The 57,671-nt window shown below is 44.1% G+C and carries 47 protein-coding genes, 4 tRNA genes, 1 other RNA gene and 1 pseudogene (1 of these 53 running past the window's edge); 9 read left to right on the top strand and 44 right to left on the bottom strand.

All coding sequences use genetic code 11. The features are described from left to right. The 8 genes in view from era to G5B11_RS04690 are tightly spaced (at most 26 nt apart) and all read right to left on the bottom strand, a layout consistent with a single transcriptional unit that may run on beyond the window. Nucleotides 1-4: the beginning of a GTPase Era gene (gene era, locus G5B11_RS04725; RefSeq protein ID WP_158422031.1), read on the bottom strand. It extends 905 nt beyond the left edge of the window; only the first 4 of its 909 coding nucleotides appear in the window; it begins with the start codon at nt 2-4; its stop codon lies beyond the left edge, outside the window. A 17-nt stretch (nt 5-21) separates the two neighbouring features. Continuing rightward, nucleotides 22-2,946: an insulinase family protein gene (locus G5B11_RS04720; protein ID WP_158422032.1), complete on the bottom strand. Its 2,925-nt coding sequence runs from the start codon at nt 2,944-2,946 to the stop codon at nt 22-24. Nucleotides 2,947-2,958: 12 nt separating this feature from the next. Further along, on the bottom strand, nt 2,959-3,984 hold the full coding sequence (locus tag G5B11_RS04715) for an SGNH/GDSL hydrolase family protein (protein WP_173727055.1): 1,026 nt from the start codon (nt 3,982-3,984) through the stop codon (nt 2,959-2,961). Between the two features lie 8 nt (nt 3,985-3,992). Beyond that, nucleotides 3,993-4,640 carry a DUF6553 family protein gene (locus G5B11_RS04710; RefSeq protein WP_244092914.1) on the bottom strand — a complete coding sequence of 216 codons (648 nt, stop codon included), beginning with the start codon at nt 4,638-4,640 and terminating at the stop codon, nt 3,993-3,995. Continuing rightward, nucleotides 4,627-5,742, bottom strand: coding sequence for a UDP-galactopyranose mutase (gene glf / locus G5B11_RS04705; RefSeq protein ID WP_158422034.1), 1,116 nt, complete (start codon nt 5,740-5,742; stop codon nt 4,627-4,629). Before glf ends, G5B11_RS04710 begins: the two co-directional genes overlap by 14 nt. Nucleotides 5,743-5,768: 26 nt before the next feature. Further along, a complete protein-coding gene (locus tag G5B11_RS04700) occupies nt 5,769-6,302 on the bottom strand; it encodes a DUF5662 family protein (RefSeq protein WP_158422035.1) in 534 nt (177 codons plus the stop codon). Beyond that, nucleotides 6,262-8,220 carry a Type II secretory pathway, pullulanase PulA and related glycosidase gene (locus tag G5B11_RS04695; RefSeq protein ID WP_173727054.1) on the bottom strand — a complete coding sequence of 653 codons (1,959 nt, stop codon included), beginning with the start codon at nt 8,218-8,220 and terminating at the stop codon, nt 6,262-6,264. Before G5B11_RS04695 ends, G5B11_RS04700 begins: the two co-directional genes overlap by 41 nt. A gap of 17 nt (nt 8,221-8,237) precedes the next feature. Further along, nucleotides 8,238-8,993, bottom strand: coding sequence for an exodeoxyribonuclease III (locus G5B11_RS04690; RefSeq protein ID WP_173727053.1), 756 nt, complete (start codon nt 8,991-8,993; stop codon nt 8,238-8,240). A gap of 213 nt (nt 8,994-9,206) precedes the next feature. Between G5B11_RS04690 and G5B11_RS04685 the strand changes: the two genes are divergently transcribed. Both G5B11_RS04685 and G5B11_RS04680 read left to right on the top strand, forming a co-directional pair. Continuing rightward, nucleotides 9,207-10,394, top strand: a complete 1,188-nt coding sequence (locus G5B11_RS04685) for a cation:proton antiporter (protein ID WP_173727052.1) — start codon at nt 9,207-9,209, stop codon at nt 10,392-10,394. A 174-nt stretch (nt 10,395-10,568) separates the two neighbouring features. After that, the gene (locus G5B11_RS04680; protein WP_158422039.1) at nt 10,569-10,955 is read left to right on the top strand and encodes a DUF1292 domain-containing protein; all 387 of its coding nucleotides are present in this window, start codon (nt 10,569-10,571) and stop codon (nt 10,953-10,955) included. A gap of 43 nt (nt 10,956-10,998) precedes the next feature. On the opposite strand, the gene G5B11_RS04675 is transcribed toward G5B11_RS04680, so the two are convergent. The 15 genes from G5B11_RS04675 to G5B11_RS04605 all read right to left on the bottom strand — a co-directional run bounded on the left by G5B11_RS04675 (nt 10,999) and on the right by G5B11_RS04605 (nt 29,333). Next, entirely contained in the window at nt 10,999-11,514 is a 516-nt protein-coding gene (locus tag G5B11_RS04675) for a deoxyuridine 5'-triphosphate nucleotidohydrolase (protein ID WP_158422040.1), read from the bottom strand. Between the two features lie 74 nt (nt 11,515-11,588). Continuing rightward, entirely contained in the window at nt 11,589-13,688 is a 2,100-nt protein-coding gene (locus G5B11_RS04670; RefSeq protein WP_158422041.1) for a polyribonucleotide nucleotidyltransferase, read from the bottom strand. Nucleotides 13,689-13,997: 309 nt separating this feature from the next. Further along, nucleotides 13,998-14,264 (bottom strand): 30S ribosomal protein S15, encoded by a 267-nt coding sequence (gene rpsO / locus G5B11_RS04665; protein ID WP_158422042.1) that lies wholly within the window; start codon nt 14,262-14,264, stop codon nt 13,998-14,000. A gap of 312 nt (nt 14,265-14,576) precedes the next feature. Next, nucleotides 14,577-16,241 (bottom strand): Na/Pi cotransporter family protein, encoded by a 1,665-nt coding sequence (locus tag G5B11_RS04660; RefSeq protein ID WP_173727051.1) that lies wholly within the window; start codon nt 16,239-16,241, stop codon nt 14,577-14,579. A gap of 62 nt (nt 16,242-16,303) precedes the next feature. Further along, a complete protein-coding gene (locus tag G5B11_RS04655) occupies nt 16,304-17,224 on the bottom strand; it encodes a bifunctional riboflavin kinase/FAD synthetase (protein WP_330603071.1) in 921 nt (306 codons plus the stop codon). A 49-nt stretch (nt 17,225-17,273) separates the two neighbouring features. After that, the gene (gene truB, locus G5B11_RS04650; protein WP_334297998.1) at nt 17,274-18,161 is read right to left on the bottom strand and encodes a tRNA pseudouridine(55) synthase TruB; all 888 of its coding nucleotides are present in this window, start codon (nt 18,159-18,161) and stop codon (nt 17,274-17,276) included. Further along, nucleotides 18,158-19,120 (bottom strand): DHH family phosphoesterase, encoded by a 963-nt coding sequence (locus G5B11_RS04645; protein ID WP_158422045.1) that lies wholly within the window; start codon nt 19,118-19,120, stop codon nt 18,158-18,160. Before G5B11_RS04645 ends, truB begins: the two co-directional genes overlap by 4 nt. A gap of 11 nt (nt 19,121-19,131) precedes the next feature. Further along, nucleotides 19,132-19,542, bottom strand: coding sequence for a 30S ribosome-binding factor RbfA (rbfA, locus tag G5B11_RS04640; RefSeq protein ID WP_173727049.1), 411 nt, complete (start codon nt 19,540-19,542; stop codon nt 19,132-19,134). A 34-nt stretch (nt 19,543-19,576) separates the two neighbouring features. After that, nucleotides 19,577-22,627, bottom strand: coding sequence for a translation initiation factor IF-2 (gene infB / locus G5B11_RS04635; protein WP_173727048.1), 3,051 nt, complete (start codon nt 22,625-22,627; stop codon nt 19,577-19,579). Nucleotides 22,628-22,715: 88 nt separating this feature from the next. Beyond that, nucleotides 22,716-23,048: a L7Ae/L30e/S12e/Gadd45 family ribosomal protein gene (locus tag G5B11_RS04630; RefSeq protein WP_158422048.1), complete on the bottom strand. Its 333-nt coding sequence runs from the start codon at nt 23,046-23,048 to the stop codon at nt 22,716-22,718. Further along, nucleotides 23,035-23,313 (bottom strand): RNase P modulator RnpM, encoded by a 279-nt coding sequence (gene rnpM / locus G5B11_RS04625; RefSeq protein ID WP_158422049.1) that lies wholly within the window; start codon nt 23,311-23,313, stop codon nt 23,035-23,037. Before rnpM ends, G5B11_RS04630 begins: the two co-directional genes overlap by 14 nt. Further along, nucleotides 23,310-24,500: a transcription termination factor NusA gene (nusA, locus tag G5B11_RS04620; RefSeq protein ID WP_173727047.1), complete on the bottom strand. Its 1,191-nt coding sequence runs from the start codon at nt 24,498-24,500 to the stop codon at nt 23,310-23,312. The genes rnpM and nusA overlap by 4 nt, the downstream gene beginning before the upstream one ends. A gap of 26 nt (nt 24,501-24,526) precedes the next feature. Further along, a complete protein-coding gene (gene rimP, locus G5B11_RS04615; protein ID WP_173727046.1) occupies nt 24,527-24,991 on the bottom strand; it encodes a ribosome maturation factor RimP in 465 nt (154 codons plus the stop codon). A 146-nt stretch (nt 24,992-25,137) separates the two neighbouring features. Then, complete coding sequence (locus G5B11_RS04610; RefSeq protein WP_173727045.1) at nt 25,138-27,384, bottom strand: DNA gyrase/topoisomerase IV subunit A; 2,247 nt, start codon at nt 27,382-27,384, stop codon at nt 25,138-25,140. Between the two features lie 23 nt (nt 27,385-27,407). Continuing rightward, entirely contained in the window at nt 27,408-29,333 is a 1,926-nt protein-coding gene (locus tag G5B11_RS04605) for a DNA gyrase/topoisomerase IV subunit B (RefSeq protein WP_158422053.1), read from the bottom strand. Nucleotides 29,334-29,537: 204 nt separating this feature from the next. On the opposite strand from G5B11_RS04605, the gene G5B11_RS04600 reads away from it, so the two are divergent. Next, a tRNA-Glu gene (locus tag G5B11_RS04600) sits at nt 29,538-29,609 on the top strand. Between the two features lie 40 nt (nt 29,610-29,649). Beyond that, nucleotides 29,650-29,721: transfer RNA gene (locus G5B11_RS04595), tRNA-Glu, on the top strand. Nucleotides 29,722-29,801: 80 nt separating this feature from the next. On the opposite strand, the gene G5B11_RS04590 is transcribed toward G5B11_RS04595, so the two are convergent. The 5 genes from G5B11_RS04590 to G5B11_RS04570 all read right to left on the bottom strand — a co-directional run bounded on the left by G5B11_RS04590 (nt 29,802) and on the right by G5B11_RS04570 (nt 37,365). Beyond that, entirely contained in the window at nt 29,802-31,952 is a 2,151-nt protein-coding gene (locus tag G5B11_RS04590; protein ID WP_173727044.1) for an RNA degradosome polyphosphate kinase, read from the bottom strand. A gap of 11 nt (nt 31,953-31,963) precedes the next feature. After that, nucleotides 31,964-33,502, bottom strand: a complete 1,539-nt coding sequence (locus tag G5B11_RS04585) for a Ppx/GppA phosphatase family protein (protein ID WP_158420205.1) — start codon at nt 33,500-33,502, stop codon at nt 31,964-31,966. 81 nt (nt 33,503-33,583) lie between these two features. Next, nucleotides 33,584-34,897 carry an ATP-binding protein gene (locus tag G5B11_RS04580; RefSeq protein ID WP_173727043.1) on the bottom strand — a complete coding sequence of 438 codons (1,314 nt, stop codon included), beginning with the start codon at nt 34,895-34,897 and terminating at the stop codon, nt 33,584-33,586. Nucleotides 34,898-34,912: 15 nt separating this feature from the next. Further along, nucleotides 34,913-36,043, bottom strand: a complete 1,131-nt coding sequence (gene pheA / locus G5B11_RS04575) for a prephenate dehydratase (protein ID WP_173727042.1) — start codon at nt 36,041-36,043, stop codon at nt 34,913-34,915. An 8-nt stretch (nt 36,044-36,051) separates the two neighbouring features. Continuing rightward, the gene (locus tag G5B11_RS04570) at nt 36,052-37,365 is read right to left on the bottom strand and encodes a bifunctional folylpolyglutamate synthase/dihydrofolate synthase (RefSeq protein WP_173727041.1); all 1,314 of its coding nucleotides are present in this window, start codon (nt 37,363-37,365) and stop codon (nt 36,052-36,054) included. A gap of 178 nt (nt 37,366-37,543) precedes the next feature. Between G5B11_RS04570 and G5B11_RS04565 the strand changes: the two genes are divergently transcribed. The 3 genes from G5B11_RS04565 (at nt 37,544) to G5B11_RS04555 (ending at nt 39,371) form a co-directional block, all read left to right on the top strand. After that, the gene (locus G5B11_RS04565) at nt 37,544-37,930 is read left to right on the top strand and encodes a putative ABC transporter permease (RefSeq protein ID WP_158420201.1); all 387 of its coding nucleotides are present in this window, start codon (nt 37,544-37,546) and stop codon (nt 37,928-37,930) included. Nucleotides 37,931-38,016: 86 nt separating this feature from the next. Next, a complete protein-coding gene (gene pyrB / locus G5B11_RS04560; RefSeq protein ID WP_158420200.1) occupies nt 38,017-38,940 on the top strand; it encodes an aspartate carbamoyltransferase in 924 nt (307 codons plus the stop codon). Further along, nucleotides 38,934-39,371, top strand: coding sequence for an aspartate carbamoyltransferase regulatory subunit (locus G5B11_RS04555; RefSeq protein WP_173727040.1), 438 nt, complete (start codon nt 38,934-38,936; stop codon nt 39,369-39,371). Before pyrB ends, G5B11_RS04555 begins: the two co-directional genes overlap by 7 nt. Nucleotides 39,372-39,456: 85 nt before the next feature. On the opposite strand, the gene rnpB is transcribed toward G5B11_RS04555, so the two are convergent. The 7 genes from rnpB to G5B11_RS04520 form a co-directional block, all read right to left on the bottom strand. After that, nucleotides 39,457-39,803, bottom strand: an RNA gene (rnpB, locus tag G5B11_RS04550) — RNase P RNA component class A. Between the two features lie 51 nt (nt 39,804-39,854). Beyond that, a complete protein-coding gene (locus tag G5B11_RS04545) occupies nt 39,855-41,516 on the bottom strand; it encodes a nucleoside kinase (RefSeq protein WP_173727039.1) in 1,662 nt (553 codons plus the stop codon). Between the two features lie 36 nt (nt 41,517-41,552). After that, complete coding sequence (locus G5B11_RS04540; protein ID WP_173727038.1) at nt 41,553-42,344, bottom strand: Nif3-like dinuclear metal center hexameric protein; 792 nt, start codon at nt 42,342-42,344, stop codon at nt 41,553-41,555. Further along, nucleotides 42,331-43,032, bottom strand: a complete 702-nt coding sequence (locus G5B11_RS04535) for a tRNA (adenine(22)-N(1))-methyltransferase (protein ID WP_173727037.1) — start codon at nt 43,030-43,032, stop codon at nt 42,331-42,333. The genes G5B11_RS04540 and G5B11_RS04535 overlap by 14 nt, the downstream gene beginning before the upstream one ends. A 13-nt stretch (nt 43,033-43,045) precedes the next feature. Beyond that, the gene (gene rpoD, locus G5B11_RS04530) at nt 43,046-44,173 is read right to left on the bottom strand and encodes an RNA polymerase sigma factor RpoD (protein WP_158420195.1); all 1,128 of its coding nucleotides are present in this window, start codon (nt 44,171-44,173) and stop codon (nt 43,046-43,048) included. Nucleotides 44,174-44,211: 38 nt separating this feature from the next. Then, nucleotides 44,212-46,008 carry a DNA primase gene (dnaG, locus tag G5B11_RS04525; protein ID WP_173727036.1) on the bottom strand — a complete coding sequence of 599 codons (1,797 nt, stop codon included), beginning with the start codon at nt 46,006-46,008 and terminating at the stop codon, nt 44,212-44,214. A gap of 79 nt (nt 46,009-46,087) precedes the next feature. Beyond that, complete coding sequence (locus tag G5B11_RS04520) at nt 46,088-47,098, bottom strand: deoxyguanosinetriphosphate triphosphohydrolase (protein WP_173727035.1); 1,011 nt, start codon at nt 47,096-47,098, stop codon at nt 46,088-46,090. A 235-nt stretch (nt 47,099-47,333) separates the two neighbouring features. Here G5B11_RS04520 and G5B11_RS04515 point away from each other — a divergent pair. Then, nucleotides 47,334-47,418, top strand: a tRNA-Leu gene (locus tag G5B11_RS04515). 136 nt (nt 47,419-47,554) lie between these two features. Here the strand turns inward: G5B11_RS04515 and G5B11_RS04510 are convergent. The 4 genes and pseudogenes from G5B11_RS04510 to G5B11_RS04495 form a co-directional block, all read right to left on the bottom strand. Next, entirely contained in the window at nt 47,555-49,483 is a 1,929-nt protein-coding gene (locus G5B11_RS04510; protein WP_173727034.1) for a hypothetical protein, read from the bottom strand. Between the two features lie 162 nt (nt 49,484-49,645). After that, nucleotides 49,646-49,730, bottom strand: a tRNA-Leu gene (locus tag G5B11_RS04505). Between the two features lie 199 nt (nt 49,731-49,929). After that, nucleotides 49,930-51,063 (bottom strand): ComEC/Rec2 family competence protein, encoded by a 1,134-nt coding sequence (locus G5B11_RS04500; protein WP_173727033.1) that lies wholly within the window; start codon nt 51,061-51,063, stop codon nt 49,930-49,932. A gap of 121 nt (nt 51,064-51,184) precedes the next feature. After that, nucleotides 51,185-51,790: pseudogene (locus tag G5B11_RS04495) on the bottom strand (peptidoglycan-binding protein); the annotation flags it as partial. A gap of 168 nt (nt 51,791-51,958) precedes the next feature. Here G5B11_RS04495 and G5B11_RS04490 point away from each other — a divergent pair. Continuing rightward, nucleotides 51,959-52,165, top strand: a complete 207-nt coding sequence (locus tag G5B11_RS04490) for a nucleotidyltransferase family protein (RefSeq protein ID WP_330603070.1) — start codon at nt 51,959-51,961, stop codon at nt 52,163-52,165. Nucleotides 52,166-52,317: 152 nt separating this feature from the next. Here G5B11_RS04490 and G5B11_RS04485 read toward each other — a convergent pair whose 3' ends face one another. From G5B11_RS04485 to G5B11_RS04465, 5 genes are all read right to left on the bottom strand, one after another. Further along, nucleotides 52,318-54,021 carry an AAA family ATPase gene (locus tag G5B11_RS04485; RefSeq protein ID WP_158420188.1) on the bottom strand — a complete coding sequence of 568 codons (1,704 nt, stop codon included), beginning with the start codon at nt 54,019-54,021 and terminating at the stop codon, nt 52,318-52,320. A 117-nt stretch (nt 54,022-54,138) separates the two neighbouring features. Then, nucleotides 54,139-55,806, bottom strand: a complete 1,668-nt coding sequence (locus G5B11_RS04480; protein WP_173727032.1) for a recombinase family protein — start codon at nt 55,804-55,806, stop codon at nt 54,139-54,141. Then, complete coding sequence (locus tag G5B11_RS04475; RefSeq protein WP_173727031.1) at nt 55,769-55,993, bottom strand: hypothetical protein; 225 nt, start codon at nt 55,991-55,993, stop codon at nt 55,769-55,771. Before G5B11_RS04475 ends, G5B11_RS04480 begins: the two co-directional genes overlap by 38 nt. A gap of 74 nt (nt 55,994-56,067) precedes the next feature. Continuing rightward, on the bottom strand, nt 56,068-56,883 hold the full coding sequence (locus G5B11_RS04470; protein ID WP_173727030.1) for a Yip1 family protein: 816 nt from the start codon (nt 56,881-56,883) through the stop codon (nt 56,068-56,070). Between the two features lie 34 nt (nt 56,884-56,917). Continuing rightward, on the bottom strand, nt 56,918-57,349 hold the full coding sequence (locus G5B11_RS04465) for an AAA family ATPase (protein WP_173727029.1): 432 nt from the start codon (nt 57,347-57,349) through the stop codon (nt 56,918-56,920). Nucleotides 57,350-57,671 lie beyond the last annotated feature (322 nt).

Genomic DNA, 57,671 nt, shown 5'->3' with positions numbered 1-57,671 from the left:
TCATAAAATACGTATTCCTCTCTAACAGGTGATCAGTGACTTTGTTTCCATGAAAAGATCTCTGTTCTTTTCTACTTCGCTTTCGCTTCCTACCACGCAGATCTGGCCGTCAGACAGCACAGCCTCCACAACAGGTGCCAGATTGTGGATGTCTTCTACGGTTGCATCCAGGATCTGATCACGCTCCCTCTGAAGCATTTCCTCTGTAACATGAGAAAAATAGGCTGTTTTGGAAATCGCCCCCTGCATCATTGGAGTCCTTGGCACATCCTTGCCACTGATGGTACCGATAATATATTTGGTCATTTCTCTTTCATCTGAGTTGAAATGACGGATGTATTCCGGAACCCCTTTATATACATCCAGAGTACGTGCCAGATGAGGATCCCTGTAAGAAACAAAAAAGCTTTCTCCATTTCTCTTAAATCCGCTCATACAACCGTATGCGCCGCCTTTTACACGAAGATTGATCCAGAGATAGTCATAGCTTAATGCCACTTTCAGAATATCCAGAGCACCTGTATAAGCAAAGCCCTTTTCCACAAAATTACCTGTCTGGGCTACATACTGTACCTGCCCGGCTGTTTTGAAGCCTTCGTTTTTCTTTGTACAACTGATCTGCTGTTTTCCGTCTGTTTCAGTCATATGTGCCATAAGCTTTTTCAGGGAAACAAACTGTGTCTTTACCATCTCCACAGATTCTTTTTCACCGGTATAGCTAATGCTCATATTTTCCTGGCAAAGGATCTGTCCCATCACCAGCTGCAGGTTCTGCACGATCTCATCTTTCTTTGCTTCAAAATCCTTTTCCAGATTTTCGATAAAGTGATAATAACCGATTCCTGCCATTTCATCCTGAAATGCAGCCATCCGGGATCCATAGGATGAGCCTCTAAGCACAGCTGTCTGATGTCCTGCTGATACAAGAGATGCCTGTGCTCTGGATTTGATCTGGGCAATGATCTCATAGAGCCGCTTTGTATCTGTAAGCTTTGAAGTACACAAAATCTCACGGATCATAGAAAACAGAAATTCATACTTAGGATAAAGAGCTTTACCTCTTACTGAAAACATCGCTGTGAATTTCTGAGGATCCTTTGCATCGTCAAAAACTTCCACACCGCACATAATCCCGCCTGTGTTTTCATTGATCTCATTAAACAATGCACCGTAGGTATAATTCTCTGTATCTACCAATCCAAGCACAGACTTTAACAATCCAAGATAATGGATCTTTTCTATTTCCATATCCTGTACCTGGAACATCAGATCTGTATATCCGATGCCATTAGTACACACATCATGGTAAAGGAACAGACTTCCATCCACCTGCTGGGGATCGTTGGTCAGCTTTGCAGCTTCCCTTTTAATGTCTGTCCGTTTTAACATAGGGATGCACTCCAGAAAAGCCGGATCCTCCTCAGCTTCCTGATAGGCTTCCAGTTCCTGTGTCCTTTTAACCATTTCAGCCAGTTCTTTTTCTGACAGACTCTTGCGGTAGTTCTCCAGTTTATCTGCCAGTTCTTTTTCACGCTTTGCTGCCAGCCCTTTTTTGGGAACAAGACAAAGCACAGCCCCATGAGGATTCTCAAGCAGGCAGTCGCGGATCAGCTGTTCAAAATATCCCTCATCTACAGATTTTTTCAACTGCTCAAAAACAGCCAGCTGCTGAACCTGTGCAAAGGGCTTTTCATCACCATACAGCCAGTCACCCATAATGTCCAGTCCGTACATCAGCCCCTTGGGATAAGAACCAAAGTCTGCTTCTCTGTATCGGAACTCCATATAATTGATCCCTGCCAGGATTGCTTTTTTATCTACACCATTGTGGACGATCTCACCTAAAACCTGACGGATCAGACTTACAAATTCCTCTTTTTTATCAAGATTGGATCCTTTTGCCACAATTGTAAAATATGGCTGTAAAATCCCATCCTCAAAGGAACCGTAAATGTCTTTACCGATCCCTGCATCCAGAAGGGCTTTTTTCAAAGGTGCCCCCGGTGCACTTAAAAGGGCATAATCCAGCACCTCAAATGCCAGGCATTTCACATTATCAGTAGTATCTCCCACAACCATATTGTAAGAAAGATAAGAGTTGTCCTCTTCTCCTTCATTCTCTGCCACAGGATATTCCTTCACAGTATCCCTGCAGGCTTTAAATGCAGGTTGGGGAGCAATGTGGGAATCCACATCCAGTGCTTCAAACCCTGACAGATAATGTTTGTCAATAAATTCCAGCTTTTCTGCCATATCCATATTGCCATACAAGTAAATATAGCTGTTGGAAGGGTGGTAATAGGTTCGGTGAAACTGAAGGAACTGTTCATAAGTCAGATCCGGGATATACTCCGGGTCACCGCCTGATTCTACCCCATAGGTAGTATCCGGGAAAAGAGTATTCATGATCTCCCTTTCCAGTACATCATCCGGTGAAGAGAAAGCTCCTTTCATCTCATTATAAACAACTCCATTATAGGTCAGCGGTCCTTCCGGCTTTTCCAAATGGTAGTTCCAGCCTTCCTGGCGGAAAATCTCTTCTTTTTGATATATATTTGGAAAAAATACAGCATCCAGATATACATGCATCAGATTCTGGAAATCCTGATCATTACAGCTGGCTACCGGATAACAAGTTTTGTCCGGATATGTCATTGCATTTAAAAATGTATTCAGGGAACCTTTTACAAGTTCCACAAATGGATCCTTTAACGGAAACTCCTTAGACCCGCACAGCACGCTGTGCTCCAGAATGTGAGGAACTCCAGTGCTGTCTTTGGGTGTAGTGCGGAATGCAATGGAGAAAACCTTGTTCTCATCATCATTTTCAATCAGCATTACCCTTGCCCCTGTTTTCCTGTGGGAAAGAATATATCCCTTAGAATGAATATCTGTCAGATCCTCTTCCCTGATCAGTTTGTAGGCTGTTAATTTTTCTTTATCCATAAATGCCTCCAGTTATTTACCGTTGATCTTTTTTATGCACTGATTATAAATACGCTTATAGGTAGTACTATCATAGTGAAGACCGTCATCATACCGTACAGTCTTTCCCACACCGCCTAAAGTACTGTAACCTGTACGCATCAGAAAGCGGTATGTATCAATATAAGTAAAGCTGTCACTAAGTCCGGCTTTCAGTTTGTTATTAAAGTCCCGGATCTTGGTCTCGTTTTTATATACAGACCTTCGCATAGCATTATTCATTGGATTCACAGACATGTAAAAAAGCTTACATCCTCTTGCTTTCAGCTTTTCTGCCAGTTGATTCATATAGGTAATGTATGCGTTACCGTAGGACGGATCATTTGCACCAAGGTTAAATATTACAGCTGCAGGCCGTTTCTCTGAAGCAGGGCAGCGAACCTCCGCAAACAATCTTTGCACTGCAGTCTGCTTCAGCCAGTATAACCCCTGTCCTCCTCTTGCGATCATGGATACGCCCTTAGGTACCTTTCCAAAATCAACCAGAAAGGTTTTCTCCATGCCCCGTGTTCTGGAATCCCCTACAAAAATCACCTTACGGTATTTGGACAGGTTTACTTTCTCCAGCTGATTTTCTTTCAGATCCGGCTCCCTGTTCCTTCTGAACATCACTGCATAAAGCTTATGATTTCCATTGATCCGTATCCTCTGACCAGTTTCATATTTTGGTGCTTTCGTCTGCCCCGGTTTGTCCGACCAGCCCATAAATGTGCAGGCAGATGTATTCTTTATCCCAGGCAGGGTAATATAACCTTCCTTATCTACGGATACTGTTTTATATAGTGTGCCGTTTTTTCTGTAAAAAGATACTTTATTTGTATTTTTGCTGTCTGAAACTGCAGGCGGAATATCCTTGATCTGTATGCTGTTCCCTGAGGAAACTGCAGGTCTGCCGTATACAGTCTGGGGCATGCAAAGACAAAGCGCACAAACTGCTGCTGCCGTTTTTTTAACAGCCTTGCCCCATCTTCCCTTTATCCAATCTGTAAACTCCCTCATGTTAATAATCAGATGCCTCCCTCTCCGGGAAAGTAGAGTTCATACACCTCACGGGCGGCTCTGGTGATAAGACTAAGTTCTTCTTCCATTTTGATGGACATTGGGAGATGAATGGCTGTTTCATAAATATCCTTCTGGATCTTCTGCTTTGCTTTGTCCTTGCTAATGCTTACGATCCCGCAAAGAGTGGTATTGTAGGATCTGTCTGTCTGGCAAAGATCCACATACATCTGTACAAGATGACAGCATTCTCTGTACAGAATCTCCTCATACAGTTCTCCTTTATTTCTCAGCTGATCAAACTGAAGGCGGCGTAAATGCTTATTGATCTCTTTCTGTGCACCTTTAAATCCAAACAACTTCTTACCTGCTTCTTTATTGAATTCCATGACCATCCACAGTGAAAGGAAACCGTCTGCGCGATTCTCCTTGTCTACTTTGGATGGCTCTGCATAACGGATCTCCCACAGTTCCTTACGGATCTGATTCTCCTCGGGACACTCTCCTGCTGCAATGGACTGCTCCAGCAGCTCTTTTCTTTTCATTGGGTCATGTTCCTTATAATACTGTGTAATAATAGGTGTATCCATAAATTCAATATCCTCCTGGTTTTCTCTTTCTGTTGTTACGATTGGCGGCAGGTCACTGTTCCTCATAGGTCAGTTCTGTCTCTGCCATATTCAGGGCTTCTTCGATTACTTTATCCATATCCATATAACGATACATACCCAGACGTCCGCCGAACAGTACATTTTTCTCTTCTAAGGCTCTACGCTCATATTTGTCAAACAGTTCACTGTTCTTCATGTCGTTGATAGGATAATAGGGCTCTTTGCCCTTTTCCCATGCTGCCGGATATTCTCTGGTGATCACAGTCTTAGGCTGTGTGCCAAACTCAAAATGCTTATGTTCAATGATCCTGGTATAAGGCACCTGATAATCTGTGTAATTCACAACTGCATTGCCCTGGTAATTGCCCATATCCAGAACCTCAGTTTCAAAGCGAAGTGAACGGTACTCCAGTTCCCCATAGCAGTAATCATAAAATTCATCGATCATTCCTGTAAACAGGATCTTGTCAGCCTGTGCAGACAGCTCCTGACGATTGGCAAAAAAGTCCGTTTTCAGGCACACTTGCACTCCTTCCAGAAGTTTCTTAATGATCTTGGTATATCCACCCACTGGAATTCCCTGATAAGGATCTTTAAAGTAATTGTTATCATAAATGTAGCGGAGCGGCAAACGTTTGATAATAAATGCAGGAAGATCCTTACACTCTCTGCCCCACTGCTTTCTGGTATAGCCCTCTACCAATTTTTCGTATACATCCTGTCCAACCAAAGCAAGAGCCTGCTCTTCAAGGTTCTTTGGATGGGTGATATGCATACGGCTGATCTGCTCCTGGATCTTTGCCTTTGCCTCTGCCGGAGTCTTTACTCCCCACAGCTGATGGAAGGTGTTCATGTTAAAGGGCAGGTTGTAAAGCTCATCCTTGTAGATAGCTACCGGAGAATTTACAAAATGATTAAAGTCTGCAAACTGGTTCACGTATTCCCACACATTCTTCTTTGATGTATGGAAAATATGGGCTCCGTATCTGTGTACCTGGATCCCTTCTACTTCTTCTGTATAAATATTTCCGCCAATATGATCTCTTTTGTCAATCACAAGACAAGTTTTCCCTTTTTGGGCCGCTTCATGTGCAAACACAGCCCCAAACAAACCTGCTCCAACGATCAGATAATCATATTTCTTCATTTAAAAAGCCCCCTTTTGTAAGTTTGTTATTTACGAAGATATACATTTTTAATATAATGAAGCGCTTTTTCTTCCCCATGGTCACTAAGGATCCGAAGAAGCGCTTCCAGATCTCTTTTGGTCTTTGGATGTACAAACCATAATTTATTTTTGCTTTTCAGATAATACTGTAATGGAGCCTGACAGGTATAAGCATCTCCCATATAGGTTCTGGATGCACTGATCCTGTCCATCACCATCTCCGCAATATATTTTCTGGGCATAGGCGCACCCATGATCACATGTGAATCATCAAGGGAATAATCTACCCAATGCTCATAATGATGTTTATTCCTTCCCTTATGGTGAAGCCATGCTGTGGAAACTCCGGTGGCCTCCCTTTCTGCATTGTTTGGGCTACGGTCTCCCTGATAATACCTGCATCCTACAAGAAATTCCGCAGGCGAATACTTGGAAAGATCATGAAGAAGGCCCTGCTTATATAGTCCGATACGAAAGCAATAACCCATTACCATCAGTTTATGCTTTGTGATTGTTTTGAAGTGAAGCCACGGATGCATGTTTTACCTCCTGCCCTGCATTTTTTGTATCACGTATTTTCTTTTTTCTTTTGCTGGGAACAGGAAGCCGTTCTCCAAGAAGCACTACAATGCTCCTTGGCTGGATCTCCACAGACTTGGTATACTCCCTGGCATTCTCTTTCTCATAGAAGCCATCTCCGGTCAGATCCCAGGTATCAAGCACCTTTTTCCATTGCATGGTATCCGGCAGATCCGGTAATGCCAAAGAACGCTTTTCCCAGTAGAAATTATATCCAATGTAAATATTCTCATCGGCTGTTTGATCTCCTGCATATGCACCGCAGTACAGAATGCCCAGCATGCGGCTGGTATTCTCTGAGCTGCAAAACCAGGCACGTTCGCCGTGGAAGGACATATCTGGAAGCCCCATTGCCAGATAATCTGACTCTCTTAGCTGCGTTGCCCCGTGAAGGATGGGATGCTCCATTCGAAAACGGATCAGCTTCTTTACAAACGTATGGATCCCCTGATTTTTCTTTTGGCCTTTCCAGTCTACCCAGCCAATGCTGTTATCCTGACAATAGGCATTGTTATTTCCTTCCTGGGAATTACAGATCTCATCTCCACCGTAGATCATAGGCGTCCCCTGTGCAAGAAGTACCATGGCAAATGCATTACGGATCTGCCGTTCCCGAAGCTGCCGGATGGCTGTCTTCCTGCTTGGACCTTCCATACCACAATTCCAGGAATAATTATAAGCGCAACCGTCCGAATTATCCTCTGCATTGGCTTCATTGTGTCTGTAATTATAAGATACCATATCATTCATGGTAAATCCATCCTGGCTGGCCATATAATTGATCACACCGTAAGTGTCCGGATTTCTGGAGAGGCGGTATCTGGCTGCTGAAACCATATCCTCGTCACTTTTCAGAAAGCGCCGCATATCCTGAAGAAATCCCGGATTGTATTCAGCAAAGCTACGGTGTACAAATTTCCGTCCTCTGTAAAATTCATTCATATCGTATCCCTGGGTCATGATCATTGTGCCGGCAAGAAGGCCATCCCGAAGAAGCAGTTCCAGCGGAACTCCGTCTCCCAGAAGATGAAAACCGTCTACATGGTAATATTCTTTCCAGAACTGAAGGGCATGTAAAGGAATCAGTGGACTGATATCCCTAGGGAAGAACATTTCCATAATGCAGCCAATTCCAGCCTTATGAAGTGCTTTGACCATATCCTTAAACTCCTGTACCGGATCTCTGCCGGCGCAGTAGGCTTCCTTTGGGGCAAAGTAACTTCCAGGAATATACCCCCAGAAATTCACTTCGTCCTTTTTCCTTCGGCTGGTGATCATCCCTTCCTGTTCCTTTTTATCGGCCACTTCCTGAAATTCATAGGCAGGCATCAATTCAATGGTATTTATCCCTAAATCCTTCCAATAAGGGATCATCTCTGTCAGCCCCTGAAATGTACCTTTTTTCTTTATGGTACTTCCGGCAGCCTTTGTATAGCCTCTTACGTGAAGCTTGTAAAGGATCATATCCTTATATTCTCTCTGGATCCCTTCATCTCCTTCCCAGTCATATGGAGTATCTTTAAGAAGCTCACACCGTACTGCATGAGGATCCTCAGTATACGGACTTCCAAATTTCCTCCTGCCTGTCAGACGGCAGGCACAGGGATCCTGAACCACGCTTCCGTTGATCAGAAAATTGTACTGGCAGCTGGCAACGCTTTTATCTGTAAGACGGATGGCAAAAACTCTGCCTGTTTGGTATTCCCGGCCCATAGGAATCTCCTCAACTGGTGCAAGCTGATTTCGTTTATATAAGAGCAGGGAAACCTGGGCATCCTCAGGAGCTTCAACTGCAAAATTGTATCCGCCCTCCAGCTTGTACGCCCCAAGGACCTGTGGATATCCCGGTTTAATTCTGGTGTTATTCATAGACTGCATATGTTGCCCTCCTACTTTTAAAGATTGATCTCCAATTCCACCGGACAATGATCAGATCCCATAATCTCTGTATGGATCTTTGCATCTTTTAATCTATCTTCTAATGAAGAAGAGGTAAGAAAGTAGTCGATCCTCCATCCTGCATTTTTCTCCCTGGCCTTAAATCTGTAGGACCACCAGGAATAAATCCCTTCCTGTTCCGGATAAAAATACCGAAAAGTATCTGTAAAGCCATGATCCAGTAATTTTGAAAAGCAAGCCCGCTCTTCATCAGTAAATCCTGGATTCATACGATTATTCTTAGGATTCTTAAGATCGATCTCTTTGTGTGCCACATTCATATCACCACAGCAGATCACAGGCTTTTGCTCCTTAAGTTTCTGCAGATAAACAAGGAAATCTGCTTCCCACTGCTGCCGGTATGTAAGACGGCGAAGTTCACTCTGGGAATTGGGTGTATATACAGTAACTACATAAGCTTCCGGAAATTCAAGTGTGATCATCCGCCCCTCTTTATCATGCTCTTCTATACCCATTCCATAAAAAACAGAAAGAGGTTCCTTTTTTGTAAAAATGGCTGTGCCGGAATATCCTTTACGATTGGCATAATTCCAATACTGATGATAGCCCGGAAGTTCTATTTTCACTTGCCCTTCCTGACACTTGGTTTCCTGCAGACAGAAAACATCTCCGTCCAGCTTCTTGAAACTCTCCTCAAATCCTTTGGTCAGGCAGGCTCTGATCCCGTTTACGTTCCATGAAATAAGTTTCATTCTTTGCTCCTTTACCAGGGCAGGATACCTGCCCATATGATGCTGCGAATCTGTTTTCAATTGCTTTTATCCATTTTCGCATACTGTTATAAGTATAACACAATTTAACAGATAAAAACAGCTTTTCTTGCTTGCATACCTAAAACAGCAATGCTATAATTGTTCCGTTACAAAGGAATCTTAAAATACCTATTATATGAGGGGGAATTATGAATGGAAACTTATGAGATTTTCAAAGATCTGGCCATTATCCTGATCTCAGCCAAATTGTGTGGTCTTCTCGCCGGAAAGCTGAAAGCACCGCAGGTTGTAGGGGAGATCATTGCAGGACTTCTGATCGGTCCTTGTATGCTTGGTCTTGTTCAGCAGACAGATCTGATCAGCGGTCTGGCCGAGATCGGTGTTGTTCTGCTTATGTTTTTTGCCGGTCTTCAGACCAGTCTGAAGGATCTGATGCGTACAGGCTGGAAAGCCTTTCTGATCGCCTGTTCAGGAGTACTGGTCCCGCTTCTTGGCGGATATCTGCTTTATAGCTGCTATTATGGTTTTGCTCCCGGCGGTTCTTCCGGTTTTTACTCTGCGATCTTTACCGGAGTGATCCTGACAGCCACCTCTGTAAGTATTACGGTTGCCACCTTGAAGGAGCTGGGCTATCTTAAAACAGAAACCGGAACAACCATTATGAGTGCTGCGATCATTGACGATGTGATCGGGATCATTGTACTGACCTTTGTAATTGGTATGAAAGATCCTAATTCCAAGCCTTCCAAGGTGATCATTTCCACTGTACTGTTTTTCCTGATTTTCTTCATCCTGGGTGTTCTGATCTGCAAATTCTTCCAGTGGCTGGACAAGCGTTATCCTCATACAAGGAGACTTCCTATTTTCGGCTTTGTACTTGCCTTTGCCATGGCCTATATTGCAGAAAAATATTTCGGCATCGCTGATATTACCGGTGCTTATGTGGCAGGTATTATCCTGTGCAGCATTGATGATGCAGAATACATTGCCCGCAAGGCAGATGTAAGTTCATACATGGTATTTGCTCCTGTTTTCTTTGCCAGCATTGGATTGAAAACAAACATTGATCAGCTGACACCTGCTCTTCTTCTTTTCTGTGTACTTTTTGTGGCAATAGGACTGATCACCAAGATTATAGGCTGTGGACTGATGTCCAAGATACTTGGTTTTAGCGGCGAAGATTCTATCAAAATCGGAATAGGCATGATGACTCGTGGAGAGGTTGCCCTGATCGTTGCTCAAAAGGGCCTTCAGGTTGGTATGATCGAGTCCAAGTATTTCACAGCTGTGATCCTGCTGATCCTGGTATCTTCCGTGATCACACCTATTTTCCTGAAATTGCTTTACTCCCGTTCCTCTTCCAGGGCGTTAAGCAAATAAGGAATACCAGTGATATATTGAGTAAATATACAATACCAGTCATACATTAAGCAAATAAACAATACCAGTCATTGCAATCTGGTTACATATCTGTTAGTATAATGATACCTGTGGGTTTGCAAAGTATAAAGCGATCCACAGGTATCATATTAAAGAAAAGCGAGGTTCATTTTTATGAGCGATACAGAATTTGGCTGCAGTGGCAGTACTTCCTGCAGCCCCAGCGACTGTGCTTCCTGTGCAGGCGGCTGTGGCGGCAGTGACATTTCTTCTCACCGTACCATCACTCTCACCATGGAGGATGATACAGAAGTAGAATGTGCCATCCTGACCATCTTCCCGGTAGATGCAAAAGAATACATTGCACTTCTTCCTCTGGATGAGAACGGTCAGAATACTGATGGAGAGGTATATCTTTACTCCTTCACCCGCACAGAATCCGGCGATCCAATGCTGGCAAATATTGAAGATGATGAAGAATACAATAAAGCAGCCGTTGCTTTTGATGTTGTCCTTCAGAATGCACGGGATGCAGAAGAAGCCGGAGCTCCCCTGGAATAATCTTCCAGGGGCTCCGGCTTCTTTTTTGTCTGCCAGGTTTTCCTTATTTTCCTGTGGTACTTCCAAACCCGCCATTTCGCACATCTGTTACATCATCATCTACTGTAATACCGTATTCTACAAAGATTCCCTGCATGAAGCCTGTGCCTGCAGCAATCTCCACAATTTTCCCTTCCTTTGAATCATTGGTCAGCTTTGCAAAAATATGTCCCTCATTATCAGAATAGAAATAATCACTGTCAATGATCCCTACTGTATTATTCAGCTGCAGCCTGTATTTAAATCCAAGACCGCTTCTTGGATAACATTTCAATACCCAGTCCTGTTCCATTTCCACACGGATCCCAGTAGGGATCTTCACAGTTTCACCAGGCTTAATGGTATAACTTACCGGTGCAAAAAAATCATACCCGGCACTTCCTGCAGTGGCTCTTCTGGGAAGAGAAAGATTCTCATATACAGCCTTTACTTCTTCCTCTTTCATTTCCGGAAATGAATCCTTCCAGTCACCGGCAAATCTTTCAAAGCTTACTTTATGGAATTTTCCAATTCTTCTCATAATTCTAACTCCTGTAAAAAGAGCTGCCACATCAATCCTGCAGCAGCCCTTTGCTCTTATTGTAATAATGGAATTTATTTTCTTGCTTCTGCCGGAACATCCTTGATGCTGAAGCTCATTCTTCCCATCTTGTCTTTTCCAAGGCAGATCACTGTCACCTTATCTCCAAGTGTAAGTACATCCTCTACCCGGTTGATGCGCTCCTTGCAGATCTTGGAAATATGAACCATACCCTCTTTGCCTGGTGCAAACTCAACAAATGCACCAAACTCCTTAATACTGATCACACGGCCGGTAAAGATCTGACCCTGTTCAAAATCTGTAGCAATGATCTCAATCATTTTCTTGGCTTCTTCCATACTCTTGGCATCAACACCACAAATGGAAACTGCGCCTTCGTCTGTAATATCGATCTTAACACCTGTACGCTCAATAATCGTATTGATGGTCTTTCCACGCTGTCCAACTACATCACCAATCTTCTGCGGATCGATCTGGATCTGGATGATCTTAGGTGCATAAGCGCCAACGCTTGGACGTGGACCTGGGATACATTTCTCGATCACTTCTGTAAGGATGTACTCTCTTGCCTCTTTGGTACGTGCAATTGCTTCCTCTACGATTTGTCTGGTAAGACCATGGATCTTAATATCCATCTGGATAGCTGTGATACCATCATGGGTACCTGCTACCTTAAAGTCCATATCACCAAAGAAATCCTCAAGACCCTGGATATCGGTCAGGACGATATAATCATCATCTGTATCTCCGGTAACAAGACCGCAGGAAATACCTGCAACCGGTTTCTTGATTGGTACTCCGGCTGCTTCCAGAGACATGGTAGATGCACAGATACTTGCCTGAGAAGTAGAACCATTGGACTCAAAAGTCTCAGACACTGTACGGATTGCATATGGGAACTCTTCTTCACTTGGAAGTACTGGTACAAGAGCTCTCTCTGCCAGTGCTCCATGACCAATCTCACGACGTCCCGGTCCTCTGGACGGCTTTGTCTCGCCTACAGAGTAGGATGGGAAGTTGTAGTGATGCATATATCTCTTAGATGTTTCAAACTCATCCAGTCCGTCCAGTCTCTGTGCCTCGGCAAGCGGTGCCAAAGTAGTCACTGTACAGATCTGTGTCTGTCCTCTTGTAAACATGGCAGAACCATGAACTCTGGGGATAATATCCACTTCTGCAGCCAGAGGACGGATCTGCTTGATGGCACGTCCATCCGGACGCTTGTGGTCTTTCAGGATCATCTTACGTACAGTCTTCTTCTGATACTGGTATACAGCCTCACCAAGTACAGCCAGCCATTCTTCTTTATCTGCAAAAGCTTCTTTCAGCTTCTCAGTAACCTGTGCCACATTGTTCTCTCTTGTCTGCTTGTCATCAGAGAATACTGCCACTTCCATTTCTTCTGGAGGAACGATCTCTTTGATGGCTGCAAAAAGCTCTTCCGGAACTGCACAGGACTGATACGTATGCTTTTCTTTACCACACTCTGCTACGATCTTATCGATGAATTTGATGATCTCCTGATTGACTTCATGTGCCTTGTAGATGGCTTCGATCATCTTTGCTTCGGGAACCTCATTGGCTCCGGCCTCGATCATGATCACCTTGTCTCTTGTGGAAGCAACTGTCAGCTGAAGGTCAGACATATCCTTCTGTGCAAGAGTTGGGTTGATAATAAACTCTCCATCAATCAGGCCAACCTGTGTGGTTGCACATGGACCGTCAAATGGAATATCGGAAATACAGGTAGCAATGGAGGAGCCCAGCATTGCAGGGATCTCAGGATTGCACTCCGGATCAACAGACATAACCATATCTACCAATGTAACATCATTTCTATAATCCTTAGGAAACAGAGGACGCATTGGACGGTCAATCACACGGGAAGTAAGGATCGCATGCTCACTGGCCTTTCCCTCTCTCTTGTTGAATCCGCCCGGGATCTTCCCAACAGCGTACATCTTCTCTTCATATTCTACACTTAAAGGGAAAAAGTCAATTCCCTCTCTTGGCTCCTTTGATGCTGTAGCTGTTGCCAGTACAGTGGTATCGCCATAATGCATCAGGGCTGCACCGTTTGCCTGCTTTGCAACACGTCCGATGTCTACAGTAAGCGTTCTTCCAGCTAATTCCATGGAATAACTTTTGTACATCTTTTTTCTCCTTTTCAATTCTCTTATTTTCTTTGATCTGACACAGAAGCCCGAAACAACTGAAAAAACCATTTGCCTGCCAAAGCAACTGGGCTTTTCAGTAGTCTCGGAATAACTTCTGCTGCCTTAACATAAGAATCCTGCAAAGCAGGATTCTCCGCCTGCGGCGGGTCGCCTTAAGCGACATCTACCCTTCCGCCGCAGTGCGATCCTGCCCGGTAGGGCTTTTTTATGTACTAGGAAATTCCAACGGAATTTCCTAGTACATAAAACAGGGACGGATGGAAATCCGTCCCTTCCGCATACTAATTACTTTCTTAAACCTAATTTTTCAATCAGTGCACGGTATCTTGCGATATCTGTTTTCTTTAAGTAAGCTAACAGACCACGTCTCTGTCCAACCATTTTCAGAAGACCTCTTCTTGAATGATGGTCTTTGTGGTTGCTCTGAAGATGCTCGGTAAGCTCCTGGATCCTTGCTGTAAGGATAGCTACCTGAACCTCCGGTGAACCTGTATCACCTTCGCTTCTTGCATACTCTTTCATGATCGCTGCTTTCTTTTCTTTTGAAATCATCTTTGATTTCCTCCTTAAAATAATATTATAGATGCTCCGGCAAATCCTTACCGTAAGCCTGCAGGTAAACGCCGCATATTAAGAGACGGTCGGAGTTTCCAACCTCTGAATATGGGCTGTACCCACACAAAAGACAGTATAGCATATCCGCCTTTTTCTGTAAACCTTTTTCCATAGAACTTTTCAGTTGTTTTTCATGAAATTTATCATGACTTTTCGTGAAACGTTCCTTTTGTTTCTCATAAAACTTTTCAGTTGTTTTTATAAAACTATTCAGCTGCTTCCCCAGTTTAATTGTTACCAGATACAGCTTTATCTTCCAGCGGCTTTTGCACGCTCCTCTTTCTGCTGCTCAATAGGATCGTCGTCCAAAAGGGAAAAAGCAATGTTGGTAGCATGGTCAGATACTCTCTCCAAACCGGATATAATATCAGAGAACATCATACCTGCGCTGGCTGTACATTCGCCTCTGGTAAGACGCTGGATGTGTGACTCCTGCAGTTCCCTTTCTGTTTCATCTACCTGATCTTCCAAATCCAGGATCTCCTGCATATGTTCCTGATTATTGCTTGAGAACATATCCAGCGCATATGTGGTAATCTTGATCACCATGTCCAGCATGCTGGACAACTCACGCTTGGCAGATTCGCTGAAGCCGATATTCTGCTTCAACCGGGCTTCTGCTGCGTCTGCAATATTCTCCGCATGATCCCCGATACGCTCAATATCATTCACCACATGGAACAAACCGCCAATGCTCTTTGCGTCATCTGCCGGAAGAGTAGTACCATTTACCTTTACAAGATAACTGGTGATCTCATGATTCAGATAATCGATCTGCCTCTCCACCTGATATACCTGTTCGATCTCCTGCTCATCCAGCGTAACCAGTGCATTCATGGCACGCTCCAGATTGGAAATGGCCATATGTCCCATTCTCTCCATCTCCCGGATCGCATCGAATACAGCAGTTGTAGGAGAATAAACTGATTTTTCGCCAATATACTGAAGATGGAAGCCTTCTTCTTCCGTCTCTTCCTTTCCTCTTACAACCCAGCCGGTCATCTTTACGATCTGCTTGATAAACGGTGCAAGGATCAATACCTCCACGATCTTGATCAATGTGTGGGCATTTGCCACCTCACGGCCCGGATTGCTTCCGGAAACAAATTCAATAAAGTGTGTGATCGGTTCCAATGCCACAGTCAGGGCCACATACATGATGATCGTACCCAAAATATTAAACAACAAATGGATCATTGCCGCTCTCTTTGCATCACGCTTGCCATTCAGACCGGCAAGAAGTGCAGATACACAGGCTCCAATATTACATCCAAGGATAATGAAGAAACAGATCCTCATATCCAGCAGCCCCTGATTTGCAAGGAGGAGCACAATACCAACCGTAGCTGAAGAGCTCTGAAGGACTGCTGTAACCACAAGACCTACGATCAATGCTGCAAAATGACCGTTAAGAGATCCCATGATCTCAACTACCTGAGGGGATTCCCTCAAAACTGCCATGGAACTGGACATTGTATTCAGTCCCATAAACAGGATACCAAAGCCAAGAAGTACCTCGCCCACTCTCTGGACTTTCACCTTCTTGGAAATCATTACCAGTATGATACCAGCCATAACAATGGCAGGTGCCAGTGCGGAAAGGTTAAATGAAATCAGCTGTGACGTGATTGTAGTACCAATATTAGCTCCCATGATCACGCCTGCGGCCTGGTACAGATCCATCAGCCCTGAGTTTACAAAGCTGACCACCATAACTGTACAGGCACTGGATGACTGGATCACTGCTGTAAAAAGAGTACCTACAAGGATCCCACGTAATGGGGTCTTTGTAAAGAACTCAAGAATCGCTCTCATCCTGGCTCCAGCCGCCTGTTCCAAGCTGTCGCTCATCAACCTCATACCATATAAGAAGAGCCCAAGCCCTCCCATAAGTCCAAGAATAATCTCTGCCATTGCTCAATTATCTCCCTTGTATTTTACACTTTTTTTACTGTTTCTTTACAGTAGCTACATCATTAACTATATATGATATTTTGGTTTTTGTCCATGAAATCTTTTCCCTGTTGTGCATCTTTTAAAAGCTGGGTCTTCAAAGCCTCAAGGGATGGGAATTTATGTTCCGGCCTCAGATAATGCAGAAATTCTACCTTACAGGGCTTTCCATATAGATCCTGGCTGCAGTCAAACAGGTAGGTCTCAACGCCGATAAAGGATTCTCCTCCCACTGTAGGCTTACACCCAATATTGGTGATTCCCCCATATACCTGGTTATCAAAATGAGAAACGGTTACATAAACACCGTTTGGAGGCATCAGCTTATCCGGATCAGGAATCATATTTGTTGTTGGAAGAAGCATTCTGTGTCCAAGGCCTCGCCCATGCAAAATCTCTCCGGCAAGAAAATAGGGTCTGCCCAGCAGATCCTCTACTTTTTCCATTTTTCCCTTTTTCAGTTCTTCCCGTATAAACGTACTGCTTACCTTTCGTCTGCCATCCATCTCTTTTGAGATGACTTCAGCATGGAAACCGTATTTTGCACCAAAACTTTTCAAAAGCTGGGGAGTACCTTTCCTGCCGTATCCAAACCGATAATCTTCTCCTACTGCTACAAAACCGGCATGCAAATCTCCAAGCAAAATCTCTTTTATAAAATTCTCAGCCTTCTGATGCTTAAAGCTGTCAGTCAAAGGACACTCCACCAAAACATCTATACCTGCTTTTTCAAGGAAATCAGCCCTTTCCTTACGGGAAAGAATCATCTTTTCATTTACATCAATGGCAAAAAGCACTGCCTTAGAGCCTGTCATATTCTTGTATTCCAGTACCTTTTCCACCAGACGCATATGGCCTCTGTGGATCCCGTCGAACTTTCCCAGGGTCACACCGCAAGGTGCAAGCCTTGGAAATTCCCCGTTTATCTTCAGATATTCCATCATCTGCTCCTTAATTCAATTCATGTCCAATACTTGTAAAAATATCACTCATTCAAATAAACATTTTTACAGGGAAATACCTTTGTTTCCCTTGATCCCACTGATAGATCCCCACAAAATTCCCTGTGCTGCCATACATACGGACCCAGCCTTCTTTAACATTTTCATTTACCAGTTCCTGGATCAGGGGATTTCCATTTTGAAGAAGCCTGTCACCAGCCTGGGTACACATCAGTCTGGGATACTCACCAAGGACCTGTTCCACAGGAATCACAAGATGGGATATCTTTCCCTGATCTCTTATCTCTTCCACCTGTGCCAGCGTATAGGCTTCTTCCAGCGTATATCGTCCCACCTTTGTCCTTACAAGGCTTTCCATACAGCCTCCGCAGCCTAATGCCTCTCCAATATCATTGCACAGGGTACGTATATATGTCCCCTTGCTACAGGTGACTGTAAGCTTTATAAGCGGCAGGGCAATCTTCTGGATCTCTATACCGTAGAAAAATACAGGCCTGGCCTTACGCTCTACCGTCTTACCTTCTCTTGCCAGTTCATACAGCTTTTTACCATTTACCTTCAGTGCAGAATACATAGGTGGAACCTGCATCTGCTCTCCAAGGAAGCCATTTACTGTATCTTGGATCTGCTCTTCGGTTACATGTACCAGATGCTCTTCAAGAACCGTACCGGTCATGTCCTGGGTATCTGTTACCACTCCCAGGCGAAGTACCGCTTCATAAGTCTTTTCTTTGTCTGTAAGCATATCCACCAGACGGGTACCCTTGCCAAGAGCAACTGGAAGCACACCTTCTGCCTCCGGATCCAGGGTACCTGTATGGCCGATTTTTTTCATGGATAGAATCCCACGAAGCTTAGCTACCACATCATGGGAGGTATATCCTTTTTCTTTTCTGATTACAATGATTCCGTCCATTATTTGTCCTGTCCCAACAGCTGTTTTTCAATCTGTTCGGATATGTTATTGATCACATCATATACAGAACCTGCCATATCACAGCCTGCTGCTCGCATATGTCCGCCTCCTCCGAAATAAACGGCAATCGCACTTACATCCACCTTGCCATTAGATCGGAGAGAAACCTTAAACACCTGGCTTTCTACTTCATACAGGAACATGGCTACCTCTACGCCCTGGGTAAGGCGGAGCTGGCTTACAACCCCATCCAGATCCTTGCCTTCCACACCGTAAAAATCCATGTCTCTTTTTTTCATGCAGCCTACAATGCATCTTCCATCCAGCAGCATAATGCTTTCTGCCAAAACACGACCCATTACCTGATTCTGCAGGTAGGTTTTCTGATAAAAAGATTCATCAATGATCTTGCTGAAATTAAATCCTGTTTCCATCAGCGTGGCAGCGATCCGCATCGTTTTTGGTGTGGTGGAAGAATACTGGAACACGCCTGTATCATGAACGATCCCTGTATAAATAGCAGTTGCAATGTCCTTATCCACTTTTTCAGGATCGAGAAGCCCGTAAAGCACTTCGCAGGCTGAACTGACTTCTCCCTCCACATGATTCACATCTGCAAAGCCAAGATTGCTTACATGATGATCCACGCAGGCAGTTTTCTTTGCATGTTCAAAATATTCCCCGGCAACTGCCAGCCTGTCTCTTGAGCTTACATCACAGGTAACAAAAAGGTCATACTGTCTGTCCCCGTCTGCTTCTGTCTTAATATCTTCAATGTGACTGATATAATGAAAAACCGGCTTTGGGCTTTCCAGATAAATGTCCGCTTTGATCTGCGGAAAATATTTTCTGATGTACAGATATAATGCCATACAGGAGCCTACACAGTCTCCATCCGGCCGGACATGACCTCCGATTCCCAATGTCTTAACGCCATTCAGTATCTCTTCAATCCTCTCCATATCTTCCCTCGTCACTCTTCCCTTCCGTCTCCTGATTTCTCTTCCTGGTCAGGCTGTGATGATTTTGCATCCTTCATCATTACGTCATCGATCAGCTTTGACATATTCACGCCATATTCAATGGACTCATCCAGAATAAAACGGATCTCCGGTGTATTCCGCAGATTCAATGTCCTTGCAAGCTCCCGGCGGATATATCCTTCTGCATTCTTCAGACCCTTGATCGTGGACTGCTTTGCTTCCTCGTTACCCAGGACACTGATAAATGCCTTACATGTTTTCAGGTCAGGCGCTACTTCCACTGCCATGACAGATGTCATTGGATGAATACGTGGATCCTTGATCTCTTCACGGATGATCTTGCTTAATTCTTTCTGCACTTCACCGTTTATCCTGGTATTCTTAATGCTGTTTTTCCTCATAATTATCTCCTATCCTGACGCTTGCCCGGATGTTCTATCTTGGCACTTCTACCATGATATACGCTTCAATCTTATCTTCTTCTTTTACGTCATTGAAATCATTAAATACAAGACCACATTCGTAGCCTGCCTTAACTTCTTTCACATCGTCTTTAAATCTCTTCAGGGATGAAAGCTCGCCTTCATAGATCTGCTCCTCACCTCTGGTAATACGTACTTTGCAGTTTCTCTGGAACATACCGTCCAGAACGTAACTTCCTGCGATCGTACCGATACCGGAAGCCTTGAACAGCTGACGAACCTCTGCATGGCCGATCACCTTCTCTTCGTAGATCGGATCCAGCATACCCTTCATAGCTGCTTCCACATCCTCGATTGCCTGATAGATCACTTTGTACAGACGCAGATCTACCCCTTCCTGCTCAGCCAGCTGCTTTGCAGTAGTATCAGGACGTACATTAAATCCAATGATGATCGCATTAGAGGTAGCTGCCAGACTTACGTCAGATTCATTGATAGCACCAACACCACCATGGATCACTCTTACTACAACTTCCTGGTTAGAAAGCTTTACAAGACTCTGTTTTACCGCTTCCACAGATCCCTGTACATCTGCCTTCACGATGATCGGCAGTTCTTTCAGGTCACTTGCCTGGATCTGGTCAAACAGATTGTCAAGAGAAAGCTTGCCTTTCGTTTCTTCCAGCAGACGGTTTTTATTCTCAGATACAAAGGCTGCTGCAAAATTCTTGGCGTCTTTATCATTCTCAAAGGACATCAGCACCTCTCCTGCGTTTGGCACATCACCAAGACCCAGGATCTCCACAGGTGTGGATGGTCCGGCCTCTTTTACCCGGCGTCCCTTGTCATCCATCATTGCACGAACCTTACCACTGCAGGCACCTGCCGCAATAAAGTCTCCCACATGGAGAGTACCCTTCTGTACAAGAATGGTAGCAACAGGTCCTTTACCTTTATCCAGCTGTGCCTCGATCACAAGACCTCTTGCCGCACGGTTAGGATTGGCTTTCAGTTCGGAAACCTCTGCAGTAAGAAGGATCATCTCAAGCAGATCCTCAATACCCTCCCCTGTTTTTGCTGAAACAGGTACAAAGGCTGTGCTTCCGCCCCAGTCCTCAGGGATCAGTTCATATTCGGAAAGCTCTTGTTTTACACGCTCAATATTGGCACTTGGTTTATCGATCTTGTTAATAGCAACAATGATCTCCACTCCTGCTGCCTTCGCATGACTGATCGCCTCTACAGTCTGTGGCATCACACCATCATCTGCTGCAACTACAAGAACTGCAATATCTGTAGCATTGGCACCACGCATACGCATAGCTGTAAATGCCTCATGTCCTGGTGTATCAAGGAATGTGATCTTCTGACCATTGATATCTACCACATAAGCACCAATATGCTGAGTGATACCACCAGCCTCGCCTCTTGTAACATTTGTCTTACGGATCGCATCAAGAAGAGATGTTTTACCATGGTCAACGTGACCCATTACACATACAACCGGAGGTCTGGGAATCATAGTGGACTGATCTTCTTCATCTTCTTTCAGAAGCTCGCCGATCACATCTACCTTTTCCTCCTGTTCTGCAATGATGTCGAATTCCATGGCGATTTCCTGTGCTTTTTCAAAATCGATCTCATGGTTTACAGTTACCATCTGTCCCTGCATGAAAAGCTTTTTCACGATTACAGATGGCTGCATCTTCATAGCTTCTGCCAGTTCACGGATGGTCATTTTCTCCGGCAGGGTAATTTCTTTTACTTCAGGCTGTTTTTTCTCTTCCGGCTGTTTCTGCTGGGGAGCCAGCTTCTGAAGTGCCTTTGGCAGTCTGGATACCATACCCCGGCTACCCTGGTTTGGTCTGTGTCCGCCACTTGTCTTATCAAAATCTTTCTTTTTGTTTTTATTTTCTCTGTCACGCTCACGCTTGCTGTCCTTGGTGCCTTTGGTAAGTTCTGGAGTAAATACTGTATCGGAAGCACCTGTGCTTCTTCTTGCACCCTGACGCTGTCCGCCTCTTCCCTGGCTGAAACGTCCGTCTCCTCTTCCTTCACCTCTGTTATCACGATTATCCGGACGGCCTTCTCCTCTGCCTGCACCCTGTGGTCTGCCCTGGCCAAAACGTCCGCCCTGGCCTGCACCCTGGCGCTGTCCTGGTCTGGAATCTCCTGGTCTTGACGGTCTTCCCTCATTGGAACGTGCCGGGCGTCCGCCTGCTTCTCCGAATCTTGGATTTCGCTGTGTACTATCTCCGTTTCTCTGAGGACGGCCGCCGCCCTGACGGTCAAAGCTTCTTCTTTCCCCATTACGGTTATCATTCCCACGGAATCCTCGTCCGGACTGTCCGTTGCTGTTTCCAGCTGGACGGCCTTCTCCTCTGCCTGCGCCTTGTGGTCTGCTGCCTTCATTTCTCGGTCTGTCAGATCCCTGTCTTGACTCAGCTGGTTTTGCTTCAGCCGGTTTTGCTGCCTGTACCGGTGCTGCAGATGGTTTTGCTGTCTCTGCTGGTTTTACAGTCTCAGCCGGCTTTGCACTTTCTGCCGGTTTAATGCTCTCCACTGGCTTTGCTGCCTGTACTGGTGCTGCAGATGGTTTTGCTGTCTCAACCGGTTTTGCACTTTCTGCCGGCTTTACGTTCTCTGCAGGCTTTGCTGCAGCAGGTTTTGCCGGTGCCACTGCCTGGCTTCTTGGCTGTGCAGGGCGTGCCCCCTGTGGTCTCTGGCGCTTCTCGCCAAGCGGTTTCTTTCTTCCTTTTCCGCCATCACTGGCATTCTGTGCATGATATACGCGGATAATATTTTTTTTCTTTTTCGGCGCTTCTGTTTTTTCAGCATCCGTCTTCGCCGTAACTACCTTTTCTTCTGTCTTAGGAGTCTCCAATTTCGTATCTTTCTCCTTTCCTAGATCCTTTATTTTTTTTCTGATAACAGCTGCCTGGGATTCCTCCACATTGCTCATATGGCTTTTTACGTCAATCCCTTCAGCTCTTAATAATTCCATAATCTCCCGATTTTGCTTTCCCAGCTCTTTGGCAAGCTCATGTACCCTGATTCTGGTCATTTACCTTCCTCCTTCTTACCAAATACCTGTAAAGCAGATGAACTGCTTTATTTCTCTTTTGCAAAACGGAATCTGTAACAGCTGGTGGTTATGCCTCTTCCGGAAACACACCACTATCAGCCAGTTTCTTAATGAGAGCATTTGCAAAATTCTCATCCTGCACTGCTGCACTGGCCCGAAATTCTTTGCCCATGGCTTTTCCCAGCATTTCCTTGTCTTCTTTCAGGATAAACAAAGGCACCTGATAATAAGCACACATATTCCGGAATTTCTTTTTTGTGTTATCGGATGAATCACCGGCAACAAGAACCACATAACCTTTGCCGGACTTTACGGATTTTTCAGTGGAAAATTCGCCGCTTACCGTCTTTCCGGCCTTTGTGGCCAAACCTAACAATGATAATGCTTTATTTTGAATCAATTCCGTCGAACTCCTTTTCCAGGCTGTCATAAACCTCATCCGGTATGGATACCTTCAGGGAGCGCTCCAGTCCATGATTTTTCCTGGCCTTTTCCAGGCATTCCCTGGAAAAACAGAGATACGCACCACGGCCATTCTTCTTCCCTGTTGCATCCAGAAGGATCTCTCCTTCTCCGGTTCTTAAAACCCGGATCATCTCTTTTTTATTTTTCATTTCCCTGCAGCCAGTACACTGCCGCATAGGGATCTTGCCTTTTGTTTTCATGCTTCCTCTGTTTCTTCTGAAGATGGCTCTTTGTCAGCTTCCGGCTGAGGATCCTGGGAATCCTGTACTTCTGCTTCTACAGGCTCCTCATATTCGTCCTCATCGTAATACTCCTCATCTTCATCCTCATCATAGTCATAGAAGTCTCCGGATTCTTTAGCCTGTGTCTCACTCTTGATATCAATTTTGAAACCTGTAAGACGGGCTGCCAGGCGGGCATTCTGTCCTTCCTTGCCAATAGCAAGGGAAAGCTGGTAATCCGGCACTACAACAAGTGCAGTCTTCTCATCCGGATCCGCCATAACAGCGATCACCTTTGCAGGGCTTAATGCATTCTCGATGAGAATAGCCGGATTCTCATCCCAGTTGATAATATCGATTTTCTCTCCGCGAAGCTCATTTACGATGGCTCCTACACGTGAACCGTTCACACCCACACAAGCTCCTACAGGATCTACATCCGGATCATTGCTCCATACAGCGATCTTTGTACGGGATCCAGCCTCTCTGGCAATGCTCTTGATCTCTACAGTACCGTCTTTTACTTCTGCAACTTCAGACTCAAAAAGACGTTTCACCAGGCCCGGATGGGTCCTGGACACAAGAATACGGGGGCCTTTCGGGGTATCCTTTACTTCCAGGATATAAACCTTGATATGCTCTGTAGGCTGGAATGTCTCCCCCTTCACCTGCTCATTCTCGCTAAGGACTGCATCAGCCTTTCCAAGGTTAATGCTTACATTTCTGCCCATCACCCGCTGTACAATACCTGTTACAACTTCTTTCTCAATGCCGTAATACTGATCATACAGCACTTTACGTTCTTCCTCACGGATCTTCTGAAGGATCACATTCTTAGCATTCTGTGTAGCGATCCTGCCAAACTTATCTGAATGGATCTGAACCTTTACCACATCGCCGATCTCTGCATTTGCATTGATCTTTCTTGCATCCTCCAGGGATACTTCCTCCACCGGATCCTCTACATATTCAACAACGGTCCGGTCTGCATATACGCTGAAGTCGCAGGTATCCCTGTCAATGCTTACATGCACGTTGTCAGCCTTTCCAAAATGGTTCTTGCAAGCCTGGATCAGAGACTGCTCAATTGCTTCCAAAAGAGTTTCTTTGCTGATATTTTTTTCTTTTTCCAGCGTATCCAGTGCCTCCATTAACTCTCTGTTCATTTTTCTCTTTTCCTCCTAATAAGTCCTTAAAACTGAATTGCCAGCCGGATCAGTGCGATCTCTTTCCTATCGAATACTCGGTTCTGTCCATCTTCGTCAATTGTCACACTGTTACCATCATATGCGGTCAGAACACCGCAAAATTCTTTTTGTTTTTCGATTGGCCGGTAGGTCCGGATTTCTACCAGCTTTCCAAGGCTCCTGGCAAAGTCCTTTTCCTTTTTCAGTGGACGGTCAAGCCCAGGAGAACTGATCTCCATAATATAGCTGTCTTCGATAAAATCCTGTTCATCCAGCTTATCACTGAAAATACGGCTTACAGCTTCACAGTCATTCACTGTAATCCCGCCGGGTTTGTCAATATAGCCTCGCAAATACCAGCATCCTGCTTCCTTTACATATTCTACGTCTACCAGTTCAAAGCCCTGTTCTTCTACAATAGGAGTCAAAAGTGCTTCTGCCCTCTGCTGATATTCTTCTCGTCTGCTCATGCTTCCCACCTGCCTTTCCAACATGTCCCTTTATCAGCAAAAAGAGTGGGCGTCTGCCCACTCCTATGCCAACAAGTTCTTAGTTTCTTTTGCCATTGTAGCACCAATCCTAGGGAATTGCAAGGGCTTTTTCCTTAATAAATGTGTTACAGCCTTGGTTTTACCCCTTTTGTATCCCTTTTTGCCAGCTTCACCTTATTCAGGGAATACTCCTTCTCTTTGTAAGTAATGATATATTCCCTGTGGCCTTCCAACAAATAAGCGTGCTCCACAGCATCACCCTCTGTTAGCTTCATGCCTCTTACACCAACTGCTGTTTTCTTCATGGATGAGACTTCCTGTTTCAGGAACCTTAGGAAATATCCCTCCCTGGTCTGAAATACCACCTGCTCCATCTCATCTGCAAGACCAACAAAGATCAGGTAATCCTCCGGGTTTAATTTGGTGGAAGCTATCGTTCTTTTTGCCACATCAAATTCTTCGCCTTTTACCAGCTTACACATGGAAGCTGCTGTCACAAACATAAGGGAGCCATTTCGAATCTGCTCCATAGGTGCCACATATATGATCTGTTCCTTTGCACTTTCATAATTGCTCAAATTATCTGCAGGTGTGCCCTTATCCCGGAATCGTCCCAGGGGAATGTCTGCCACCTTAATGGAATGCATCCGTCCACCGTCTGTAAACAGACAGATCTTATCTGTATTCATACAGGTAAAGATATACTTATTCTCGCTGTTGGCTGCTTCTTTATTTCTTTCGTAAACATTCATATCCACCAGCTTCATATAGCCGAAGCGATCCATCAGGAAGCATACCTGCATCTCTTCCATTTTTTTCTCTTCATATACAGCTTCCTGGGCATTTTCAATGGTTGTCCGCCTTTTTACAGTATATTCCTTCTTGATCCGATCCAGATCATCCATGATCACATGTGCCATAGAATCATAATTATTCAGAATATCTTCGTATCTGGCAATATTGTCCATGGTCTGCTTGTACTCAGCTTCCAGGGCTTCGATCTCCAGACCAATGAGACGATACAGACGCATTTCCAGAATAGCCGTTGCCTGCTTTTCAGAAAAATGCAGCTTCCCGGCTGCCGTTTCACTTGCCTTTGACTTAAAACGGATTCCCTTTGTAACACCTTCCACCAGACATTTTTTCACCTGCTCCCGGTTCTTGCTTCCACGCAGGATTTCAATGATCAGGTCGATCACATCGCAGGCCTTGATCAGCCCTTCCTGAATCTCTTTTTTGTCCATCTCTTTTGCAAGAAGGGTGGTGTATTTCCTTGTAGTGATCTCAAAAAGAAAATCCACATGATACTCGATCACCTGCTTAAGGCTTAAGGTTTCCGGTCTGCCCTCTGCCACTGCCAGCATATTAACGCCAAAGGTATCCTCCAGCCTGGTTTTCTTATACAGCATATTGGTCAGATTCTCCACATCCGTATCCTTTTTCAGTTCCAGTACGATACGGATCCCTTCTTTGGAAGACTGATTGGAAATGTCAAGAATGTCTGTAGTCTTTTTTGTTTCTACCAGGGCAGCTACGTCATTCAGGAATTTACCGATATTTGCTCCCAGCATGGTATACGGGATTTCTGTGATCACCAGCAGCTGTCTGCCGTTTTTTTGCTTTTCAATCTGCACTCGTCCACGGATACGGATCTTCCCGGTTCCTGTTTCATAAATATTCAGAAGCTCATCTTTATTGACAATGATACCTCCGGTAGGAAAATCCGGGCCTTTCATATAACGCATCAGCCCCTTAACACTGATCTCATTATTTTTCATATATGCTTTAACCGCATCCACCACTTCTCCCAGATTGTGGGGCGGAATACTGGTAGCCATACCTACCGCAATACCGTCTGCACCATTTACAAGAAGATTAGGGATGCGTACAGGCAGTACCTCCGGTTCTTTCTCCGTTTCATCAAAGTTAGGAAGAAAATCCACCACATCTTTATCAAGGTCTGCAAGGAATACTTCCTGGGTAAGCTTTTCCAGCCTGGCTTCCGTATACCTCATAGCTGCAGCTCCATCTCCTTCAATGGAGCCGAAGTTTCCATGTCCATCCACCAGGGTCTTGCCCTTTTTGAAATCCTGAGCCATCACTACCAATGCCTCATAAATGGAACTGTCTCCGTGCGGGTGGTATTTACCCATGGTATCTCCAACAATACGGGCGCATTTTCTGTAAGGACGGTCATACCGGATCCCCAGCTCATACATATCATAAAGGGTACGCCTTTGTACAGGCTTCAAGCCATCCCTTACATCAGGAAGTGCCCTGGAAATGATCACGCTCATGGCATAATCAATATATGATTTCTGCATTACTTCCGAATAATCGGCAGCAATTATATTATCCTGCTTTGTTTCCATCTTCTATATCCTCTCTGCACTGACTATACGTCCAGTTCTGCATCTGTAGCATGCTCATAGATAAATGCCTTCCTGGGAGGCACATCACTGCCCATCAGGATTTCTGTCACACTGGATGCAAGCCTTGCATCCTCGATCTCCACCCTCTTCATCCGTCTTGTTTCCGGATTCAGGGTGGTTTCCCACAGCTGCTGGGCATCCATTTCACCAAGACCTTTGTATCTTTGCAGGGTAAAGGTACCGGATTTGTGGGTACGTCTGTATTTTTCTAATGCCTTATCATCATACAGATATTCCTCTTCGCCTTTTTTTGGCATAACCTTATACAGAGGAGGCATGGCAATATACACATGTCCTTCATAGATCAGTTCCGGCATGAAACGGTAAAATAACGTAAGAAGCAAGGTTGAAATATGTGCTCCATCCACATCCGCATCTGCCATGATCACGATCTTATCATAGCGCAGCTTTGTAATATCAAAATCATTTCCGTAGCCTTCTGAAAAGCCACAGCCAAAAGCATTGATCATGGTCTTGATCTCTGCATTTGCCAGTACCTTGTCAATAGTGGCCTTCTCCACATTCAGAATCTTACCCCTGATTGGAAGGATAGCCTGATAATTCCTATCCCTGGCTGTTTTGGCAGAGCCGCCTGCAGAATCTCCCTCTACAATAAAGATCTCGCAAAGAGCAGGATCCTTTTTCTCACAGTTAGCCAGTTTCCCATTGGAATCAAAGGAATATTTCTGTTTTGTAAGAAGGTTGGTCTTTGCACGTTCTTCTGTTTTGCGGATCTTTGCAGCTTTTTCCGCACAGGAAAGTACAGTCTTTAAGGTTTCAAGATTTCTGTCAAAAAACAGTACCAGCTGTTCTCCCGTTACCTTGCCAGTAGCACGGGCAGCATCCTGATTATCCAGCTTAGTCTTGGTCTGTCCTTCAAATCTTGGCTCCGGATGCTTCACCGACACAACTGCAGTCATACCATTCCGGATATCTGCCCCTGTAAAATTCGGATCTTTTTCTTTTAATATGCCAATTTCCCTGGCATAAGTATTCATCACTGTTGTGAAAGTGGTCTTAAAACCAGTGAGATGAGTACCGCCTTCTGCATTATAAATGTTGTTGCAAAAGCCTAGCACATTCTCCCGGAATTCATTGGTAAACTGAAATGCCACTTCCACCTGGATCCCATCTGCTTCGCCCTTAAAATAAACTGGCTCATGCAGTGTTTCTGAATTCTGATTCAGATCCCGGATATAACCCACGATACCCTCTGGCTCATGATAGGTAATATCCTCAGTCGCGTCCCCTCTTTTGTCCTCAAAGCGGATGGTCAATTCCGGATTCAGATATGCTGTCTCATGAAGACGGCTTTTTACTTCTGTAGCAGAGAAACGGGTCTTTTCAAAAATCTCCGGATCTGGCAGGAAATTCACACAGGTGCCTGTTGTCTTTGTCCGGCCCAGCTTCGGCAGAAGACCGCCTTCCAGTGGTATCGTAGGGATTCCTCTTTCATAATGGTCATGATGGATATAGCCGTCACGGCTGATCTTGATATCCAGATATACAGATAATGCATTTACAACAGAAGAACCTACTCCATGAAGTCCGCCACTTGTCTTATATGCAGAATGGTCAAACTTACCGCCTGCATGAAGTGTAGTAAACACAAGACGTTCTGCGGACATTCCCTTTTCGTGCATATCCACCGGAATGCCTCGTCCATTGTCTGTAACTGTACAGGAGCCATCCTTTTCCAGAACCACATGGATCAGGCTGCAGTATCCTGCCAGGTGCTCATCTACTGCATTATCCACAATCTCGTAGATCAAATGGTTCAGACCCTTTCGCGATACACTTCCGATATACATTCCCGGCCGTTTACGGACCGCCTCCAATCCCTCCAGTACAGATATACTGCCTGCGTCATAGGTATCTTTTTTTGCCATGACTGTTTCAGATCCTTTCTTAACTGCCCAGTCCCATCTTTACTTCCATCGGCTGAACAGATATACTTGTTCTTTATTACGTTCAAACATTCGTTCTATATCATACCCCAGATCCTACGGTTTTTGCAAGCATGAAAATTTTTTTAAAAAAGTGCTTGCATTTTTCTGAAAGGTAGTATATACTAAGCAAGTCGGTTGACGCAAGGCCAGTTGGTCAAGGGGTTAAGACGCCGCCCTCTCACGGCGGAAACACGAGTTCGATTCTCGTACTGGCTGCTATATTTAACCGATATTCATAAGTTTTATTTATACATATGGCCAGTTGGTCAAGGGGTTAAGACGCCGCCCTCTCACGGCGGAAACACGAGTTCGATTCTCGTACTGGCTGCTTTAGAAGAACTGTTTTTACAGTTCTTTTTTTATGTAATCATAATATGGGGATGCCCTTTGACATCCCCCATATTATGATTATTCAATATCTTCTGCCGGTTCTGCCGGAATAAATACACGTCCATGATCTGTTTTCTGCTTTTTCACAGCTTTAGCCTTATCTTCCGCTTCCTGACAAAAAATCATCTGAGAATTCACTTTTGCTTTTCCACGTCGATTCATCTTTTCATAGGTTCCATCTGGCTGCAAGATATGCGCCTTTACATTGTCCTTAAACTCCACATCCAGGATATGCTTAATTTCTTTTTTAATTTCTTCATCCTCTACCGGGAATACGATCTCTACACGACGATCCAGGTTACGCGGCATCCAGTCTGCACTTCCCATAAAAATCTCTTCATTACCGCCATTATGGAAATAGAAAATACGGCTGTGTTCCAGGAAATCTCCTACAATGGATCTTACATGGATATTCTCGCTTACTCCTGGCACTCCCACCTTCAGGCAGCAGATTCCTCTTACCAGAAGGTAGATCTGTACTCCGCAGGCAGAGGCCCGATACAGAGCTGCAATGATCTTGCGATCACAAAGTGAATTCATCTTTGCCACAATAAAAGCCGGAATCCCCTTCTGTGCCATTTCCGCTTCCCTGTTGATAAGCTTCAAAAAACGATCCTTCATCCAGATCGGAGCTACAACCAGCCGGTTCCAGCTTTTTGGTTCTGAATATCCGGACAGCATATTAAATACAGCAGTTGCATCTTCCCCGTAACGTTCATCACAGGTAAAAATACCACAGTCCGTGTAAAGCTTTGCAGTAGAATCATTATAATTACCGGTAGCCAGATGCACATATCTGCGAATGCCTGTTTCTTCTCTACGCACCACAAGTGTGATCTTGCTGTGGGTTTTCAACCCTACCAGTCCATAAATAACATGGCAGCCTGCTTTTTCAAGCATTTTTGCCCATACAATATTATTCTCTTCATCAAACCTTGCCTTCAGCTCCACAAGTACAGATACCTGCTTGCCATTTTCTGCTGCCTGCGCAAGGGCTGCGATAATAGGGGAATTGCCGCTGACACGGTACAAAGTCTGCTTGATAGCCAGTACATCCGGATCCTTTGCAGCCTGGCGTACAAAATTAACTACAGGATCAAAGCTCATGTATGGATGATGAAGGAAAACATCTCCTTCACGGATCACCTGGAAAATATCTTTGTCGTTCTGGAAGGCTGGTACAGGAGCAGGCACATGCTTTTTCGCCTTGTACTCCTCATAGCCTTCCACACCGTAAACTTTCATCAGCATGGTAAGATCCAGCGGACCGTTAATATAAAAAATATCCTCATCCTTGATCTCAAACTCTGTTTTCAAGATATCCAGCAGTCTTTCATCTGTTTTTTCTTCTACTTCCATGCGAATCACTTCGCCCCACTGACGTTTCTTCAGCTGTTTCTGGATCTCAACCAGCAGATCCTCTGCTCCATCCTCATCAATGGTCAGGTCTGCATTACGCATGATCCTGTAAGGATGTGCACATACCACGTCATACCCCAGGAACAGCTCACCGATATTTTTCTCGATCACTTCTTCCAGAAGGATCACTGTTGTGTCGTTTTCTTTAACGGATGGGATCTGGATCACTCTCGGAAGCACGGATGGAACCTGCACAGTAGCAAATACAGTGGATTCTTTTCCTTTTTTCTTGTCCCTTTTGGAAATCAGTGCGCCAATATTTAATGTTTTATTCCGAATCAGCGGAAAGGGTCTGGAGGAATCCATAGCCATAGGAGTAAGCACAGGATATACATTATCTTCAAAATAGCGATCCACATACTCCTGTTGTTCCTGATTCAGATCCTCATGTCTTGCCATCAGATGAAATCCAGCCTTTTCCAGTGCCGGCAGAAGGGAACGGTTCAGAGTATTATACTGAACATTCACCAGTTCATGGGTCTGAGAGCTGATCTCCTTTAACTGTTCCTTTGGAGTCATTCCTGCAATATCTTTTTTCTCATAATCTGCATGTACCTGATCCTTCAAGGAAGCCACACGTACCATGTAAAACTCATCCAGATTTGAAGAAGTGATGCTTAAAAATTTCAGTCTTTCAAACAGAGGAAGGTTTTTGTCCCTGGTCTCGCTGAGCACCCGGTCATCAAACTTCAGCCAGCTTAATTCACGATTCACATAATATTCCGGTTTTTCAAAATTTTTTTTATCCATGATGCTCTCCTCTACATTTTTCTTTTACGTCTGAGAACCAGGCGCACACCAAAGACTTCTTCAAAGAACTGCACCTTATCCTTAAGCAGTCCAAGTTCCAGAGAAATATCCTGATCTGAATCCACTACCAGCTGCAGCTCTCTTTCTTTTAATACCGCCTTGATCCCTTTTACCTTCTGGTAATGGCTTCTGTCCATAGCATTGGCAAGCCTTAAGATCGCTGTCAGCTTTGCGATCAGCAGGTACTGGCTTCTGTCCAGTCCTGTTTCTTCATCCTTTAGCATTTCATAAGAAACAAAATCCGTAGTATTATACCGCACTGCATTGGCAATGATCTTTCTTTCTTCTGTGGAAAGTCCAATGATCTCTGTAGCCATAATGATCCTATACGAACATTCTGCCACATCTCCCATGCTGATATACTTTCCGCAATCGTGCAGCTGAGCTGCGATCTGCAAAAGCAGCCGCTGCCTTGCTTCCATCCCATGGATCTTACGGATACTGTCAAAAATAGCAAGTGCTACATCCGTCGTACCCTGGATGTGGCTTTTGCTGGTAGAATACCGCTTTGCAATATTCCTGGAAGCCACCAGGATATCATTTTCAAAATTATGGCCGCTTTTAATAAATTTCTTCTTTTCTCCGAAATCATAGGCGATCCCGTCCAGCAGTGAAACCCCTGGAAGCCACAAAGACTCTGCATGAAATGCATCCATAAAATTCTTAAGGACTACTAATGTAGGCACGATCAGGGACGCAGATTCCTGATCAATATCCATATCCTCAGCCAGTACCTGTGCAGACTTATGTACGATCTGCTCATACCTGGTCATAAATTCTTCTTTTGTAATAATATTATCCTGCCGTTCTTCCCTGAAAATGGTATCTGTAAGGAAATCTCCCATAAGTATCACATTTCTGATATCCCGTTCTTTCAGATAAAGCCGTTCAAAACCAACCAGGTCATTTCGGATAAATTCCTCCACCAACTGGTCATAATGATTGCAAGACTTTTCCAGTTCACGAAGCCTTTCACGGATACGCAGACTTCCGATCTTAAGATTCTGGGTAGTAACAAGTGCATCCTTATCAAACAGGGAAACCTGCAGGCTTCCACCGCCCACATCCAGAATCGCAGTGCCCTTCTGGATGATCTTTTTAAATCCCGTTTCAATGGCAGCAATGGACTTATATCCAAGGAAATGCTGTTCCGCATTACTAAGTACCTCTATACGTATCCCTGTTCGCCGGTATATCTGCTCGATCACGATCAGCGGATTTTTCAATTCACGGAATGCACTGGTAGCACAGGCTCTCCATTCTTCCACGCCGAACTCTGCCATGATCCGTTTGAAATCGATGAGCACTTCGCAGATGGAATCTACCATCTCCATGCTTAAGGTACCTGTAGAATATACCGTTTTTCCCGGTTCCAGCCGAAATCGAACATCATCCAGTTCCCGGAAACCGATCCTTTTTGACAGTTCAAATATCCTCATGCTTACTTCATATGAACCAATATCTATGGCTGCAAAAGTAGTAACTGCCATTCTTTGCTCCTTCCTGCCCCTGAGGGGACCCGTTCACTTTTATTTACCATGTCAGAGATCATCCCTGAAAGTGCCTTTGCTTTATTCATCCACAGGTTTGCCAAGCAGATAATCAATAAACTGCTGCGCAGTCCGCCCTGTAAGTCCTCCATGGGAAAGCTCCCATTTGTTGGCCTCCAGCATAAGCTGGTCTTCCGGCATATGCACCCCATTCCTTTCGGCCAGAACTCTTACAATATTCTGGAATGCCTTTTTGTCCGGAGCCCCGAAATAGATCCGTACCCCAAACCTGTATACAAGAGAAAGCTTCTCCTGTACGGTATCTGAGGAATGAAGATCGTCATCCGGTGCGATTTCCAGCTTATCCGTTGATTTCTCTTTTACAAGGTGACGGCGGTTGCTGGTTGCATAGATCAGGATATTATCCGGCTTCTTCTCAAGGCCTCCCTCGATCACTGCCTTCAGATATTTGTATTCAATCTCAAATTCCTCAAAAGAAAGATCATCCATATATAAAATAAATTTATAATTTCTATTCTTGATCTGGGCGATCACATCATTCAGATCCTGAAACTGGTGCTTGTACACCTCAATGATCCGAAGCCCCTCATCATAATATTTGTTCAGGATTCCTTTGATACTGGAAGATTTGCCGGTTCCTGCATCACCAAACAGAAGGCAGTTGTTGGCTTTTCTTCCTCTTACAAAGGCTTCTGTATTCTCGATCAGCTTCTGCTTAGGGATCTGGTAGCCTACCAGATCTTCAAGCTTCACATGGGCGATCCTTGTAATAGGTACGATCCTTGCCCCTTCCCCATCTACATGCTCAATACGGAAGGCCTTATGAAGCCCCAGCTTTCCAACACCAAAGTCCTTGTAAAACTGCACCATATCCTTCATAAACTCTTCTGTGGTTGCAGCTGCAGCAAGGGTCTTGCTCATATCACAGATTCGATCCCGGATCCTTTGATTAAACATTTTACTGTTGCCGTTAATATTCTCATAATCCTTAAGGCTTTGGCAGCAGGTAGTATGAAATACCCGGTCAAATACCTGAAGGTCAAAATCATACAGTTCTTTAAAAATCCGGAAATCATGAAGTGCCAGCTGATTGATGCTGCCCTCCACAGCACCCCTAATCTCACAGGCTGTGCTAAATGCATTTTCATGATTTACCAGAAGAAAAGTAAGGTAATTGTGCCAGAGATTTCCGGAAAAGCCATACATACCGGCCATTTCCACAAGACCGCCTACACTTTTATAAAAAATATCTTTTTCTTCCTCAAATTCCTTTTCTCCTGTCAGTTCATATCTATCTATCAAAAAGGTAATCTGTTTTAAGATCTCACCATGTTCAAAATCCCTGTAAAGGATACATTCCTCAATTCTTGCCATTTTTAAATCCCTCTTTTAATAATTTCCAAGTATACGCAGCATATTCGCTTCTGAACGAATCCCCATCAATGCATTTTTCACTGCGCTGTCCTGAAGGTTGCCGTCAAAATCCACAAAAAACCGGTACTGCCAGTTCTTGTCCGGAATCGGCCTAGATTCGATCTTAGTCATATTCAGCCCATTATATATAATATGAGAAAGCATATTGTACAGAGCACCGCTTTCATGCTCAGCTTCAAAGCAGATGCTGATCCTGGAAGCGTTCTTTACATACACCGGCTTTCTTCCAAGAATAATAAATCTGGTGGCATTCCCATCATTCTTACACACATTCTTGGCAAGCACCTTCAGTCCAAATAGCTCTCCCGCTTCACGGCTGGCAATAGCAGCCTGGGAAACCAACTGTTCTTCGCTGACTTTCTTTGCTGAAGCCGCTGTATTTCCAGCCTTCACCTGTTTCCAGCAAGGATGCTCATCTAAAAATGCCTTACACTGGGCAAGTCCCTGTGGGTGTGAATATACCGTCTGTATATCTTCAAGCTGTGCATTGGACAGTCCCAGAAGCACATGCTCCACCCGGATGATCTGCTCTCCTGCTATATAAAGCTGGTATTCCATCAGAAGATCATAAATATCTGCCACAATCCCTGCTGTGGAATTCTCGATAGGAAGGACTGCATAATCTGCTCTGCCCTCTGACACCTCTTCCATTGCATCCTTAAAGGTTTTCACATGGTAGCTCTTTATATTTTCTTTAAAGTAAGCACGCATTGCCCCGTAACTGTAGGCTCCCTCCACACCCTGAAACACTACAGTTACTCCTTCTCTTGGAAGCTCCTGGATCTGTTCAAAACCGCTGCTGCCTCCAATGCCATTCTGGGTAAGCAGCTGATACTGTCTCTTCCTGCTGATGGCCATGATCAGCTTAAACAGCTCTCCTGTACCCATTGCATTAAAGGAAGTATGTGCCTTTGCCTTTACTCCATCAATCTTTACCTTCTCCCGTTCCGGATCAAGTACCTGTTTGCCTGTCTGTATCTTATATCTAGCCACCTTTTCGCAGACTTCCATCCTTTCTTCAAAAAGGCGTACGATCTCATTGTCTATCCTGTCAATTTCATGACGATATTGTTGTAAATCAGTCATATTTTCTATCAATTTCCTCTTTCCGTTGTCTTATATTGCTTTACAGCCTCTGTAAGAACTCCGATAAAGGACAACGATCCAAATGCAAGGATCACATCCTTTGGTCCTGCTGCCTGAAAAGCCTGTGCTACTGCATCCCTAATATGATCACAGGCTGTTACATCCGGATGAAATTCCCTGGCCATATCCGCCAGTTCACCGGAGGGAAGTGCCCTCTCATTGTCCGGAGTCTGAATGGTAAACACTTGCTGTGCAAATGGAAGTGTTTTGGAAAGTACACTCCTGCAGTCCTTATCTCTGAACATGCCCATAATGTAGATCAGCTTCTGTCCTTCATTTTTCCTCATAAAGTAATGCCGAATGGTCTCTGCCATCATATCAGCGGCTCCCGGATTATGTGCCCCGTCCACGATCAACAGCGGATCCTTGTGGATCACTGTAAAACGGCCTTTCCAGCTAGCTTCCAGAAGTCCTTCCTTTCTCTCCTTCAGACTGGTAGGATAACCAAGCTCTTCCAAAAGTTCCAAAGCTTTTAATGCAAGCACACTGTTTTCTTTCTGATAAACTCCTGCCAGGGAAATCCTGTATTCCTCTCCCTTCAGCCAGAAGCTTTGTCCCCAGATCCCTTCTTCCGTGATCTGCGCCTCACTGCTGTCTGCATACACAAAAGGAATCTCCATCTTTTTACATCTTTCCTTAAGTGCTGCCTCTGCCTCCGGTTTTTGTTTCACGGTGATCATAGGGCATCCTTTTTTGATGATCCCAGCTTTTTTCTCTGCGATTTCCCCCAGGGTGCTGCCAAGAAAACCCATGTGATCCATGCTGATGGAAACAATTATGGACAGTACCGGCTGTTTAATGATGTTGGTCGCATCCAGATCGCCGCCCATTCCTACTTCTAGCAGTACAATATCACAGTTTTCTTTTTTAAAATATAAAAAAGCGGCAGCGGTTTCAATTTCAAAAGGGGTTGGATGAGGCAGGCCTTCCCTGGTCATTTCCCGGATCACTTCCGAAATCTCAGTCACACACTCCGCAAATTCTTCACAGGTAATTCTCTCCCCACAGATCTCAAGACGCTCACGATAAGAATAAAGGGTTGGGGAAACATAGCGTCCTACACGATATCCTGCCTTTCCAAGGACAGAATACAGATATGCAATAACAGATCCTTTGCCGTTGGTACCAGCCACATGGATAACCTTCAGGCTGTCCTGGGGATTACCAAGACGTTTCATCATCTCATACATATTATCAAGGCCGAGAACACTTCCATATCTCTCTGCATCCTTAATATATGCACGGCTTTCACCATAGTCCATCTCTACTGCTCCTCTAATGTATTATAAAAGTCCCGGACAGCAGCCACGCCTGTATAAGCAGGTGCATGGATATTGGACGGGTCAGATTTTCATATTATTATATCCTACACGTATTAATTTTTCAAGGCAGGCAATACTAGTTTCATGTAAAATAATTGTAAAATAGGTGTCAGATCATATGAAAAAAAATTTTATTCTTTGCGGGCTTACAGGCTGGTGCCTGGAAATTTTCTGGACAGGCCTTCATGCATTTTTACAAGGTGAAACCACTATGATAGGAAAAACCTCCCTGCTGATGTTTCCTATTTATGGCTGTGCCTCTGTAATCCCAATTGTCTATCAAAGGATCTCCCGCATCCCAACAGCCTGCAGAGGTCTTGTATATACAGCAGGGATTTTCTTTACAGAGTTTACCAGCGGCAGCATTCTGAAGCATTTTCATATGTGCCCCTGGAATTACAATGATGCTCCTCTTCAGTACAAAGGACTGATCCGTCTGGATTATGCCCCATTATGGTTTATCACAGGTCTTCTCTTTGAAAAAATACTTACAAAACCATCTTGAAAAAATCATCTAAGTATTATATTATAAACCGAAAGGATTTTAGAAAAAAACCTGTTACAAATCACGATCATACATGGAGGTATGAAATGAGACATTTAATGAGTCCGCTGGATCTGTCCACCGAAGAACTTGAAAAAATTCTGGATCTGGCCAGCGATATTGAGAAGGATCCTAAGAAATATGCACATCTGTGTGATGACAAGCGTCTTGCCACTCTTTTTTATGAGCCAAGCACACGTACACGATTAAGCTTTGAAGCAGCCATGATGAATCTTGGCGGCAAGGTTCTTGGTTTCTCATCTGCTGATTCCAGTTCCGCATCCAAGGGAGAAAGTGTTGCTGATACTATCAGGGTTGTTTCCTGTTATGCAGATATTTGTGCGATGCGCCATCCTAAAGAGGGAGCTCCTCTTGTTGCTTCTCTTGCATCTAACATTCCTGTGATCAACGCCGGTGATGGCGGTCATCAGCATCCCACTCAGACATTAACTGACCTGCTTACCATTCGTTCCCTTCATGGACGTCTTGACAACCTTACCATCGGTCTGTGCGGGGATCTGAAATTCGGACGTACTGTACACTCTCTTATTGAAGCACTGGTACGTTACAAAAACGTCAGATTTATCCTGATCTCCCCAGAAGAGCTGCGGATCCCCAGCTATATCCGCGAAGATGTTCTGAAGCGAAATAACATTGAGTTCCAGGAGGTAGAACGTCTGGAGGAAGCTATTCCTGCACTGGATATCCTGTACATGACCCGTGTGCAGAAGGAGCGTTTCTTCAACGAAGAAGATTATGTACGCATGAAAGACTTTTATATTCTGGACAAGGCAAAGCTGGAGCTTGCCAAAGAAGACATGTACATACTTCATCCTCTTCCACGAGTAAATGAGATCGCAGTGGAGGTTGACTCCGATCCAAGAGCAGCTTATTTCAAACAGGTCCAGTACGGCGTTTATGTCCGCATGGCTCTGATTCTCACATTACTGGAGGTAGAATTACCATGTTAAATGTAGGTGCACTTCGTGAAGGTTACGTATTAGACCATATCAAAGCAGGAAAGGCAATGACCATCTACCATGACCTGAAGCTTGACAAGCTTGACTGTACAGTAGCGATTATCAAGAATGCCCGCAGTAACAAAATGGGCAAAAAGGACATCATCAAGGTTGAATGCCCTATCGAGAAGCTTGACCTTGATATTCTTGGTTTTATTGACCACAATATTACAGTTAATATCATTAAAGATGAGAAGATTGTTCAGAAAAAAGAGCTTCGTCTTCCAAAGCAGGTAGTAAATGTAATCCGCTGTAAGAATCCCCGCTGCATTACTTCTATCGAGCAGGGGCTTGACCAGGTATTTGTACTGGCTGATGAAAAAAAAGAGGTCTACCGCTGCAAATACTGTGAAGAGAAATATTCCGGACACAGAAATAAATAAGATGATCTCCATAAAACAAAACTACAGCCTCGGGTCCATGGATCCGGGGCTGCTGCTATTTATAAAAAATAATTTGTTATTTTACTGCGTAAGTAAACCTATAAGCCGGGTTATGTCTTGGGTAATCATCTATCTAGGCCATCCGTTACCGAATGGCTCAAGCGGCCCACCTGAAAGCACGACGGGCAGCCGTATCGCTTTCTTCTCGGCCTTGCTTCAAATGGAGTTTACATGTGCCCGTCCTGTTACCAGGCCGGCGGTAGTCTCTTACACTGCCTTTCCACCCTTACCGGAAAACCGGCGGTTTATTTCTGTTGCACTGGTCTGGGAGTTGCCTCCACCGGACGTTATCCGGCATCCTGCCCTGTGAAGCCCGGACTTTCCTCGTCTGAACCCTTTCGTCTGTCCAGCCGCGATTACCTGGTCTGCTTACGCAAATGCTATTCTAGCATGGTTTTTTCTGTGTGTAAAGCACAAAATCACTTACACATTAAAACAGCTGCCGCCAACAAACTCCCTGAGTATGGAATTGTTGGGGATTTCTTCACTGGGCACTGCCACAAAATAGTCCAGGAACTTCAACAAACGGTTGGCTTCCAAGTACTCCGGCTCCCCTTTCTTAATGCCAAATAGAAGAGGCTCTGCATAAACTTTCAGACATGCCAGTTCATAGATCAGAGCAGAGTTAAACATAACATCCGCCCCTTCCTGGAACGGAAAAATATTCTGCTCCTCTCCTCTTCGCACAGAGGGCCATCTGGCAATGGTCTCCTTTGCAGAAGTACCTCGGGTTCTTGCATCTCGAACGATCCTTCGGATCAGACGTCCGTCAGTGGTGGCGATCCGATTGTGCTCATCCACATTCAACTGAGTCAGTGCACTGATATAGATCTTAAACTTGCTTTCTGATGGAAGTGCATAGCTTAACCTGTCATTTAATCCATGAATCCCCTCAATCACCAGAATATCCCCTTTCCCCAGCTGCAGATAGTCCCCTTTATACTCTCTCTGCCCTGTTTTGAAATTGAATACAGGCATTTCTACCCGTTTTCCTGCAAGCAATGCAAGCATATCTTTGTTAAACTGCTCTACATCAAGGGCTTCCAGACATTCATAATTCTTTTCCCCGTATTCATCTACAGGAGTATCCTCTCTGTTTACAAAATAATTATCTACAGCAATGGGATGAGGATTCAGCCCATGTGCAGAAAGCTGTATGGAAAGCCTGTGGGAAAAGGTGGTCTTGCCGGAAGAAGAAGGTCCGGCGATCATTACAAACTTCTTATCTCCGGAAGCGGCGATCTGCCTGGCGATCTCAGAAATCTTAGACTCCTGCAGCGCCTCCTGGATCAAAAGGATCTGACGCAGACCTTTAACAACAATCTGGTCATTCAGTTCCCCAACAGTGGAAATATCCAGCCGGTCTCCCCATTCCTCGGAAATCTTCTGCACCTGAAAAAGCTTATCTTTAGGTACAAACTCTGGGATCTGATCTGGAGCCTGTGCTTCCGGAAGCATAAGAACGATGCCATCCTTATATAAAACCAGGTCAAAATACTGTATATATCCGGTATTGCATGCCATAAAACCGTAATAATAATCTTCAAAATTTTCAATACTGTAGATATTCACCTTGGATACACGACGATATCGGAACAATTTTTCTTTATCATACATGCCATGTTTGTGAAATAATTCAATGGCCTCATCTGTCCCAACGCTTCTTTTCATGATCGGGATCTTTGCATCAACAAGCTGATGCATCCGTGCTTTTACCTGATCCAGAAACTGCTGATCCACCTGCTGCTTGCCGGAAATGGTAAAATAATAGCCTGCTCCAATGGAATAATGAAGCACTGCCTTTTCTATATTATTTTTGCCGGCCACATCATAAACTGCTTTCAGAAAGATCATACAGGCACTGCGCCTGTATGCATGGTTCCCGATATTTTCTCTGGTTGTGACAAAGCGCAGGGTGCAGTCCCTGTTTACTTTTTTGTGAAGCTCTTTCAGTTTTCCATTTGAAACTACAAGGATCACCGGTGCTTTCTCATCTGCCGGGTATTCTTTAACAATATCCATATAGGAAATTCCCTTTGGATATTCCTTTACGGTTTCGTTTATGGTTACTTTTACTGTTTCCATGTATAGCACCTCCATTTCTATGGCATGCTGATGGTATCACATATCTGCCATCAGGGTATAGGGACACTGAACCTTTGCACATGTTACCTTCAGCCCGTCAAATACTTCCTGTATTCTTTTTTTCATGGCATCCATGAAAATGTACTCTGTACCATAATGACCTGCATCGATCACTGCCAAACCAGCCTGCAATGCATCAATCCCTGAATGATGATCAATATCTCCAGTCACATACACATCTGCTCCTGCTGCCAGTGCATCCGAAATCATGCTTTTTCCGGATCCTGTGCAAACAGCAGCCCTCTTTACAGGCATGTTTAGATCTCCGTACACTCTCACATCCTTCAGCTTTAAAGATGTTTTGATAAAACCTGCGTATTCTCCAAGGCTCATCTCTTTTGGAAGATTGCCTGCTCTTCCAAATCCCTGTGTTCCATCCAAGCCGTCCTCTGTCACAGACAAAACGCTGGTCTGTGAAATACCAATATATTCTGCACTTAGATCTGCCATTCCAAGAATATCATAATTGGTATGCATAGCATAATAAGGAATATTCTCCTGGATCAGCCTGATCACCTTTCTGCCTGTAAAATCATGGGTATTGATCTTTTTCAGGCCTGAAAAGATCATAGGATGATGAGTAATGATCATATCTGCACCGCAGGAAACAGCTTCCTCCAGCACGCGATCTGTAAGATCCAGTGCAAGAAAAATATGCGAAATTTCTTTCTGGTCATCTCCCACCAAAAGTCCTACATTATCCCAGTCCTCTGCTGCCGAAGAAGGAAACTCCTTCTCCAGCCAGTCCGTCAGTTCACTTGCTTTCATATCTTGTAAGCGCAGCCATTAAAAGCTGCTTTTCCTCCTCTACCTCTGCTTTTCGCTCCCTGGCGCCTTCTCCTGCATCCACCAGCTTCTCCAGGATCTTCTTACGGATCCCAAGCTCTCTTTGCAAATATAACTTAAGCACCGGATGCCTGGCTTCTAAAAGAAATTTACCAAAGGCCTCTTCTTCCTTTGTCCAAGGAACACATCCTTCTATGCTCCTGGTCACACGCATCATAGGATAAAATTTGCCATCCTCAAGGATCAGCTCCTCTTCCCGGATCTCCCAGCCCTGTTCCCGGATAAAATGCCGGAAATGGCACACATCCGACTGAGGCTGCAAGATCAGCTCCTGGAAGGAATCAAGCACCTGTTTTCCTTCTGTCAGGATCCGTTCCATCAAAGGACCTCCCATCCCTGCGATCACCAAGGTATCTCCCTCTCCGGCCTTTAGTGCAGACAAGCCATCAGAAAGACGAAGTTCTATGTAATCTGAAACCCCGTACTGCTGCACATGCTCCTTTGCCCGAAGCAACGGGCCTTTTCTCACATCCATGGCGATCGCAGAAGGGATCTTTTTATTCAAAACCAGGTACACCGGCAGATATCCATGATCACATCCCACATCTACCAGCCGGTTGCCGCCATGCACCATTTTACTGATGGCAGCCAAACGTAAAGACAACTGCATACGCTTCTCCTGATCAATCCAAATAATCTTTTAATTTACGGCTACGGCTTGGGTGGCGAAGCTTTCTAAGGGCCTTTGCCTCGATCTGGCGGATACGCTCTCTGGTAACATTAAACTCCTTGCCAACCTCTTCCAATGTTCTTGCACGGCCGTCATCCAATCCGAAACGAAGTCTAAGCACTTTCTGCTCTCTTTCGGTAAGGGTTCCCAGAACTTCTACCAGCTGCTCCTTAAGAAGGGTGAAGGCTGCTGCATCTGCAGGAACAGGCACATTATCATCCTGAATAAAATCACCCAGATGACTGTCCTCTTCCTCACCGATTGGTGTCTCCAAAGATACTGGTTCCTGGGAAATCTTCAGAATCTCACGCACTCGTTCTACAGACATGTCCATCTCTTCTGCAATCTCTTCCGGGGTAGGTTCCCGTCCCAGCTCCTGAAGCAGCTGTCTGGAAACACGGATCAGCTTGTTAATGGTCTCTACCATGTGAACAGGAATACGGATAGTTCTTGCCTGGTCTGCAATGGCTCTGGTGATCGCCTGACGGATCCACCAGGTAGCATACGTACTGAACTTATAGCCTTTTCTGTAGTCAAATTTCTCAACTGCCTTGATCAGTCCAAGATTTCCCTCCTGGATCAGATCAAGGAACAGCATTCCCCGACCTACATAACGCTTTGCAATACTGACCACAAGACGCAGGTTAGCCTCTGCCAGTCTTTTCTTAGCATCTTCATCTCCCTGTTCCATTTTTTTTGCCAGTTCGATTTCCTCTTCTGCTGTAAGAAGAGGCACTTTGCCGATCTCTTTCAGATACATGCGGACCGGATCCTCAATGCTTACCCCTTCAGGTACCGAAAGGTCGATCTTGTCCAATTCCACTTCTTCCTCATCATCCAGGCCGTCAATATCCACATCATCATCAAGGATCATGTCTTCTCCGCTGTTTCCAGTGATACGGAGAACATCTACACCACTGGCCTCCAGAAAATCAAAAACCTTTTCCATCTGATCCACATCCAGTGGCTGGTCTTTGAAAAAGTCACTGATTTCCTGATATTCCAGCACATTTTTTTTCTTTTTTGCAAGTTCCAGAAGCTCTACAAGTTTCTCACTGAATTTGCCCATATTCATTTCCATAGGTGTTTTAACCTCCATATAGTGTTTATATTTTATCCTTATTCAAAGGAAATATGCAGCTGCTGTCTTTTTCTTCCCAGATCCTCCAGTTCCTTCTTGGCCTTTACAAGTTCTTGCAACCCGGCCATGTCTGTAGGATCCCAGTTTTTATTTTTTTCTGCAAGACTTTCCTGCTTAATACGGATCAGAGTGTCGCTAAATGCCCGTTCCTGCTCTTCCATTGTTTCCAGATGGATGGTTGCATTAAAAAGTGATGCTACCTCTCGCTGCTCTTCGCTGTCAGTAAAGCTGTTCAGCAGCCGTGCCGGATTCACATCTCCCTGGGCATGCTGTTCAAAAAGCATTTCTGCCACTTCATGATATAAAGGAACGATAAAATCCCCCGGAGACAGATATTTCTCAACTGTATCAAAAATCCCTGGATAAGTTACAAGCCAGGTCAGCATCAGTTTCTGAGCCTTATCTGCTGCAGATTCCTTCTTCTGTGCCTGACGGGCTTCCACAGTCTTTGGCTGCTGCCGCTGCTCTATAGGCGTTCCCTTCATAGCCAGGGTATTTACTCTTTTGCGGAGATCCTCCACGCTGATCCCATATCTGTGATACTGCCTGACAATGGCTTCTATGTAAAGATTCCGCTCAAGCTCATCCGATAATTCCAGAAGAAGACGTGCACACCGTTCAAAGAAACGATTCTGTCCCTGCGGCTCCTCCATAGGGAAATCCTTCTCTGATACGCTCACCCGGAACATAAAGCTGTCTCTTGCCTGATCCAGCCTCTGCTGAAAGGCCTCTGCTCCTTCTGTCTTGATAAATTCATCCGGATCCTTGTGAGGCTTCAGATCCACAACTCTGGAATTGATCCCTGCTTCCCGCAATATGGGAATGGCACGTAATGCTGCCTTCACTCCTGCCTCATCACTGTCATACAAAAGCAGCACCTCCTGGGTGTAGCGCTTTAGAAGGCTGGCGTGCCCGGAAGTAAGCGAGGTTCCAAGGGACGCCACTGCGTTGGTAAAGCCTGACTGATGCATGGAGATCACATCCATATAACCTTCGCACAGGATCAGATATGGCTTTCTGGATGTACGAGCCACATTCAGCCCATACAGGTTACGGCTTTTGTCAAAGATCTTTGTCTCCGGGGAATTCAGGTACTTGGGCTTTCCATCTCCCATGACCCTGCCGCCAAAACCAATCACCCGGTTATTCACATCCATAATTGGGAAAATAACTCGGTTCCAGAATTTGTCATACATTCCATGACGCTCATCCACATTAAACAGACCGCTGTCCCGCAGCTGATCGTCACCATATCCCTTGCCTTTCAGAAATTTGTAAAGGTCATCGCTGAACTTGTCCGAGTACCCAAGGCCAAATTTCCGGATGGTTTCATCACTTAATCCTCTGTCCGTAAGATATCGATAACCGATCTGTCCGCTTTCTCTGCGAAGCTGATAATAAAAATACTGGGCAGCCTGCCGGTTGATCTCAAGAAGAGTCTCCCTCTGCTTTGCCTTTTCCCTGGCTTCGCTGGAATATTCGATCCTTGGAAGCTGTACCCCCGCCCGGTCTGCCAGATGGGAAAGAGCCTCACCAAAGGAATAATTCTCATATTCCATTACAAAATTAAATACGTTTCCTCCTGCACCACAACCAAAGCAGTAATACATCTGCTTGGATGGCGTAACAGAAAAGGAAGGCGTTTTCTCATTGTGGAATGGACACAGTCCAAAATAAGAGCTGCCTTTCCTGGTAAGTTTCACATATTGTGAAACCACATCCACAATATCATTTTTCATCCTGACTTCTTCAATAATATCGTCAGAATATCGCATGTGCATCCTCCTCTATTGACTCCCACCACTGATACAAGCTTGTTTCTCACCACCTATAGAGGTGGGAGTCATCTCCCAGCTAATATACTTCCCATGCTTTCGGAATATATATTTCCCGGAACTTTTCCATGGAATACTGGTCTGTCATCCCTGCAAGATAATCGCATACAGCCTGAGCCACAGACTCCTGCTTCCTGCTGATCAGCTCCCTGTATTCACCAGACATAGCTTCCGGATGTTCTATATAATACTGATATAATTCAGTAAGCATCTTGATTGCCTTGGATTCTTCTTTCTTTGCTACAGGATTCAGGTAAACATCCTGGAACATGATGCTGCGAAGATCCATCATTGCCTCCTGTACCTGAGGCGACATACTGATCGCCGGACGGTCCAGGCTGTTCTCAATAATATCATGTACAAAGGTGTTCAGCCTCTCACGTGTGGTATACCCAAGAAACATCCTAAGTGTAACTGGCAGATCATCCTCTGTCAGAATCCCAGCCCTTTGGGCATCATCCATATCATGATGGATATAGGCGATCTTATCAGCAAAGCGCACCACCTGTCCCTCCAGTGTGGAAGGATGACCGCTGGTACGATGATTTAGGATCCCGTCCCTGGTCTCCCAGGTCAGATTCAGTCCTTCCCCATTCTTCTCCAGAAGCTCTACCACCCGAAGACTCTGGCTGCAATGCTCAAAGCCTCCTGGATGCACCTGGTTTAGTGCGCGCTCTCCTGCATGACCGAAAGGTGTATGGCCCAGATCATGACCCAGGGCAATGGCCTCCACCAGATCCTCATTCAGCCGCAATGCCTTTGCAATGGTACGTGCGATCTGCGATACCTCCAGAGTATGGGTAAGCCGGTTCCTGTAGTGATCCCCCTGCGGTGCAAGAAAAACCTGTGTCTTGTCCTTCATCCTGCGGAAAGCCTTGCAGTGCAGGATCCGGTCCCTGTCTCTTTGATAAACAGTTCGCACATCACATTCTTCTTCCGGTCTGCCACGCCCCCTGGAATCACCGCTTAGAGCAGCATAAGGGCTTAAAAGCTCCCGTTCTCTTTGTTCCATGCTCTCTCTGATATTCATCCAATTTCCTCCACAGAACAACCATGTGCCCGGCAGCACATACCCTCTGCCGGATCAACTGAGACAAACCTCTTATTAATTATATTCTACACAAAATTGCAAATTCCTCTTTTTTTCAAAAAAATCTTGAAAATTATTTTATTTTTTCAAAAAAGCTGTTGACTTTCCATAGGGCTTTTGATATACTACGTTTTGTTGCGAGGGCGAGAGACAAAAAGCCCATGAAATGCAGCATGCGGAAGTGTCGGAACTGGCAGACGAGCAAGACTAAGGATCTTGTGAGCATTGCGCTCGTGTGGGTTCAAGTCCCATCTTCCGCATTAGTATTTTCGAAACCTTTTATTAGAAAGGTTTCTTTTTTTGTCTTCAAGAAAAGAAATCCCTGTGGAACAATTTAAAAAACCGTGTTCCACAGGGATTTTGTTTTAGATTTTGTTTTAGATTTTATTTTGGATTTTATTTAGGAATCTCAGTAAGGATCTCCAGCTTAAAGCCTTCCCACATATCTGCAGACACATTCCATTCCCTCAGATCTGTAACGATCTTATGGTAAAATGCCTGTCCTCCTCTTACAATATCATAGGTACGGGCGTCTCCCCTTGCCTCCAAGTGACGGCCAAAGCTGCAGTTCTCCACATCCTCAGGTCCATAATCATCAATCTCTTTCCCTGGCCAGAAAATATATAATCTGGGAATATCCTCAATCTGTCTTGGATCAACTCCTGCAACATGAAGAAACTTCTTACCTGTGCTTTCGTGGCAGGTAAATACATGGGCATACCGCCATACAGTTCTTGTAAAATCCGATACACGGAACTGCCCCAGCCAATCCTCATCCATCATGCCATCCGGTGTGCTTCTGGAAATAACCAGCACTACTGGAAACATCCTCTTCGGATCCTTAAGTGCTGCAGCCAGCATGGAAAACTGATCCTCCTTTAAAATCCTGCGCCGGTTGGAGCAGGAAATCCCGCTGATGATTCCCACCTCGTCTACAATAGACTTATAATATCCGGGGTAACTGAAGAATACCACTCCAGGTTCCTGGGCAGAATGCTCTCTTTGCGGATCTGCATATCCGTTGCATACTTTCAGAAGCACCTGTCCATCTTTCACTTCCAGACCGGCTTCTGAATACCAGATACGTCCGCCAACCTCCAGATCCATATGGCGCACATGCATATTCATCCGAAGTGCTTCCGGATTATAGTTCACAGCCACATGGTAAGCCAGGATATCTGCGTGATAGGTCACGGTTTCCCTTGGCATGCTCTTAAACAGGCCGCCATATTTCTCTACGATCCACTGATAAATAATATCTGCCGATTTTTGAAAAATAGAAACAGCATCACAGGCAGAAGAATCCTTGATCCGGCTTCCATCCACCCGTGTATTCATCTGAAAAACATTATACCGGATCAATGGTTTCATCTCATAATGCCTGGACTCACCTGGGATCTCCTCACGGCCGTCATTGTATACGTCCCGCTCCTTAAAGATCGCTGTCAGCCGGCTGTCGTGAAACTGGCTGTCATTTAACAATGCAATAATGGTATTTACATTAATAGGTGTTTTCTTGGGCCGCTTTAAGAGCTGTTCCACCAAAGTCTGTTTACTGGTTTTGTAAATTCGCTTTGCCAGATTATCTACCTGTTTATCTTTATCCTCATCTAAAAGGCTGGCAACCTCCGGATAAAGAGTTCCTTCTCCAAGCTTCAGGCGGAAATGACTTTTGATCATATCGCTCCATCTGCCTGACTTATAAAGGGAATGTCCCAGATCCTCAAATAAAGTGACCATAGATTTGTCACACAGCTCCAATGTAGCCAGAATACTGTTAAAGTATCTGGAAAATCCCTTATAATTATGCCAAAGCTCCTCACCCTTGTAACGCATGTCATGCTCAATCTCATGCCATCCTTCAAAAAACATGGTTTTGATCTGGATCTCAAATGTGTCATCAATACACATATCCCACGTTTCTGGGGAAATCTCAGATCTAAGATACTCCGGTAGCTTACATACCCCGTTCAGCTTGGTCGGCTTAAACTCTTCTTCGCTGCGCTCTGATGTGGACCATCCCTCTACATCAAAAGTATTCTCTACAATATTCTGGCAGATATCCACATCATCATCAAAATAAAGGTTGATCCTTACTCCTACCAGATCCTGTAGCTTCTTATCCTCAGCACTATAATCCTTTAATTCAAATTTATGTGCCATGGATGCAGCCGTCTTTGTACGTGAAAAAACCCGGTAATACAATCCGCACTGCTCCAGACGGTCACTGATGATCCTTTTTAAATCCTGTTCCACAATCGCAGGAACCTTTACCTTAGCAGCCAGTTCCTCCTTTGTGAATGTTACTCTTGTCTGTTCTTTCAAATATTCTACACCACCATTTTTATTCAGGTATACTAATGTATACCCTGTTAAGTTTCCCGATTTTTGTCATACTTATTAAGTATAACAGATTTTCTCCATTAAAAAAAGAATAAATGCATAAAAAAAGAAACCTTTACATCCAAAAGGTTTCTTAAATCTTAATGCGGAAGATGGGACTTGAACCCACACGAGCGCAATGCTCACAAGATCCTTAGTCTTGCTCGTCTGCCAGTTCCGACACTTCCGCATGCTGCATTTCATGGGCTTTTTGTCTTTCGCCCTCGCAACAGATAGAATTATAGCAAATCATTTTTCAGAAGTCAAGATATTTTTAGAATTTCTTTCTCAGAATGTTTGTAATGATTTTGGTGTCAAAACACCAAAATCATTATTACACGGATTTTTCTATTCATCTATGATTTATCTTCTCTCACACCAGGTGGCTGTCACCAGCATTTTTTGCAGGCCTCATACCCCTGTGCCACAGCCTGATCCACCGGCATTTCCACTGCCTTAGAAGGATTCATATTCCCACAGTCTGGTCTGCTGTGATACTTGCTTCCAGTTGCAGAGATCCAGACCTGCTGCTCTGCTTCGGTTTCCTGATCAGAGTTCCCATCCCCCAGATCCTGTGTATCTGCATCAGTGCTCTGGCTGTTTTCGGTTGCTCCCTGTGTGTACGTATATGCAGCAACACCTGCATCGCCTGCCATTGTGCCGGTATCGTCCGGATTCCCCGGTGTATAATCATCACAAGGAGAAACATCCCATGTGATCCCGTTTCCTCCGGAGTACGCTGTCACTGTCCCCTGTTTATCCGTACGCAATACCTGGATCCCCATGGACTGCAGTTTTTCCATGGTATCTGCATCCGGATGTCCGTAACTGTTCCCACTGCCGCAGCTAACTACTGCATATTCAGGCACTGCTGCCTGAAGAAGATCCCAGCTTGTGGAACTGGCTGAACCGTGATGGCCTACCTGCAGTACTGTGCATTCCAGGTCAAGCCCGGCTGATACCATCTGTTCCTCACTGCCATGCTCCGCATCTCCGGTAAATAAAAAGCTGTCTTCTCCATTATCCAGCCGGATCACAACAGAGCTGTTATTACTATCCTGATCACTGGCATTTTGCGGTGCCAACACAGTAAAAGTCCCACTGCCAACCTGATACACATCCCCAACAGATGGATGCTGCATCTTTAATCCCATCTGTTTTGCCTTATCCATAAAAGAGGTATACAGCTGGGAATCATGCACATAATCCGGTCCTACCAGATTCTCTACCGGAAAACTGCTAAGGCAGCCCACCAGACCGCTAATGTGATCTGCATCATAATGAGATGCAATCATATAATCCAACTGCTGCACGCCCTGATTTTGCAGATAGGAAACTACATAACTGGAAGCATCCCTGCCACCTCCATCATAAAGAAGATTCTCTCCTTCTGACTGTACCAATATGGACAGACCCTGACCTACATCCAGAAAATGCACCTGCATATCCCCTGCCCACACCATTTGCGGAATAAGCAGAAGGAATAAAAATATCAATAATCCGTTTCTCAGTTTTTTCTTCATTTGTACTCTCATGTCCTTTTTATGTTTGCGTATATTGTACCACCGTTTTTTACAAATAAAAATAGTAAACGCACATATTATTGATTCATTCTTTTATTTGTACATCCCAGCAGATTTTCTTTTATTGAAGCTCTGCGATCCGGGTGACACCTACATAGATTTCCTGGATTTTGTACCAGGTACTGTAGTCCACAATCCCGGTTTCCGGAAGACCGAAAATGTTCTGAAACTTCCGCACAGAAGCCTTTGTAAGCGGTCCATAGATTCCGTCCTCATTTACCCTTGGAAGTGCAGGATATGCCTGACTGATGGCATTTAACTGCTCCTGGATCTGCAGAACCTTACTTCCAGACGCACCAATATCCAGATCGTACCCTGGCCACGAGGCAGGAACTCCTGAGATTTCCTCGGCTACATTGATATACATATCATTCCCATAAAAATATCTGAGGATTTCTATAGCAGAATATCCTCTATCACCCAGAGCCTTGCTCCCCCATTGCGTCATCCACCCACGACTCTGGCACTCTACCTTCCGGCCATCACAATACTGGGTCAGGATCGGCTGACGCACATTTGGCCTGGAAAGATAGTTTTCAAAAAGTTCATCCACGATCCGTTCAATGGAATCAAAAATATTCCTTCCCCGAATCCATTTATGATCATAGGCTGTAGATGAAGTAATGGTAAAATCATAGCCTTTATTCCGGTACCACCTGTTATATAGTCATTCAGGATTACACGCGCATTCCGTGCATATATATGGAATTGGATATGGAATTGGCAATGCAGGATTGGATTAGCCATGCTTGTTAATTATTTTCAAATATGCTATTCTATAGAAAAATCCTGACTACAATTTCTTATTCTACATCAGACATGGAGCTCACTGAAAATGGGATATGATCTTCCGGATCAGGTTTTAAGAGAGCTTTCTTTTTATGCCCGAAAGTATTCCGTCACAAGAATTATATTATTCGGTTCCCGTGCACGAGGTACTAACACCAAAAGAAGCGATATCGATATTGTAGTATACGGTGGAGATTTTGACAGTTTTTATTGGGATGTGAAAGAAAAAAATCAATTCTCTATTAATGTTTGATATTGTACAGGCAGATTTGCCAATTTCAAATAAACTAAATAAAGAAATAAAAAAGGATGGTGTTGTCAATTTGAGGGGGCCGACAAGCCCCCTCAAATCATAGTTTCTCTTCTCCATTTTCTCACAATCACTGTTATATAAAAATTTATTCTTTACATTCTTTCAACGATCACTTTGCACTTCTTTTTACAGAAAGCAATCCCATATGCCAGTATATTATTTCTGTCCTCGTTACGAAGGCGTTCATCATAACGTCGCTCCCGTATCTGACTCATTGCCCTTTCACATGCTTTTTCCAATCCATCAAATGTCTGTGCATACTTTAATTCAATAATCATCCCCGCATCAGGATCTTCCGGCTCAACCAATATATCTACAAGCCCATCCCCTGACTCTATATTTGACTGGATCAGCCAGTTTGATTCACACCTTAATAGTCCCAGAAGTATTCCGTGATAAAAGATTTCCTTCTCTTCACTCCGGGCCTTTGTATCAAAAATGCTAATTGTGTTCCCAAGAATTCTGGTAAGCTGTTTCTCAATAATTCCGACATCTCCGTTTTCAAATGCCTGCAAAAGTTCTCTCACCGGCTCTGTATCATGGAGAACTGTATTGTTAAACCATTCTCTGATCTGAAGGATATAAACATCCCGTACCTCTTTGTTTGGAATAATCAGATGATAAACATCCCTCTCTGGCTTTCCCTTCTGTGTAAGATAACCAGTTGTAAACAAAATACTCCAAAGATTATCTATACTGTCGTCTATCTCATCATAAGTCAGTTCTGTTCGGACAGCTTTCACAATAGACTCCCCGGCAATCAGACGCTCAATCTCATTCCTAGTAGTTTTATCCGCTTTGGAAATAAATCTTTTTACAAGGTCATTACCACTGGTATTGATCCAATATGACTGGGGTTCCGCGCCTGGCTCCCCAAGAAGCCGGTCTACATGATTGATCACATCCCAAGGACAATAAACATCCGTATTTCCGAAATGATATCCATCATACCACTCCTTCGTCTCAGTTAAATGGTCATCCAGATGATAGTCATGCAAAAGCCTGATAACCTCTTCATCAGTAAATCCAAACTGTTCATCAAAGCGGGCATCTGTAATAGAAAGCACTTTAAAATTATTCAGGCCTGTAAAAATGCTTTCTTTAGATACCCTGAGACATCCTGTTAAAACGGCAAACTGCAGGGCATTATTCGTCTTAAGAGCCTGACCAAATAATCCCCGAATCAATGATACCATTTCTTTGTAATAATTATGTTGGAAGGCTTTATCTAATGGGACATCATATTCGTCTATTATAATAATGGTTTTCTTTTCATAGTACTTATATAAAAGCTGAGATAATATTTTCAGAGAAGATTTCAGTAATTCCTCACCCATGGAATATTTTCCATCGCACAGCCTGATCAATGTCCTGTACTTTTCTTTTTCATTTTCTGATAGTTTATCACTGTCTGCCAGGAAAGAAAAACGCTCTGCTTCTATACCCACTAATTCAGTCAAACGATATCTAGCACTTGCAAAAGTAAGTCCGTCCACTTCTTTGAGCGACAGAAATATTACCGGAAACTGTCCCATATATTCTTCGCAGAGTTTTGATTTACCTGAAATATAAAGCCCATCAAACAAAGCTTTATCAGTTCCGATCTCAAAAAAATGCTGGAGCATACTCATATTCAATGTTTTTCCAAAACGACGTGGTCTGGTAAACAGGTTTACTTCTCCCCACTGTTCAAGGATCTGTTCAATCAGCTTAGTTTTATCCACATAATAAAACTTTTCTTTACGTATCTTTTCAAAATCATCAATCCCTACTGGCAGCTTTAACAGTTCTCCCATTTCTGTAATCCCTCCTTCCGTCTGAAGTAGTAGATAAAAATAAATATAACTTAATTTTATCATCTGCCCTGTCAAATAGCAAGTGCTGGCAAAAGTTCGCAGACCGTTGCTCATATCTCATGATTCAGCCAATAAACTGTCAGATTCCTCCAACAGGATGCGGAACCGTACTGTTATCTGATTCTCCTTTATGTGGATTTTTTCTACCAGTTTATTGATCAGAATCCTTTTGGTATGGGGATCTGCACCCATAAATACCTGCTTCCATGTAGGAACATTTTCCGTGGAAAGCTTCCATTCAGAATCGGGTCTGTCCATGCTTTCCAGTATCATTTCTTTTTCCTTAATTATTTTCTGCTGTCGGGTACACGCCTGTTTCTGCTTATCTATCAGAGGAACAAGTTCCTCTAAGGACAATGGATATTCCCCGGTCATAGCCTGTGGAATCTGATCTTCCATCACATTAATTCTTTTTTGGATCCTGTCCAGCGCCTGACGTTCTTTTTCCAATGCTGCTATTAATGTCTTCTTTTCGGACTGCTTATAAAGTTTAATTTCTTCGGCCATATCTTTGTTTTTCTGAAGCTTTTCTACATATTCAGAAATGATCTCAAAAACAATTAATTCAATCTTATCTGCCCTGTATGCCCCTGTTCCCGGATGAGGTATTCCCCTATCCTTGTTCTGACATTTATAAACTCTGGTCTTACTGGATCTCTGTTCTTTGGTGCCCTTTATTTTCCAATAATTATATCGGGTGCCATTGGTCATTTTACACCCACAGCAGCTGCAATACAAAACATCAATAAGGGCTAAAGTACCCAGATGATTCCGGATCACCACAGAATCCCGTTTCTGCTGGTCTTCAGTTTTAGCAATTCTGTCCGCTCTTTCTTTTCGCATATACTGAACCCGGTTCCATGCATCTGCATCAACAATAGAAATACCAGGATCAGGCGCAGCCGCAAGGATCCAGTTCTCACTACCGATCTTGTGGTATTTTCCATCAATCCTGGTTCTTCTGTTGTATGCTGTATACCCCGCATATATGGGATTGGTCAGGATACTGGTGATGGTTCCGGCTTTCCACACATCATTGGGAGCCATGTGCTTATACTTTTCATGGCTGTTCAGGATTTTGGCGATTTTTACAGAGCCATATTCCTTATGTAAGGCCTGTTCATAGATAAATCGAACCACCTCACACTGTTCCTGCCAGATCACAAGGTGCTTCAGCGCCCGACCATGTTTACTGATCTCTCCGGACAGTTCCAGTTTGTATCCATAGGGTGCTTTGCCACCCATAAATTTTCCCTGTTGTACCAGCTTTTTTGCAGTATCTTTTACACGCATGCCGGTATCTGAACTGCTTTTCTGTGCATTCCCATAACGAAGTGCCAGCACCATTTGCCCCATAATATCGTCTGATTCCGGTGAGATGCAATTGTCCTTCACAGTATAAATATCTACGCCGTATTTTTTCAGTGACATCACATAAGCACCGATCTCCCACATACGGCGTCCTATCCGGTCGTCCTTGTACGCAACCAGAATATCATATTCTTTCTTTCGTGCGTCCTCCAGTGCTTCCTGCAGCACATCCCGGTCAGTAACAGCATTTTGATAACCGCTGTTACTTCCTTCAAAATACTCCTTTGCATCCAGCTTCCAGTCCGGATGCTGCTGTATGTATTCAGTCACCAGCTGCCTTTGCACGCTTAAATCACCGTCTGCCTCCAGCTGCTGATTAGAGCTTACTCTTAACAGGATCCGCACTTTCTTCATGCAATAAACCGCCTTTTGACCGGGTCAGGCTTTCTTTCAGCATTCCCGAAAGGATTTCCCTTGCTTCCTGCAGGACCTTTATATCGTTCGCCTCTGCTTGTTTCGGAAATTCCAAGTATAGCTTTATCCCGGACTCCGACAGCATTTCCACACAGTCATATTCATGATCATGTTCAGAATCTTTCATACATACTCCAGCCCCGATCATTCTTATTACAGCTGTATTCCTTATGTTGGAATTATATGTGTGTTTTTTCTTTCTTAAAAAGCACTGTAGAACCCGGAAGACAACGTACTCATCATGTCATTTAACGTATCTTTGCCAATCAGATATACTAAAATGCCTATAATCAGAATACTACAAAGCTTAGATACAAAAAAGGCATACACCTTTTTATTTTCATCTGCATTAATGGCAGCCCTGAACGAAGCAAACTGAACAAAAGGGATCAGCATCATAATCCCAAGATAAACACATACTGCCAGACTGTCTGAAAAAACAGATAAAATTGCAGTAACCACTATCAGTACAAAATCAAATACTGCCCGAACACCAACTACGCAGTACATGTTATTCACAGACGTAGTACCGCCAAATGCCCTGCCAAAAAAATTCATAAAATGTGCTTCCATACAGTCGTATCCAATGGTCGTTAGCAATGTAAGGATCAACACGCTGGCATATGGTACTTCGATCATACCACCGTATTCTTTTCTGATTCCTGCTGCAGTCACTAACACAAGGATCAATACGATCGCTGCTTTTACCAAAATAAATTGCATGCCTGTTGTTTTCGTATTTTCAGCTGCAAGCCTTTCTGTTTCTGAAACAGGTTTCTTCAGGATCTGTAACACTTTTCCAAGAAATTCTTTGATACACTTAAGTGCCTGTGTACCACTCTCCTGCAGCCATTCTGCCTGTTTTGACGGCTGCTCCTGCGCCGTTTCCACTGCCTTCTGATTCTCGTTAGATGGCTGTGTGGGAGCCTTCTCCTGTACCTTCTTATTCTTTTGATCCTGTGTGCAGGTGCATACCTCCCCTTCTTCCAGCTTTCTTCCACATCTTGTACAATACATATCTCTTCCTCCCATGACTCTTCAATCTATCATTTCAATTCTCAACCTGAATCAGATTATTTTCATCCCGAAACCGGATATTTTCAAAATAATCTTTTAATTCAAAGATAAGATATCGCTGAAACATACACAGCATATCATCCATGTTATGTGCCATGCTAAAAAATTCCTGCATATTTACTTTGATAACATCATGCTGATTCCGATGCTTTTGATAAGAAATCGACTTACTGATTTTAAGAAAATCAAACAATGAAGCCGAATCTTCTCCTCGTTCATAATACGCAGCCAACATATCCGCAGCCATTGATTTTCCAAATCTCCTTGGGCGACTGACACAAAGGAACTTCTGACGGGTATCAAGAACTGCATTAGTCTTTTCTACCAATTCCGTTTTATCCACATATATTTCCGAATTCAAACTTTCCCGAAATCCTTTATTTCCAGGATTCAGATAACTCCCCATGTAAATGCCTCCTATTAATCCTTTTATAAAACCTATTATACATAACTTTCACATTGTTAGTATACCATATTTTTATGCTGTATTGCTATTTTCTATATTCGGTTAGTATAGACGCAAAATGAAATTTTAAAAGGGCACTGAAAAACTTCCATTTTTTCTTAAGTGGAAGTTTTTCTTTTATATTTTTTCAATTTTTTTTTAGAAAAAGCACAAAAAAGCTATGGCTTACTCCATAGCCCAGACTGTAGACAAACTTGGTGTTGGGGATTATGCCCAGCACCATTTTTCTTTTAAAACTTCTTTTCTTTTTATTTTCTTCAAA

This window comes from Blautia glucerasea, assembly GCF_013304385.1.
Lineage (GTDB): Bacteria > Bacillota > Clostridia > Lachnospirales > Lachnospiraceae > Blautia_A > Blautia_A ammoniilytica.
This window is presented reverse-complemented; position numbering and strand designations above follow the sequence as displayed.

Excerpts from the sequence above, each read along its gene's own strand:
- infB (WP_173727048.1), bottom strand. The coding sequence starts at position 22,627 with ATGACCAGAATCAGGGTACATGAGCTTGCCAAAGAGCTGGGAAAGCAA.
- G5B11_RS04485 (WP_158420188.1), bottom strand. The coding sequence starts at position 54,021 with ATGGGAGAACTGTTAAAGCTGCCAGTAGGGATTGATGATTTTGAAAAG.
- rimP (WP_173727046.1), bottom strand. The coding sequence starts at position 24,991 with ATGAGCAGACGAGAAGAATATCAGCAGAGGGCAGAAGCACTTTTGACT.
- G5B11_RS04540 (WP_173727038.1), bottom strand. The coding sequence starts at position 42,344 with ATGAAAGCAAGTGAACTGACGGACTGGCTGGAGAAGGAGTTTCCTTCT.
- G5B11_RS04500 (WP_173727033.1), bottom strand. The coding sequence starts at position 51,063 with ATGAAGAAAAAACTGAGAAACGGATTATTGATATTTTTATTCCTTCTG.
- G5B11_RS04660 (WP_173727051.1), bottom strand. The coding sequence starts at position 16,241 with ATGGCAGAGATTATTCTTGGACTTATGGGAGGGCTTGGGCTCTTCTTA.
- G5B11_RS04655 (WP_330603071.1), bottom strand. The coding sequence starts at position 17,224 with ATGATGGAATATCTGAAGATAAACGGGGAATTTCCAAGGCTTGCACCT.
- G5B11_RS04475 (WP_173727031.1), bottom strand. The coding sequence starts at position 55,993 with ATGAAAGATTCTGAACATGATCATGAATATGACTGTGTGGAAATGCTG.
- G5B11_RS04680 (WP_158422039.1), top strand. The coding sequence starts at position 10,569 with ATGAGCGATACAGAATTTGGCTGCAGTGGCAGTACTTCCTGCAGCCCC.
- G5B11_RS04670 (WP_158422041.1), bottom strand. The coding sequence starts at position 13,688 with ATGTACAAAAGTTATTCCATGGAATTAGCTGGAAGAACGCTTACTGTA.
- pheA (WP_173727042.1), bottom strand. The coding sequence starts at position 36,043 with ATGACTGATTTACAACAATATCGTCATGAAATTGACAGGATAGACAAT.
- G5B11_RS04605 (WP_158422053.1), bottom strand. The coding sequence starts at position 29,333 with ATGGCAAAAAAAGATACCTATGACGCAGGCAGTATATCTGTACTGGAG.
- G5B11_RS04610 (WP_173727045.1), bottom strand. The coding sequence starts at position 27,384 with ATGGAAACAAAGCAGGATAATATAATTGCTGCCGATTATTCGGAAGTA.
- G5B11_RS04470 (WP_173727030.1), bottom strand. The coding sequence starts at position 56,883 with ATGTATTGTACAAGATGTGGAAGAAAGCTGGAAGAAGGGGAGGTATGC.
- G5B11_RS04465 (WP_173727029.1), bottom strand. The coding sequence starts at position 57,349 with ATGGGGAGTTATCTGAATCCTGGAAATAAAGGATTTCGGGAAAGTTTG.
- G5B11_RS04675 (WP_158422040.1), bottom strand. The coding sequence starts at position 11,514 with ATGAGAAGAATTGGAAAATTCCATAAAGTAAGCTTTGAAAGATTTGCC.
- G5B11_RS04710 (WP_244092914.1), bottom strand. The coding sequence starts at position 4,640 with ATGAGGAACAGTGACCTGCCGCCAATCGTAACAACAGAAAGAGAAAAC.
- G5B11_RS04690 (WP_173727053.1), bottom strand. The coding sequence starts at position 8,993 with ATGAAACTTATTTCATGGAACGTAAACGGGATCAGAGCCTGCCTGACC.
- glf (WP_158422034.1), bottom strand. The coding sequence starts at position 5,742 with ATGAAGAAATATGATTATCTGATCGTTGGAGCAGGTTTGTTTGGGGCT.
- G5B11_RS04480 (WP_173727032.1), bottom strand. The coding sequence starts at position 55,806 with ATGAAGAAAGTGCGGATCCTGTTAAGAGTAAGCTCTAATCAGCAGCTG.
- G5B11_RS04490 (WP_330603070.1), top strand. The coding sequence starts at position 51,959 with ATGGGATATGATCTTCCGGATCAGGTTTTAAGAGAGCTTTCTTTTTAT.
- rpsO (WP_158422042.1), bottom strand. The coding sequence starts at position 14,264 with ATGATTTCAAAAGAAAAGAAAGCAGCGATCATGAAAGAGTATGCAAGA.
- G5B11_RS04695 (WP_173727054.1), bottom strand. The coding sequence starts at position 8,220 with ATGCAGTCTATGAATAACACCAGAATTAAACCGGGATATCCACAGGTC.
- rnpM (WP_158422049.1), bottom strand. The coding sequence starts at position 23,313 with ATGAAAACAAAAGGCAAGATCCCTATGCGGCAGTGTACTGGCTGCAGG.
- G5B11_RS04645 (WP_158422045.1), bottom strand. The coding sequence starts at position 19,120 with ATGGAGAGGATTGAAGAGATACTGAATGGCGTTAAGACATTGGGAATC.
- rbfA (WP_173727049.1), bottom strand. The coding sequence starts at position 19,542 with ATGAGGAAAAACAGCATTAAGAATACCAGGATAAACGGTGAAGTGCAG.
- G5B11_RS04700 (WP_158422035.1), bottom strand. The coding sequence starts at position 6,302 with ATGCATCCGTGGCTTCACTTCAAAACAATCACAAAGCATAAACTGATG.
- rpoD (WP_158420195.1), bottom strand. The coding sequence starts at position 44,173 with ATGGAAATGAATATGGGCAAATTCAGTGAGAAACTTGTAGAGCTTCTG.
- G5B11_RS04555 (WP_173727040.1), top strand. The coding sequence starts at position 38,934 with ATGTTAAATGTAGGTGCACTTCGTGAAGGTTACGTATTAGACCATATC.
- nusA (WP_173727047.1), bottom strand. The coding sequence starts at position 24,500 with ATGAACAGAGAGTTAATGGAGGCACTGGATACGCTGGAAAAAGAAAAA.
- G5B11_RS04545 (WP_173727039.1), bottom strand. The coding sequence starts at position 41,516 with ATGGAAACAGTAAAAGTAACCATAAACGAAACCGTAAAGGAATATCCA.
- G5B11_RS04570 (WP_173727041.1), bottom strand. The coding sequence starts at position 37,365 with ATGGACTATGGTGAAAGCCGTGCATATATTAAGGATGCAGAGAGATAT.
- dnaG (WP_173727036.1), bottom strand. The coding sequence starts at position 46,008 with ATGCGATATTCTGACGATATTATTGAAGAAGTCAGGATGAAAAATGAT.
- G5B11_RS04590 (WP_173727044.1), bottom strand. The coding sequence starts at position 31,952 with ATGGATAAAAAAAATTTTGAAAAACCGGAATATTATGTGAATCGTGAA.
- G5B11_RS04715 (WP_173727055.1), bottom strand. The coding sequence starts at position 3,984 with ATGAGGGAGTTTACAGATTGGATAAAGGGAAGATGGGGCAAGGCTGTT.
- G5B11_RS04720 (WP_158422032.1), bottom strand. The coding sequence starts at position 2,946 with ATGGATAAAGAAAAATTAACAGCCTACAAACTGATCAGGGAAGAGGAT.
- G5B11_RS04565 (WP_158420201.1), top strand. The coding sequence starts at position 37,544 with ATGAAAAAAAATTTTATTCTTTGCGGGCTTACAGGCTGGTGCCTGGAA.
- G5B11_RS04535 (WP_173727037.1), bottom strand. The coding sequence starts at position 43,032 with ATGCAGTTGTCTTTACGTTTGGCTGCCATCAGTAAAATGGTGCATGGC.
- G5B11_RS04580 (WP_173727043.1), bottom strand. The coding sequence starts at position 34,897 with ATGGCAAGAATTGAGGAATGTATCCTTTACAGGGATTTTGAACATGGT.
- pyrB (WP_158420200.1), top strand. The coding sequence starts at position 38,017 with ATGAGACATTTAATGAGTCCGCTGGATCTGTCCACCGAAGAACTTGAA.
- G5B11_RS04585 (WP_158420205.1), bottom strand. The coding sequence starts at position 33,502 with ATGGCAGTTACTACTTTTGCAGCCATAGATATTGGTTCATATGAAGTA.
- G5B11_RS04685 (WP_173727052.1), top strand. The coding sequence starts at position 9,207 with ATGGAAACTTATGAGATTTTCAAAGATCTGGCCATTATCCTGATCTCA.
- G5B11_RS04520 (WP_173727035.1), bottom strand. The coding sequence starts at position 47,098 with ATGAATATCAGAGAGAGCATGGAACAAAGAGAACGGGAGCTTTTAAGC.